The following is a 57,671-nucleotide window of genomic DNA, read 5'->3' on the forward strand; positions in this document are numbered from 1 at the left end:
TCCCCGCCTGCGGCGATGCACGCCTCCGCGCGCAGCTTGGCGCGCGAACGCGATGGCGGCCGCATCGGCAGCGGGCTCGGGCATGTTGCGGAACGCGCGCACGTGCGAGCCGTACGCGTTCAACTGGTCGCACGTTTGCGGCGCGCCCAAGCCTTGCAGTCGCGCCGGACGGTCGCCCGTCAGCACGACGAGCGGCACGCGTGACGACTCGGCCTCCAACACGGCCGGGTAGTAGTTCGCCACCGCGGTGCCGGATGTGCAGATGACGGCCGCCGGTTGCCCACTCGCCTTCGCCAGCCCCAATGCGAAGAACGCGGCGCCGCGCTCGTCCACGTCCACGAACAACCGAAGACGATCGGGGAAGCGGCGCGACAGCTCGTAGGCCGTCATGGCCAGCGGCGTCGAGCGCGACCCGGGGCTGACCACCACGTCGTGCACGCCCCATCGTTCCAGCTCGTCGAAGAACGCGCCCAGGAACAGGGCGCTGGCTGTAGGATCGGCCCTCATCGCGCACCCCCGTCACTCGTATGTCGCCGGTCGTTCGTAACGTCAGCGAGGGTTTCCGCGGTGCCCAAGCTGGGGTCGATGGCGGGGGCGTGGCGCGCCTCGCAGGAAGTCCCCGCAGGGGATACTTTGGTACGCGAGTCTTCGTCAGCGGCCACAGATCGGGTGCTGCGGGAAGCCGCAGCGTCGACTCGTTCCGTCGGCTGACAAGCCGACGGAACCTCTTCCCCGTCGAACGCCGACAGGACCGTCTTCAGCTTCATGCCGATTTCGTCGTACTCGTCGTCGGCCACGCTGCCCTCGACGATGCCGCAGCCGGCGTACACCCAGCCCACCTCGCCGTCGAACACGCCGGTGCGCAGCGCCACGGAGAACTCGCCGTCGCCCGCGCCGTCCACGTAGCCGCAAGCGCCCGCGAAGAACCCGCGGTTGTACGCTTCGATGCTCCTGATCAGCATCTGCGCCTCGCCCACCGGCGTGCCCGCCACGGCGGGCGTGGGATGCAGATCGTCCTTCATCGTTCCCAGGTCGACGCCTTCCAACATGCGCGCGCGGGCGGGCGTGCACAGGTGCTGCACGTGGGTGAGCGGCAGGATGCCCGGCTGGGCGGGCACGTCGACGTCGTAGCATGTGCGGTTGAACACCTCTCGAATGAACCGCACCACGTAGTCGTGCTCGGCGCGGTTCTTCGCGTCGGCCATCAGCTCATCGGCCAACCGCGCGCGCTCTTCCTCGGTGGCGCCGGCGGGACACGTGCCGGCCAGGCACATGCTCTCCACCTCGTTGCCGCGCTTGCGTACCAGCAGCTCGGGCGTGCAGCCGCAGAAGAACACGTCGGCGTAGCGGTACAGCAGCACGGTGCCGCGCGCCGAGCCGTCGATGAGGTTCACCAACAGGTCCTTCGACGAGAACGGCTCCAGCGCCTCGAGGCGCTGGCGGCGCGACAGCACCACCTTGCTGATGCGCCCCCGCCCGATGGCGTCGAGCGCCGCTTCCACGTTCGCGCGCCACGCGTCACGCGAGTCGGGCTCCAGCTTGAACGGGATGGTACGGCGGTTGCGACGCGGCGCAGCGGCGGCTTGGCGGGCGAACCGCGCGATGCGGCCAGGATAGACCGGGCTCAACGAGTTCACCTGCAAATACGCGCCGCGATCGTCCTCGACGAGGATCACTTCGGGCAGCATGAACTTCAAGCGGGGAAATGCCTCGAACAGCTCGTCGGTCGGCGACGGGTTCTCGGCGTCGAAACGGTTGAACGAGAAGAAGACGGGCTGCTGGCCGACGGGGCCTTCGAGCTCGCATTCGATGCCGTCGAGCGCAGGCAGCGCAATGCAGCGCCCCATGCCCATGAAGCGGACGGGGCGGTCTTTGCGATAGTAGACGAACTGGTCGGTGAAACCCTTCTGCAGCGCGCAATACGCATCGACGATGTCGGCCTCGATCGGTTGCGTGTATGAAAAGATTCTCGTCATCGTGGCCTCTCCCGCCTTCGTCGCCTTGCTCCCGGCGCGCCGAATCGTCAACGATTTCCGCGCCCGCATCGCATTCTAGCACGACGTCTTCTACACTATTCCTGTCCGACGGCGGACGCACGCATCCTCGCCCGCAAGCACGCAAGAAAGGCACACTATGAAAAAGTTCTTCGAGGAGTTCAAGGAGTTCATCAATCAGGGCAACGTCATGGACCTGGCCGTAGCGGTGGTCATCGGCACGGCATTCACGGCCATCGTGAACTCGGTGGTGAGCGACCTCATCATGCCGTTGATCTCGCTGGTCACGGGCGGTATCGATTTCTCGGACATGAAGATACCCCTGGGCACGGGGCCCGATGCGGCCGCGTTCACCTACGGAAACTTCATCAACGCGGTCATCCAGTTCCTCATCATCGCGCTGGTGGTGTTCCTCATCGTGAAGGCCCTCAGCCGGGCGCGCATGCTGACGCGCCGGGGCAAGCATATCGAAGAGCAGGATGCCCCGAAATGCCCCTTCTGCCTCGAGGAAGTGAACGAGGGCGCCACCCGCTGCCCGCACTGCACCGCCGAGCTGCCCGCCCCGGCCGCGGCGGCCGCGAAAGCGGGAGGCGAAGCGTAGGGCATCTCAACGGATAGGCTCCTCATCTTCCTCGTCGGTCACGGCGCGCAGGATGAAGAATCCCGCGATGCCGGCGATCAGCGATGCCGCCAGGATAGCCGCTTTCGCCATGGCGATCATGTTCGGGTCGACGAACGCGAGGTTCGTCACGAAGATGGCCATGGTGAAGCCCACGCCGCCCAGAACCGACACGCCTCCGATATGGCCCCAGTTCACGCCCTGCGGCAGATCGGACAGCTTCAGCTTCACGGTGAGCCACGTGGCCAGGAAGATGCCCAGCGGCTTGCCGAACAGCAGACCGCAGAACACGCCGATGGTCACCGGGTTCGTGACGATGGACAAGGGATCCATGCCCGTCAGCACCACGCTGGCGTTCGAGAACGCGAACAGCGGCAGGATGAAGAAGTACACGGGGATGTGCAGGCGATGGTCGAGGCGCGTGATAGGCGGGATGGACAAGCGCGACACGCGGCCGATCTCGGCCACCTCGGACAGGTACTCCTTCTGCACGATGTCGGGCTCGCCGGGGTCGTAGCGATCATCGGCGCGACGGGCGCGGGCGGCGAACCAGCTCGGAGCGCGGTCGAGCTTCACCTGCGAGCGCGCCGGGATGGCAAGCGCCAGCAGCACGCCGGCGATGGTGGCGTGCACGCCCGACATGAGAAAGCACGCCCACATCCCCAGGCCCACGACGAGGTACGGCAGCAGATCGTAGATGTGCAGCCGGTTGAACACGATGAGCACGGCGAACAGGCCCAAACCCCCGGCCAGCCACGCCACGTCGAGGTTCGCGGTGTAGAAGACGGCGATCACCATGATGGCGATGATGTCGTCGGCGATGGTGAGCGTCGAGAGGAACGAGCGCAGCCCCGCCGGGATGCGGCTTCCCAACAGCGCGAGAATGCCCAGGCAGAACGCGATATCGTTCGCCATGGGAACGCCCCAGCCCTGCTCGAACCCGCTGCCGACGTTCACCGCCGTGTACACGAGCGCAGGCACGATGGCGCCGCCCGCCGCGCCCAGGATGGGCAGCAGCGCCTTGCGCGGGTTCTTCAGCTCGCCCGCCGTCATCTCGAACTTGATCTCAAGGCCCACCAGCAGGAAGAAAATGGCCATGAGGAAGTCGTTGATGAAGTGCTCCAGCGAGAGGTGCGGCGCGAAATCGCCCAGCGAGATGCCGATGTCGAACGTGCGCCAGAACTCGGCGAAGTACGGCAGCACCGGCGTGTTCTCGATGACGAGCGCCGCCACGGCCGCGGCCAGCATGAGCATGGTCGCGCGCGTGGACGAGTGGGTGAATTCGAGCAGCTTGCGCTTGCGCCGATGGTGGCGGCGCACTTCCGGCTCGAGGATGCGCTCGGTGGGCGCACAGGTGGGATCGCCGCTCAGACAGGCGGGTGGCGCCTCGTCGTGCGGGGTACGGTCGGGGCGGGCAGGCAGCCGGCAGCCTTCACGCTGCGACGCCCGGTCAAGCTGCGCAGGTGCTTGACGGCGTTCGCGAACCTCGGAAACCTCGCGTCCTTCACGCGATGAGCGACTTTCTGATTCGGGTGTGGTTTTCTCAGATGGCATGAATACAGTATACGAAACGGGCTGCGGCCTCGCGGTCACAGCCCGGTAACGCGCGGAAGATTTTACAATGCAGCGTTAACAGCCGTTCGCGCACGCGAATGCGCGGTCGTCACGACAAACGCCGTGCTTGACGCGGTCGGATTCCTCGGAGGTTTTCGCATCGTTCCAGCGATCCATCGTTCCCACGAGATACCCCGTGATGCGACGGATGCGATCGAACGGCACCGGTGCCAGCTCGTAGCGGATGTCCACGTCCTCGCCGTCCACCAGCAGCGCGAGGCCGGTAACGGCGCTGTTCGGATGCTTCAGCGCGCCGCGCTCGAGGTAGGCGCGGATCTCCGTTTCGGTGACGTGCTGGTCGCCTTCGTTGGCATAGCCCACCAGCACGTCCACGCCGTCGACGGTCAGCCGCTCGTTGACCACCATGTCGCCCATCGCGTTCGCCACGCCCATAACCGCTTCCATGCCCCGCTCCTCACTGCATTCGCCGTTTGGTCTTATATGTTATTGTAATAGTATCATTAATGAAGGGCGCGCGCCAGATTAGAGAGAGAACAAACCTGCAACATGGTCGGCCGGTCGGGGAGCGGCTGCGCTCGGCGTTCAAGCACGGGTCGCATCCCCCCTCTCGTCCCGTGCATTCAACGGCGTTCCGCATGGCGAAAAGATATCGAATTCGGAAGTTACGCCGTGAGCCGCGGACACGTTGAAAGGCAGCTTCCCGCATAACACCTGGACACTGAAAGTCGCTTTCACGCTTCTGCGCCCTGTGCGCACCTGAATCGCATGAGTCTTTCCGAATTCGAAGTTTTTTCGCCACCGCGAGTCCGTTGCGCTGCATGAAGAAGAGGCCGAGGGACGGGATGGCAGGCAGGTTTGTCGCCAGATAGGTACGTACAAATGTTTCACGAGAAACATTTCGGCTGGGGGCTGGAGCGGAATTGGACGCGAGGCGATGGACGGGGGGCGTTACAGCTTCGGTAGACGCATCATCGGCCCAAAGACGCGGTTTTCGCGGAAATTCCGTGTCTTTGGGCCGATGATGCGCTCCGCTGCCTGCGGAGCGTCGCCCGCGGCAGACGGGGGCGGTGTCGGACGAGGAACGCGGCGCACTACCCATGGGGGGGGCGGGTACGACCTGCTGCATACAGGCGCCTTCATGCAAAGCGGAGCCGCCCTTTCGGACGGCCCCGCCGAGGTGCGCGATTGCGCGGCTACGCGGATCGCGTCAACCTTACAGCTTGAAATCCTCGTCGCCGTTGAAGACGTCGAGGGCGTCCTCCACGGAGTAGTCGGCCAGCGTGATGGCGCTGATGGCCTTCGTCAGGCGGACGGCCTCGTCCAGCGAGCGCTGGTGGATGTTGCGGCCGGTGGCGTTGCCCACGGCGCCGCCCGTGTGGATCTGGTCGTACAGCTGCGTGAGGAACGTCTCGGCGTCCACCGTCGAGCCGCCGGCGCACACGAGGCCCGTGCGGCCGGACGCCATCGTGGCGACCTTGAGGGCCTCGGCCGGCGAAGAGCCGTCCTCGGGCTTCGGCGGGTTCACCTTCACGAAGTCGGCGCCGAGGCACAGGGCCACGCCCGCCGCGCCCGCGATGAGCGCCGGATCCTTCTCGGCCTTGACGGCCTTGCCGCGGGGGTAGATCCACAGCACGACCAGCAGGCCGTTGGCGTGGGCCTGGGCGATGAGCTCGCCGGCCTCGGCCATCATGGTGGACTCGTACTCGCTGCCCAGGTAGATGGTGTAGCCGATGCCCACGATGTTCACGCCCGCCTCGCGCATGGCCAGCACGGCGTCCAGATCGTAGAGCTGCGGCGAATAGGGGTCGTCCTGGCTGCCGCCCACGATGTTGGTCTTGGAGTTCATCTTCACGAGGTAGTTGATCTCGGGATAGTCGGCGGCGTACTGCGCGATGAGCCCGCGCTGGCCCGCCAACACGCCGCACACGCCCTGGCGGCCGATCTCGAAGAGGTGCTGCGGCTCGGCATCGGCGATGTCGATGCCCTCGCCGTAGAAGTCCTTGTTGAGGTGCTCGATCTTCTGATCGCACGCGAACAGCATGAGACGGCCCGTTCCGCGCGTCGCCTTCATGAAGTTCTCGATGTACTCGTCACGGGATTCCGGCATGACGTCGGCCGGCACCCTCACCTGGTCACGAGTGATTTTGGGCATGGTTTCCTCCTTATAGGATCCAACTCAACGGATGAGGCTCAGAGCCTTATCGATACGGTCATTCTAGCGAAAAAGCGAGGCGGGACGCGCCGTTTCACCGAAAAACCCCGCGAACGAGCCACCGATTCGCGCGAAGCGCGGGCGGGCGGTAGGCGGAGGAGGCGCAACGGCGAACAAGCGGCACCCGACGGACAGTGCGCGAAGCGAGAACCCGGATGTTTCACGTGAAACATCCGGTCGCGCGAAGCGCGAACAGGGCGGGAGCGAAGCGACCCGCCCATGCGCCCGAAGGGCGCATATCGGACTCGCAGGTTGGCCGCGCAGGAGCGAAGCGACCTGCGCCTCGCGCGGAGCGCGAGCACGCGCTCGCAGGTTGGCGCAGTGAGCCAGCGAGGGCGGCCGTGGCGGCCGCCCTCTACGGGGACTTGCTTCGCGACACAGCGTCGGCAAGTTCCGGCGGCCGGGAGGCCGCCGGAACCAAACTAGAACCACTCGCGCTTGTTCAGCACGTAGATCTGCTCGAATTCAGTCTGGGACTTCGTGAGGTACAGGATGCCCTCGATGATGGCGATGACCCAGATCACCCATGATGCCAGCGAGAACGTCAGCACGCCGCCGATGATGGTGACAGCCAGCATGATGAAACCGGCGGTGTTGTAGCCCAGGTAGAACTTGTGGATGCCGAACGCGCCCAGGAAGATGGCCAGCAAACCGGCGGCCACGTGATCCTTCGTCGTGACCATAGGCTGGCTGTACGGCTGCTGGTAGTACGGTTGCTGATAGCCGTAGTACGGCTGCTGCGGAGGCACGGCTCCGGGGCCGGCATGCGGCCGTGTCTGCGGCGCGCCGTATCCGGGAGGAGCGTAATAGCCTGACGCAGGCTGGCCGGGAGCAGGAGGCGCACCCGCAGGCTGCGTGTAAGAAGCGGTGGAAGCAGAGGCGGCAGCCGGAGCCTGGGGCTGGGGCTGAGCCGGGGTAGCCTGCGGTGCAGCCGTAGGCGGAATCGCCTGAGCCGTCGAGTACGGAACCCACTCGGGCTCGGGTTCGGCAGCCTTGGCGGGCTCGGCAGGAGCCGCAGAAGGAGCCGCCGCAGAAGCCTCGGAAGCATCCTCCGTCGACGCATCCGTCGATGCGTCGCTCGGCGCCTCTTCCTTATCCTCGGACCCGGCATCGCACGAGACGACCGCCACATCCTCGACCACGACGGCTTCCACTTCGCCCGTCGCTTCGTCGACGACCACGGCTGCAACCGTCTCCTTTTCAACGTCGCATGCATCGTCGGACGTCGTCGCGGCAAGCTTCGCCTTCGCGGCTTCCAGTTTCTCCTGAGCGGCTTTGAGCTCCGCTTCAGCAGCGGCAACCTCGTCCGCTGCGCTATTCAAAGGTTCGTTGGTGGCCATGATGGACCCACCTCTCATTCTACAAATTGCGTCGATGTCCTGTACCGCCATAGTAGTGCGCGCCGTCGCATCCAAGGAGGTTTCGTCACAATACCGTCAACGACGTTCAGTATTTCTTAAGATTTGCGCATGGGCCGAAGAAAAGCCTGATCGCGTTAGCTGTCTTTATGCGAATGCTTCTCGAGCATTTTCATGATGCGCTCGCGAAAAACGATGCCCAACACGGCGATGACGGCCGCCACCGCGAAGATGATCGCGCTTTCCATAAGGCGTCCGTCAGCCAGCCCGTCGGCGGCGTAGGTGGACACCACGATGCCCGGAATGCGCCCCACGTTGGAGAGCAGCAAAAATGTGCGCATTCGCATGTCCGTGAGCGGCACGAGGTACGTGAACACGTCTTTCGGCAGACCCGGGATCAAAAACAGGATGAACACGATGATGTTCAGCTTGCCGGTTTTCTCGAACTTGCGGAACTTTTCGAGGTACTGCACGGGCACCATGCTCTGCACGAACGGCGCCCCCAGCTTGCGCACCAGCGCGAAGATGAACGCGCTGGAAATGACGCACCCTGCCAGAATGACCAGCGCGCCGATCCAGGGGCCGTACAGCAGGCCCGCCGCGATCTGCACCACCTCGCCGGGAATGAACGCCACGACGATCTGCAGAAACTGAAGTCCCAGCAGTATGAGGAACCCCACGGGACCCGCGCCGCGCACGTCGTTGATGATGCGGTCGAGGCCGCCCGGCTCGAACAACTCGTGGAAGTACGGCCATAGCATCACCACGATCAGCACCATGATGGCGAAGAACGCGATGAGCCCGACTAACTTGAAAATGTCGGCCTTCTCCATCTTATGGCCGCGCACCTCTACCTCTTGCTCGGCTTTTTCGTGCAGCTTGTCCTTCAGCTTGTCAGTCATCGTGGCGAGCCTTGTCGTACTCCTCTTTGAAGGCCGCGAACATGTTCTTCTTGGGCGCGGGCTTCTTGGCGGTCGTCTTCTTCTTGGGCGCGGTCGACGCGGGCTTCGCAGGCGCGGAAACGCCCTCGTCTTCCGCCTCGTCCGTCACGGCCAGAGCCTGGTCGTCGGAACCGGGCTTGACACCGCGCGCCTTGTCGTACTCCTCCTTGAACCCGGAGAACATCCCCTTCGTGGCGGCGATCTGCTTGCCCGTGGCGTACGCGCCCTTGTTCACCACTTCGCCGGTTTTCTTGGCGGCCTCGCTGACCACCGGCTTCGCCCTGTCCACCGTGGTGTGCACCTTGTCGACGGCGACGGCCGTGACCGCGCCGGCCTTCTCGGCCACGCCGCCCTCGGCAACCAGGTCCTTCGCGGCGTCGTCAACCAGCATCGCACCCAGCACCACTTCGTCGGTTTCGCGCCCCTCGGAGCCCACCTGCGCCAGCGCGGCACCCATTCCGCGGCGGAACCCCTTGACGAGGTCGGCCGGAATAGTGCGCTTGCCCAACAGTGCGTTGGCGGTGGCGCCCGAATCGGTGTCGAACGTGTCCACCATACCGGTGATGCGGTTGAAGGTGACGTTGCCCACCATGCCCAGCGAAGTACCGTCTTCGGTCATGACCGGCAGCCCCACCCACAGCACGCAATCGTCCCAGTTGACGCCCAGCGCCTTGCATGCGGCGCGGTCCGTGGCCTCGGGCACGTTGCGGATGGCGATGCGGCCGTCCACGATGTCGTAACCCTCGATGGATACGAACTTGTCCTTGCGGCGGAACATCCACAGCAGATCGGGGCGCTTCACGATGAAGCCGACGCAGCGCTTCTCTTTCGGGTGGAACACGAAACGGCGCACCTTGCCGATGCGCTTCGTACCGTTCTTGCCGCCCACGACGCGGACGCCCGTGAGCTCATGCGTAGTGATGAGTTTGCTTGCCATGGCCTTCTTCTCCACTCGACAACCTGCGCATTTGCCGCGGATGGAACCGCAACCCCCCAGCGCCGTTGCCCTGTCGGACAGTCAGGAAGCGGCGAGAGGGGCGGGGCTTGCGCCCACGTCGACCAACTCGCCGCTTCATGATAGATGCGTATGCTACTTGTCGTCGCCGGAGATCTTGTCGGCAGCGTCCTCGGCCTTGTCCTTCACGGCATCGGCCGCGCTCTGCGCCTTGTCCTCGGCCTTGTCGACGGCCTCGTGCGCCGTGTCGGCCGCGACAGGAATGGTGTCGCTCACCGCGTCGTGCGCCTGCTCGGCGTTCTTGGCCACCTGCGAGGCGATGCGCTGGCGCGCCGCTTCGATCTTGTCGCGAAGCTCGTCGTTCTTCTGCGAGAACGCCGGCTTGATGTTGTCGGCGGCTTCCTGCACGCGCTGCGTGGCCTGGCCGTACAGCTCTTGACCCTTGGCGGCCACGTCCTGCACGACTTCCTGACCCTTGGACGCGGCATCCTGATACGCGTGCTGCATGTTGGCGCCGGCCTGAGAGCCCAGCTCCTGCGCCTCGCCCCATGCCGCGCTCATCTTATCGGTGACCATAGCGCGCGTTTCCTGACCAGACCGGGGGGCGTACAGCAGCGCGACAACCGCACCGGCCAACCCACCAGCCAAAAAAGCTCCAAATTTGTTGCCCATGACGGCCTCCTTCGGGATGTTTGCCTGTTCGTTCATTATAGGGGCATCCGCGCAGCCCCATGCGCGAAAACATGAGCGCTCTATGATTCAGTTGCTGTTTCGTTGCCGACCGAACAGACGCGAAGACGGGCCGCCGGCCTACGACCCGTGAATCGCATACTGCGCTCTCGCCGCAAGCGGTTACCGCGCATATTGGCTGACCAGTTCGTTGAGGACGCCGGACAGCGACAAACCGGAGGCTTCGCAGGCGAGGGAGAACGGCGAAGATTCGGCCAGGGAGGGCGACACGTCCACCTCCAGGACGCGCGCCTGGGCTCCGTCCCAGACAAGATCAACGCGGGCGAGGTCGCGCACCTGATAGGCACGGCACACTTCCAAGGCGGCGCGCTCGATTTCGGCACGGATGGCCTGGGCATCGGCCTCGTCGTTCGACAACGAGGCGGGGCGCACAGGTGCGAACAGCTCGACCGCGCCCGGCGTGCGACAGGCGACCGTATCGCAGAAGCCCTCCTTCGCCACGATCTCCACCGGCGGCAGCGCGTAGGCATCCCAGCCGGAGCCCAGCACCGGCACGGTTACCTCAACGCCGTCGATCCACTGCTCGATGATGACGGCGTCGTCGAACGACAGCGCATCGGACACGGCTTCGCCCAGCTGGTCGACGGAATCAACGCGGCGCACGCCCGAAGCCGAAACGCCGTGCGCAGGCTTCACCGCCACGGGATACCCGCCGATCACGCGGTCTTCCACCAGGTCAAACGCCGTCGCAGCGCCCATGCTCTCGAACGCCTCGCGCGCGATGCAGACGCCCTGCGGCCAGGAAGCCGTCGGCTCATCGCCGGTGATGGCGCGGTAGGCCGCCATCTCGGAGCCGAGGGAGGATTTGTCCCAAGCGCGCCGGCACACGCTGGACGGCGATCCGACGAAGGGCACGCCCACGAATTCGAGCAGGCTCTGGACGGTTCCGTCCTCGCCGAGCTTGCCGTGCAGGGCGTTGAAGCACACGTCGGGACGCTCGACGCGCAGGGCGGAAACGAGGTCGGACGAAGCATCCAACAGCACCTTCCTATGGCCCGCCTCTTCAAGAGCTGCGCACACGTTCTTGGCGCTGGCCAGGGATAACTCGCGCTCGGTCGAGCTGCCGCCCGTCAACACTGCTACCTTCATGATGATGCTCCTTCTGCCGTCCACACAAGAGCGGCTAGCGTACCATCGCATCGCCGAGGAAGGCAATCGCATCGCGAAAAGCGCGCAAAGCGACCAGATCGTCGAGGAAGCTCACCTCGATGCGCGCGCGGCCCGCCGCCTCGTCCGTCCACTCGGTGGTGCCCACGAACACGGCATCGAGAGCGGCGCCGGCATCGGCGTAAGCGGCGGCCGAACCGGCTTCCGCGCCGTCGCCCCTGCGCACGGCCGCCCGCGTTTGAAAATCGATGACCAGGTGCTCCAACAGATGCGGCAGCGACGTGTGGTCCATGACGGCGGCGAAAGTGTCGCCCTCGTCGTTCACGCAGGCATGGCGCGGCACGTGCGGATGGGCCGCGCGAACGCGCGCCGCAAGCTCTGGCGTCGTGCGGCGCGGGACGCCGGGCGCCAGAACCACGTCGCACACCACGCGGTCGGCGCGCACCGTGAGCCGCTCGATGACAAGCGGGGCTGTGCCCTGCGCGCTCACGCGGGCAGGTCGCTCACATCGAACACGCCGCGCGTGCCGGATGCGGCAGCATCGTCGTTCTTGTCGACGGCGTCGGAGGCGCTGCCGCCTTCGTCTGCGGCTTCACTTGCAGAGGCGTCTTCCGGCCCAGAAGCGGAATCGGATTCCGGCTTCTGCCGATCGCCCGGGTCGGGCTCGGGCGCAGCCTCCGGCTCGGGTTCCGCCGCAGGCTCGGGCTCAGGCTCAGGCGCCACCGGCTCGCCCCTCTGCGGCGTAGCCTCCGCATCGTGCGACAGGCGGTCGAGCACCGTGTATCCAGCTCCCGACGGAGGTTCCTCCTGCGGCTGGCCCTGAATCGCGCGCACGAGCTGGTCGAACTGCCAGGCGATGTCGTCCGCCAGCGTAGAGAGCCATGTGTACCCGCTTCCATCGGAAATCACCAGCTGAGAGCGGTCGAGCGAGAAACGATAGCGGCCGGAGCCCTCCATGTTCCCGAACGTGTACGAGATGGTCTTCGCGTCCGTGTCCAGCTTGTACGACCAGCTCACATCTTCGGTCAGCTTGATAGTTTCGCCGTCGATGACCACGACGGCCGTGGTGCCGTGAGTTTGCCATTCGCCCTGGAACTCGGCTGCATCGTCGTAGCGCAGCCAACGGTCCCACGAGAACCCGCCCACGATCAGCAGGACGACCAGCAGCACCGAGCCGGCCACAACAAGCGGCCAGCGCTTTTTGCGCGGCTTCGCTTCCGCACGCTCGCGCCGACGCTTCCCGCGCTCGGCCTCGGTCGACGCTTCGGCCCCATCGTCTTTCGCAGCGTCATCGACGATTGCCGCCGCGTCCTCCTTCAACCTGGCGGCCGCCTTCGCCCTGACCTTTGCAGCGCGCGACGTCTGCTCGAGGGGCGTCTGCCCCTCATTCTCCTCAACGTGAGGCGTCCCGGCCGCTCGCGGCTTCGGTTTCGCAGGCGGCACGTCGGTGCGCTTCCGCGGCGCGACGCGGCCGGACGCCCCTGGCTTCGAGGCGTCCGTCGCGGGTGCGGCAGCGGTATTCGGTTTGCTGGTTCGTTTACGCTTCGTTGCCACGCTTGAAGGTTCCCTGGTTCTTTTCGATAGCTTCGCCTGCCGTTATTCCGGCGCGATGACCTCGACGCCGCCCATGTAGGGCACCAGCACGTCGGGCACGCGCACGGTGCCGTCGGGCTGCTGGTAGTTCTCGATGACGGCGGCCATGGTGCGACCCACCGCCAGGCCGGAGCCGTTCAGCGTGTGGACGTAGCGCGAGCCCTTGAAGTTCTCGGGGTCGCGGTACTTGATGTTCGCACGACGCGCCTGGAAGTCCGTGCAGTTCGAGCACGAGGAGATCTCCTTGTAGCCGTTGTACGACGGCAGCCACACCTCGAGGTCATACGTCTTGGCGGCGGAGAACCCGATGTCGCCCGTGCACAGGCTGATCACGCGGTACGGCAGGCCCAGCAGCTGCAGGATGTTCTCGGCGTCGGCCACCATGGCCTCCAGGTCGTCGAAGCTCTCCTCGGGCTTGGCGTACTTCACCATCTCCACCTTGTCGAACTGGTGCACGCGGATGAGCCCGCGCGTGTCGCGGCCGGCGCTGCCCGCCTCCTCGCGGAAGCACGGCGTGAACGCGCAGTACTTCAGCGGCAGCTGGCCGGCGTCCAGAACCTCGCCGGCGTGGATGTTCGTCAGCTGCACCTCGGCCGTGGGGATGAGGTACAGGCCCTCGGTGGTGTGGAACAGGTCTTCCTCGAACTTCGGCAGCTGGCCGGTGCCGGTGAGCGTCTCGGCGTTGGCCATGGCCGGGCACCACCATTCCTTGTAGCCGCGCGACGCGTGCGTGTCGGCCATGAAGTTGATGAGGGCGCGCTCCAGACGGGCGCCCAGGCCGCCCAGCAGGATGAAGCGGCTGGCGGCTAGCTTCACCGCCCGCTCGAAGTCGATGATGCCCAGCTCGGGGCCCAGATCCCAGTGCGGCTTCATCTCGAAGCCCTCGGCGGCGAAGTCGCGCGGCGCGCCCCAGCGGCGCACTTCGGGGTTGTCGTCCTCGTCGTCGCCCACCGGCGTGGAATCGGCCGGCATGTTCGGCGTGCGCAGCAGCACCTCGCGCAGGGCCTCGTCGGCCGCTTCGCGATCTTTGCCGATGACGGCCAGCTCGTCGTTGATGGCGCGCACGCGCTGCTTGGCGGCTTCGGCCTCGTCCTTCTGGCCGGCGGCCATCATCTGGCCGATCGACTTCGACGTGGCGTTGCGCTCGGCCTGCAGCGCCTCCTCCTTCGCGATGGCGGCGCGGCGAGTCTCGTCGAGCTCGGAGAAGCGCGCCGCGTCCCACGAAGCATGGCGGTTCTTCATCGCCTCGGCGACGGCTTCTTGGTTGTCGCGGACGAACTTGATGTCGAGCATAGTCGCGCTCCTTCACGATGGGAAACAATAGTGCCTTTAGTATACCTCACGGGCGGCGCACCTCGTCGTTCCTTCACGCACCCGGCATGTTCCGTCGGGCGGCCAGCCGACGCCCTTATCCTTCATAGCGCTTTCGCACGTACTTGATGAGGGTGGCCAGCACGCGGCGCATGTCGATGGGCTTCGACAGATGCGCGTTCATGCCGCTGGCCAACGAGGCGCTCACGTCTTCGGCGAAGGCGTTGGCCGACATCGCGATGATGGGCACGGCATCCGCATCTTCGCGATCGAGCTCGCGGATGCACCGCGTGGCCTCGTAGCCGTTCATGTTGGGCATCTGCACATCCATGAGAACCGCGTCGAAGTAGCCTATCTTCGACGCCTCGAACATGACGCACGCCTCGGCTCCGTCCCCCGCTCGCTCCACTACCAGCCCCGCTTCCGCCAGCAGTTCGCAGGCTATCTCGGCGTTGAGGTCGTTGTCTTCGGCCAGCAGAACGCGCAGCCCCTCGAACTCGGTGCGGTCGAGCGCACGCGGCGCGCCCGGCATAGGGGCTTCGTAAGCCGAAACGGGACGGCTCGCCAGCCGATCGCGCGCGCCGAGGGATCGCAGCGCCGCCGCGCTCGCAGCATCGAGTTCGAGGGGCTGCGCATCGTCCGCCTCGGCGCCCTCGCCCTCCTCGAACACGATGCGCTCCGCCTCTAATGCGATACGCAGGTTGAACGTCACCGTGAACGTAGTGCCCTGCCCTTTCGTCGACTCGACGGCGATATCGCCCGCCATCATGGTGACGATGTTCTTCACGATGGGCATGCCGAGGCCCGTGCCCTGCTCGCGCGAGCGTCCCTCCATGCTGAACGGCTCGAAAATATGCTCCTTGAACTCCTCTGACATGCCTATGCCGTTGTCGGATACCGTGAACTTCACCTGGCGATACCCCATGGCGGCACCCTTCGCCACCGTGGTCTCGAACCGAACGCAGCCGCCGCAGGGCGTGTACTTCACGGCATTCGTCAACAAGTTCAGCAACAGTTGCTTGATGCGCCGCGCATCGCCCACGAACACGGCATCGGCGCATGGCGGAGTTGTCACGACGAATTCCTGGGCGCGCTGTTCGCACTGCACGCGAACGGCGGATGCCACGTGCGACAGCACGGCGCTGAGACGGAAAGGCTCGCTGGCCAGGGTCATCTTGCCGTTCTCGATTTTCGAGATGTCCAGCACGTCGTTGATCAGCCCGAGCAGATGGTCAGATGCGTCTCCTATCTTTTTCAGCGTCTCGGCAACTTTCTCGCGATCGTCCGGATTGCTCCGCGCAAGCTGCAGCGTTCCCAGAATCACGTTCATAGGCGTGCGGATCTCGTGGCTCATGCGCGAGAGGAACTCGGACTTTGCAGCATTCGCCGCCTCGGCAACGTCCATCGCATCCTTCATGGACAATTGGATCTCCTTGTCGGCCGTCACGTCGCGCATGACCACGAGCAGCTGCGGCTTATCTTCGAACGTCAGCCGCTTGACCGAGTAAGAAGCCCAGCATTCTTTGCCGGTCTGCTTGCTGCGGAACGAGAACTCCCCTTGCTCGAAGCCCTTCGTCTCGTCCTTCCTAATGCGATCGAACAGAGCCACGCCCTCGGGAGAAAGCCCTATGGTGGCCGCCAACCGCTCGTTTTGCAGAAAGGCGTCAAGGCGATAGCCGATGATGCGTTCGGCCTTCGCCACAATGGGAGTGACCTTGCCGTCGGTGGGCGAATAGAGGTTCACCGCCATATCGATGCTGTCGGACAGCGCCTCGTACAACTGGCCGAGCATGGCGACGTTCTGTTCGCGCAGGCGGCGGCGGTACGCGCCGAACACCAACAGCGCCACCACCACAAGGCAGGCGAAGATGATGGCGAACACCGCTTCGAACGTGGTGGTGACCACGGCAGCTTCGGCACGCACGTTCTCGACGGGCACCACGTTGCACACGTACCAATACCCGTTGTCGACCGGCGCGACGCACACATAACTGGATTTGCCGTCTACCGTGGCCGTGAGCAGCCCCGTCTGCTTGTTCGCCACAACGTCGCGCAGCGTGGAAAGGTCGCTCCGCGAGCGCGACTGCATGAACTGCAAGGCAGCTTCGGTTGAGACCGCGGCATCGGTGTTCGAGGCCGGCTCGCTGTACTGAGACGCCCGGTCAAGGAAGTCGTACAGCGACGTGCCGATGAACACCGGCGTCTTGGTTTCGCCCGTGGGAGGCACCAGCACCTCGCCGGTGGAACCCTCGAACAACATGAAGTAGCCGCGGCCGTCGAACATATCCAGCTGACGGGACATAGAGAACAAGCTTAACGGCACCTGCACGTACAGGGCTCCGACTTGCTGCCCATCGATATAAAGCGGCGTTTGGGCGAGACGCACGCGGGCGCCCGCCTCGTTGGCGAACGTGGCAGAGTACGAACTGCGACCCTCGGACAAAGCCGTTTCGGGCTGAGCCAGCTCGTCGACGGAAAATGCGGAGCCATCCGCGCGAACGCCTCGACCGTCCATCCCGGCAAACGTCGCATTCGCAAAGCCGTGGTGCTCCTGGAAGCTGCTGAGAGCCGGCGCAACCAACGCAGGATCGGTAGTCTGCACGGTAAACGCGCCGATGGCGTTCTGCGACATGTACATGCGGTCGGTTACGTTGCTGGCGGATTGCTCGGTGAACGTGACCACCTGCTGCTCGGCGCTCTGATTGAGCTTCTTGTCGATAAAAGACGTTAATCCGAGCACAGCAGAAACAATCGCCGCCACAATGGCGACGATTGCGATTGATGCCGTTATGCGTCGTTTGCGTTTGCGCTTGTCTTTGCCCATGGCGTGTTGGTGCTTGCCCTTCTTCAGCGCGCGTAAAGAATAAAGGAATATCCAAGCCTACCCGTACCGGATCGGCTCGACATAGTATACTCTAACGCTGAACTGCAAACACTCTGTGGCAATGGTGATGTCACGAGTTAGAGTAACGAGGTAACCATGGATTTCGGTGCGTTGTACGATTTTCTCTTCAACACCTACGCCGGCATCGGATGCCTGGTGGGAATCGGTTTGGTCGTAAGTTTGATCGCGTGCGTCATCATGGAGCGCCGCACGCGCAAAACGTTCGTCAATCACGAGCCTGACGAGGACGATTGGTCCTTTTTCGATGACGACGAAGACGACAAGTAACGTCTTCGCGTTCGTGCCGAACGGCGACCAGACGATGAGGATCGCCTTTTGAAAAGCTCCTTGCACGTACGCGCGATCACTGCTTTCGAGTCTCGCCGCGCGCAGCTTTTCAGCTGCGCGCTCCTGTTTTCAAGCCGTCAATTCTCCCGCACACTCAAACCATATAATTGAACCTCATCGCCTCTTGACAACCCGGAAAGGAAGTACTTCCATGAACGAAGCCGAAACGCATCTCTACCAGCGCGAAGGAGCGTACATCCCCCGCGTCGCCGCCGTGCATGATCTGTGCGGCTACGGCAAGTGCTCGCTGGGAGTTGCCATTCCCGTGCTGTCCGCCGCCGGCTGCGACGTATGCCCCGTGCCGACGGGCTTGTTCTCGTCGCACACCGCCTTCCCCGGCTGGTACATGCACGACACCACCGAGATCCTAGCCGACTACCTGAACGCATGGAAGGGCATCGGCGTGGAGATAGATGCCGTGTACTCCGGTTTCTTGGGCGCACCCGAGCAGGTGGATCGCATTCGCGATCTGTACGCTATGTATCCGAACGCTTTGCGCGTGGTAGATCCCGTGATGGCCGACCACGGCAAGGTCTACCCCACGTATACGCCCGAGCTGTGCTCCGCCATGGCCGAGCTGGCTTGCGGCGCCGACATCCTCACACCGAACCTCACCGAAGCCGCCATCATCCTGGGCGAGCCCATCGGCGAAGATTGGGGCGGCACCGACATCTCCGACGAAGAAGCGCACCGCCTGGTAGATGCCCTCGTGGCGAAGGGAGCGAAGCACGTGGTGCTCAAGGGCATCCAGCGCGAGGGCGAGTCCTGCATCCGCAACTTCGTGGGCGGCAAGGACTGCGAGACGTTCGAAGCGCATAACGAATACCTGCCCTACATGTTGCACGGCACGGGCGACTTGTACGCGTCATGCCTGATGGCCGCCGTGATGGCCGGTCGCTCGCTGCAGGAGGCCGTCGCGTTCGCAGGCGACTTCGTGCACGACGCCATGCTGGTGAGCGCCGAACAGCCCGACTTCAAAGACCGCGGCGTCAGCTTCGAGCCGCTGCTGGGCAAGGTGTGCGAGCTGCTGTAGGAGACGCACGCAACCTGTCAACGCGTTGCCGAAACGGCCGGCCTTTGCGGCGAAACCGCACGTTTCGGGCACGACGCATCCTCCAAGATGTCCTCCGATGGGGTCGGGCGAGAAGGCGACCGCCCGACCACCTTCTCTTCTTCTACAGCTTGAACCCCAGCGATTCCAGCACGTACTTGGGAACCATGAAGCGGACGGTCTTCTGGGGGTCCACCATCTGGCACACTTGCACGTCGGCCACCAGCGACAGCAGCATGACCAGCTCGGCCTCGTCGACGCCGGTGCGGTCGTGCAGCAGATCCACCATCTCGTGCACGGCGCGATCGGCCGCTGCGTCGAGAGACTCGGCGGACGCGATGATGCCGAGGTGCGTGCCGTTCTCGATAAGCGGATCAACCAGGTGCAGGTCGGGCAGCGCAGTGAGCGTGACCGTAGCGTAGCCGGCCACCTCGGCGCCCGACACGCTAATCTCGCCATCGCCCATCGCCGCGTGCATGTCGCCGCAGCCGAACAGCGCGCCCTCCACCGCCACGGGGAAGTACAGCGTCGCGCCCGTGGTGATGGCGGTGTTGTCCATGTTGCCGCCGTGGCTGCCGGGCGTTCCGCAGTTCACCGGATCGCCCGCCGGGGCCACGCCGATGACGCCGATCATGGGGTTAAGCGGGATGGACAGCTGGTCGTTCCACACTAGCTTGTCGCCGTCGATAGCGCACAGGTGCGTGCTCCACGCGTCGAAGCGGTCGCCGCACACGCCCTCGTCCTTGCCCGTGCACGACGCGGTTTGCGGGTCGAGCTCGATGTTCTCGATGGTCACCTTCAGCGCGCCGCCGGGCACCGCGCCCTCCACGAACACGGGGCCGGTTGCCGGGTTGATGCGATCCCAGTCGATCTCGTCCAGCTCGTCCTCGGGCGTCTGCACCTGGTTGCCGAAGCAGTCCTGCGTGCGGATGCGCACCGTCTCGCCCGATGCCACCGTCAGCGCCGGCTCCAAATCGCGCGCGAACGCGAACAGCACGCGCTCGTCGTTAAGTTCCTGCATGAGGCCACCCTTTCTACAAGATTGTGCTGAGGTTAATAGTACTACGGAGGGGGCCGGCTCGGCAGCATCTCTTGTGTCGGATTCTTGCTCGAAAAATACGACGAGCAATCAAGCGGGGGGGGGGACCGCTTTCGCGAGTTTACGCTTCGCCCTCGTAATCTTCCTCGTAGTAATCCGGCTCGGGGACGAGGACGCACATGAGCAGCATCGCCACGATGGGAACGAGCGTGAACACGAGGTTGTTGAAGGACGGCATCCAGGTTGCTTGCCCCGACGCGACCCAAGCGGCCAGGACGATGCCCGCCAGCAGCAGAGCGCTCGCCACGAGCGTGCCCAGCACGGCGAACGCACGCGTCGGGCGCAGGCGGAAGGCCGACAGCGCACCCGTAGCCGCAATCCAGCTGATCACGATGCACCACAGCGCCGGCTGCATCAACAGACTGCCGATGCTGGCCTGCACGTCGAGCCCCGCAGAGAACTGCCAGTTCGTCAGCGCGTCCCAACCAAGCAGGCTGTGCGACCCGCATGCGGCCAACATCACGCTGACCACCAGCGAGAACGCCAGCGCTCCGAACGCGCGCGCAGGCGGCAGGCAGAACCCGGCCACGAGCGGCGTCAGCTGGTTGCAGCCGAACGCCCCGGCAAGCGGCGGCACGAGCGTCGCGTTCGCATCGGCGTCGCCCAAACGCCCGGTGAAGTACCACCAGGCCGCCGTCGCCGCCAGCAGAACGCATCCTGCGGCGGGAGCGTTTCCGGCGATGAGCGCCGCCGATAACGCGAAGTATGCCAACAGCGCGCCGAGATGCGGCTTCAACGCTCCCGCCAACGTCACGAGCGCGAACAGCCCCCAGAACAGCGGGTTGGCGAATCCGCTGGTCTGCGGCAGATTCGCGAACGCCACGAACGCGACCGCCCCGCTGCCCAGCGCGCCCGCCGCATGCGCCGCCACCGTGCGCTGCAGCGGCGTGATGCGCTCGCGGAGCGGCACATACGGAACAGGTGGCGCGGTCTCGGTTTCCTCTTCCTCCTCATCGTCGGCGTGACCGACGATGACGGAGAGCTCGCGCACGCCGCGCTTCGGATCGCCCAGGAACGGCTCCAGCTCCTCCGCGAAATCGGCGACCGTCGCGTAGCGCTCTTCCCGGTCGGGGTCGAGCGCGAAGAAGATCACGTCGTCGACGGCGGGGTCCAGCTCGTCCCAGCACAGCGACGGCAGCACCAGCTCCGCATCTTCGATAACAGCTTCAGCGCGCTCGAGATCGGGTGCCAGAAACGGGTTCTCGCCCGCCAGCATCTCGTACGTCAGCGACGCCAACGCCCATTCGTCGCAGCGCACGTCGAGGTTCTCCTGGCGCATCTGCTCCAGGGGCATGTACCCGATGGTTCCTCCGCCGGCCGCGCCGTAGCCGGACGCGTCGGCCAGCGTGGCCAGGCCGAAATCGGTGACTTTCACCTGGCCTTGATGGTTGATCAGCACGTTGTCGGGCTTGATGTCGAGGTGCAGCACCTGGTTGGCGTGCGCCACCTCCAACGCGTGAGACACCGACGCGAACACGGCAGCCACCACATCCAATGTGAGACGGTCGGCGTGACGATGCAGCAGCTCGGTGAGCGTGACGCCTTCGACGTACTCCATGATGAGGTAGGCGGTGGACTCCTGCACCTCGAAATCGTACACCGCGACGATGCTCGCATCCGACAGCATTGCCGCGGTGCGCGCCTCGTCCAAGCCGGGAACGTGCGCGAGAGAATGTACCAGCGGCCCGTCGCCTACCAGGTCAAACACCGAAGTCGCATCCCCTTCGGCTTCGTCGGCATCGTTGAAAACGGGATCGTCTTCCCAGGGAAGCGGCTCGTGCTGCGGCGCGCGCTGCGCGACGGCGTTCGCCCCTGGAAGCGCCGCGCGCGCGGCGTCCACCTCATCCAGCTCGATGCATTTGATGGCCACCTTGCGTTGGATGCGCGTGTCCCACGCCACCCGCACGGTGCCGAAGCCGCCGGCTTTCGCTTCGCCGATGGGTCGATACCGGTTCAATATGAGCTGTCGATCGCGTGCCATGCGCCTATTATAGGGCAGGCGGCCGCAGATGCCCACGCGAGCTGCCGCAACGCATGCCTTGCGCAAAAACCTTAACCCCTATGTGCAGCAAAATCGAGTTTTTGGCAGTGATCGCTCGCATTCGCCGGCTCCAAAAGCACGCGGAAGAGCCCTGGCAAGCCGTCAGCGAAAGAAACCGCAGGTCGCGTTTTGCCCATGTCGCTTGAGAATCAAGCAAGACTGCCAAAAGCTCGATTTTGCTGCACATAGCGCTGAAGAATTATGCGACAGCGAGGGCGACAAGCAGCGAGCAGCGAGCAGCGAGCAGCGAGCAGCGAGCAGCGAGCAGCGAGCAGCGAGCAGCGAGCAGCGAGCAGCGAGCAGCGAGCAGCGAGCAGCGAGCACATCATAGCGCAAGCAACTGCGCCTCGCTCCGCCCCAACAGCCGCGAGACTCAGAACGCAGCCTCGAGAGGCTCGCTCACGCGCACGCGCTCCTGGCCGCGTTCAAGCTCGGTGATCTTGAGCAGCAGGGGCTCCTGCGTGCCGTCGAGCATGCGCAGGCGCAGGGTGACCGCATCGTCGTACACGGTATCGAGCACTTTCGCACCGCAGTCCGACGCAATGCGCACGAGCTGGTCGTACTTGCCGTACGCCGCTCGCACTTCGATGTCCACGCACCGCGACACCACCACCAGCTCCGCCGCCTCGATGCCCGCCTGCGTGGCCTGCGTGTACGCGCGCACGAGGCCGCCCGTGCCCAGCAGCACCCCACCGAAATAGCGCGTGACCACCGTGATCACGTCGGTCAGCCCCGCGTGCTGGATCACCTCGAGCGTGGGAAGCCCCGCCGTCTTCTGAGGCTCGCCGTCGTCGGAATAGCGCACGCGCCCTTGCACGCCCGCGCCGCCCTCGCGCAGCACGTAGGCGTACACGTTGTGGCGCGCCATGCGGTTGGCCGCGCGGATCTCCTCGAGGAACGCCAGCGCTTCATCCTCGGTTTCGACATGCGCCAAACTAGCGATGAAGCGGCTCTTCTTCTCCTCGATCTCGGCGGTCGCCCGCCCCGCTATGGTGGTGTAGGAAGTCATGGGGAAAGTGTAGCAGACGCATAGCAGGGCAGCAAAAAACCCGCCGAAGCGGGTTTCTCAATTCAGATGGTGCGGGCGAGAGGACTTGAACCTCCATGGGGTTGCCCCCATACGGACCTGAACCGTACGCGTCTGCCAATTCCGCCACGCCCGCACAACAAAGGCTTCTTATCGAAGCGATTGAACATGATACCTGAGTTCATGGATCGTGACAAGGAGAAATTACACGTTCTTTGAATTTTTCTGAAAGCGTCGCAGCGCCGACCAAGCCGCGGGAACCAGAAGCGCCGTCGAGACAGCAAGCAGAACGAAGTCGATCGGGTCGCCGGTAACGTAGGTTTGCTGCAGGTTTCCCGCCAGCAGCTGCGGGCCCGCGTACAGGAAGTTGAACGCGGCGTGCACGGCGACGAGCGTCCACAAGTTGCGCGTTCCGAAGTACATCGCTGCCATGAACAGGCCGAACAAAGCGGCTTGCACGGGTTTGCACGCCGTTTGCGCAACCGCGACGAAATCGGCGGCCTGAACGGCCGAGGCAGCCTCGCCCAGCGACACGTGCAGCGCGCCGAACAGCACGGCCGACACGAGGGCCGCTCGCAGCATGCCGCGTCGGCCTCCTCCCAACGCCGGAGCGAACGCATCGAGCGCCAGCACCCGGAAGACGCCCTCCTCGAACACAGCGGTCAGGAGGCAAAGCGCGACCACTTGCATCACGTGCAACGGGGAGGCGTCCAAAGCGGCCCCTTGCGGTTGCACGACCAGCGACGCGAGGCCCACAGCCAAACCCACGGCCAGCACGTACAAGGCCCACGCGAGCAAACCGCGCCCGTCGCAAAGGCGCGGCGCGCGCAAAGCCCGCGGCCGCGATGCCGCCACAGCCGCAAGCGCGACCGCAGCTAGCGCCGCGCCCTGCGCGAGCGACCCGGCGAGGGTGTCGCCGGGGACCAGCGAGAAGCAGCACGCCGTTGCCACCAACGCCGCCACGAACACGGCGGCGCGATGGTTGCGCGCGCAACCGCCGTCCTCAAGCCCCATCGTGGAATTCGCGCGCGTCACGCAGCCTCATCGCCCTTTGCCATCGAATACATCGTATGCAGGCAGTATACTGGAACGCCATGAGCGTCACATCGAGCATATCAGCAGCTTCCCCGATGCGGGGCGTTTCCTCGTTCACGCTCAAAGTCGTGGCCATCGTCGGCATGACGTTCAACCACGCCTGCTACATTTTCTATCCCTACCTGCCCGCCGAGGCGTTGCTCCTGCTGTTCGGATTCGGCGGGCTCACCTTCCCCATCATGGCGTTTCTGCTGGTGGAAGGCTACCATCATACCTCGAACATCAAGCGGTACGCCGGTCGGTTGCTGGCGTTCGCGCTCGTCTCGCAGGTGCCGTACGGCCTGTTTCTGGCGCACAACCTCAACGTGCTGTTCACCCTGCTCATCGGCCTGGGAATTCTGTACTTGTACGACACTATGGAAAGCCGCGGCGGATTCTGGCTTGCTGCCGCAGCGCTGGTGACGGCCAGCGCGCTGTGCGACTGGGGGATCATCGGGCCGCTCATGATCCTCATGATGCGCGCGATCCCCGACCGGCGCCAACGCATCGTGTTGCCCCTGCTCGTGCCCATCCTGGGCAACGGCCTGCCGGCGCTCTCCGACTACATGGCAGCGTTCGATCCAGCGCTGCTGCCGTTCGCGCTGTATCCGCTGCTGGGTTGCACGGCCACCATCCCGCTGCTGCTCGCCTACAACGGCTCGCGCGGCCGCCCGATGAAGTGGCTGTTCTACGCATACTACCCCGCGCATATTCTGGTGCTGGGGTTGGCGAAGGGGTTGCTGCTGGGCGATTGGGGGCTGGGGCTGTAGAGGCTGACGCCGCACGGGATCCTTCGACTCCGGCGCTGCGCGTCTCCGCTCAGGATGACAGAGGACGGCTACTTCCAGTCGCTTCCCAACACCACGAGGAAATCGCTCTCGAACAGATACGATCCGTCGTTTTTCATGGCTTTTCCAACGCCAAGAGCATCCGCGATCTCCTGCGCGCGCGATGCCTTCGCCTCATCGTCGTAAATCACCAGCGTCTTAGGGTAGTCGAAGCTGTCGGCATTGCCCGACTCCACCGAATAGCCCAGTTCCTCGATGCGCTCGGACGCCTCGGTGCCTGCGCCGGTGATGCCGTTGCCGTTGCGCACCACCACGCTGCCCGTGCGCTTCGCTTTTTTCTGCGTGCCGTCCTCGTTCGTGCTGGAATGCGTCTGGCCGCTGCCGGTGGTTGCCAGCACGGTGTTCGACATCTCGTCGACGATGTCCTCGTCGGTGGGCGGAAGGCCCTGGTTAACGCGAGTCATCATTTTCTTCCATTCGTCGACGTTGTTGATTTCGTACCAGACGTCGTTGATGTACTTGGACGTAGTCGGCTCCATGGCCGAATAGATGTCGGTGGCCGGGTCGAGGCCCTGCATCGTCTGCGCGAGGCCGATGATGTCGGAAATCTCGAGATCCGTAGTCACGTATTGGGAAAGCGCCTGGACGGTGGATGCCATCGTGGCCACGTCGGCCGACAGGATTTTCTTCGCGATGGCGGACAGGACGAGACGCTGGTTCGCTGCACGGTAGGAGTCGCCGTCGCCGTACTCGTCGTAGGCATGGCGCGAACGACACAGGATGAGCGCCTGATCGCCGCTCAGCGTCTGCAGCCCGGCATCCAGATGGCCGCCGGCATCCTCGTCGTCGATCTCCATCGGAACATCCACTTCGACGCCGCCCAGCGCATCGACAATGTCTTTGAAGCCGTCGAAGTTGATCTCGGCATAATGGGAAATGGGCACACCCGCCAACTTCGATACGGTTTTCACCGTGAGAGCGGCTCCGCCGATGGCATGTGCAGCGTTCAGCTTGTTCTGCCCGTATTCCCCCATGTCTACCAGGGTATCGCGGTGGATGGAGACGAGCGTCGCCTTCTTGTCCACCGGGTCGATGCGCGCGAGGATGATGCTGTCGCTGCGGAACTGATCGCCGGCGAATTCCGCCGACGCTTCGCGGTCGTTCGACCCGTCGGTTCCCATGAGCAGGATATAGAACGGCTCGTTCGCCAAATCGGTTTCCACGAGCGCATTGCGCAGCTCGGCGCTGACGCCGTCGTGAAGGTTTCCCGAGAGTACGTTGTAGTACGCGAACGCAGCCCCCGCCCCGCCCAGCACCAGCACGCCCACAACGGCAAGCGCGATAACCAGCGTGCGGCGACGAGAGCGTGCGCGCGTGCGCTCGTAATCGGCTCGCGACACGCGGCGCGGCGTGGGAGCGGATTCGCCTTGAACGCTGGGGCGACGACCCGGTTCAGTCTGACGGGAGCGGCCGTACGAGGAGCGGGAAAAACGCTCGGTGCTCGCAGGGCGCCGTTGAGGGCTGCGTTTGTTGTCCATTGCGCCATTTTCGCGGCAGCGCTCTACCCGCGCAACCGCCTCCATCGGTTTACTAGGAAAAGCCCACAGGGCAGCGCAGCGGAAGCGGTGTCATCCCGAGCGAGCACCAGGTTGACGCCGCACCGGCGAGCTTCCCGCTACCTGTGCACTCCCAGCTTCTTGACCATGGCGTCGTTCGCATCTTGCTCGACGGCGTCGTCGAGCGGCGCCAACTCGATGGCCGGCTGGCCCGTTCGCGATGCGAAACGTTGGAGAGCGCGTGCGAGCAAATCGTCCGCAACCTCGGGGTTCTTCGCCAGCAGCGGGCCATGCAGATACGTGCCCACCACGTTCTTGTAGCGCACGCCGTCCTGCTTGTCGGCATCGTTGTTGCCGTGCCCCGTGGAAGACGCCACGGCGCCGAAGGGCTCGACGCCCGCGCCGAGGTGCGTGCGTCCCGCATGGTTCTCGTAACCCACGACAGGGCGCTTCGCCAGCGGCGAGGTCAGCACGATGTTGTCGATGAGCCGGTCGCCGGAGCCGCCCGCCGCACGCTCGGTGGTCATGTCGACGATGCCCAGGCCCTGCACCACCTCGTCGCCCAGCAGCCACTCGTGGCCGAGAATCTGGTAGCCGCCGCAGATGGCCAGCAAGACGCCGCCGTCCTCCACGTAGGCATGCAGCTGCTCGCGCATGTTCATGAGCTCGGCCGACGCCAGGCGCTGCTCGCGGTCGGGGCCGCCTCCCAGCATGACGAGGTCGACGCCGGAGAGGTCGATGGCCTGGCCGTGGTTGACGCGCTTGACCTCCACGGGGATGCCGCGCCAGCGCAGGCGCTGTTCGAGGATGCGCACGTTGCCACCGTCCCCGTACAGGTTGAGCAGGTCGGGGAAGAGGTGCGCGATGGTGAGGGAGGCGGCGGGCGCAGGAGTCTCCCCCTCTCCTGGCGCGGAGACGGAACGGTCGCCCCCACAGCCATCGCCCGCGCCATGGGGGCGGGGGAAGCCCTCATCCGTGCCATGCGGGTTGGCGGAATCCTCGGCCGCGGCGCCCGCCGCGCCGTGGCTGGTCAGCACCGCATGCACCGGGGGCAATGCGGTGTAGTTCGCGATCAGGTACGCGTTTTCTTCGGCCGACAGGCTGGCTATGCGCGCCAGCAGGTCCTCGGCATCCGCAACCACCTGCGATTCGATGCCGGCATACTTCAAGCGCACCTGCATGTCGTTCGCGCGCAAGCCGCCCGCGAACACGGTGAGCTTGGCCGGATCGTCCGCCAGCTCCTCGAAGTCGATATCCCACAGCCACGACACGTCGCGGCCATCGCCCTCCTTGTCGTTCACGAAGAAGGCTACCACCTTGTCACCCGCGTCCTGCGCCACGATCTTGAGGTTCTGATTGAAGCCGGTGGGGTTCTTCGCGAGGTTCAGCAGCACGCGCCGACCGGCGATGTCAAACGTTTGCAGGCGCCCGTTCTGCGGGTCGAAGGCGTCGATGGCCTTCTGCAACGCGGGAAGCGGGCAACCGGCGAGGCCGGCCGCGGCAGCGGTTGCCAGCAAGTTGTACACCATGTACGCGCCGGTGTACGGCGCGGCGATCGAACCCGCGGCTGCCCCCTCGCCGTCCCGACGCACGTCGAACGACAACCCGTTCAGGCCCAGCTTCACGCCCGTTGCCGCGAAGTCCAGGGCGGAACGCGCGAACCCGCAGGTGGGACACGAGAACGATCCCAGTTGCCCGTACTGGCGATAGTCGTATTCCAACATGGACGAGCAGCGCTGGCACATCTGCGCGTCGGCCACCGAATTCTGCGGCAGCCCCAGGTCCTCGTCCACGCCGAACGCGATGGAGGGGTTCGCCGCGCGCTCGGCGATGCGGACGCACAGCGGGTCGTCGGCGTTGTACACCAGCACCGTGTCCGGCGACTTCTCCAGCGCGCCCACGATGCTGTCCTGGATGCGGTCGATCTCGCCCACGCGGTCCAGCTGGTCGCGGAACAGGTTGAGCAGCACCACGTAGGTGGCCTGCAGCTGCGGCAGGATCTTCGCCAGCCACAGCTCGTCGCACTCGAACACGCCCCAATCCGACGGGCCGGCGTGCAGCAGCGACGTCGCCACGCCCGAGTCCAGGTTCGCGCCGGTCCGGTTGCACACCACGCGCTGGCCCGCCAGCTCAAGCGCGTCGGCCAGCAGGTTCGTCACCGTGGTCTTTCCGTTCGTTCCAACCACGCACACCGAGCCCTGCTCCAGCTTCGGCGCGAGGTCGGCAATGAGACGCGGATCCACGTACAGCGCGATTTTGCCCGGGAAGTTCGCGGCGGGACGGCGGAACACGTTTTTGAGACCCCACGTTGAAACGGCGCTGACGGCGCGCGCGCCGGCGAACTGCAAACCCATAGGTCATTCCTTTCGATCACGTTGCGTTCAGTATAGTGGTTCCACCGCACCCCGCACGCCGCCCCCGCCCGCACTGACACCCGCCCTCCATACAAATTTCAGGACGAGCAGCGCCAGCGCAAAGCTCACTCGTCACCCCTCGTCAACCTAACAGCCGCTTCAACCAAAAGAAGAACCGCGCCCCGATTTATCCTCAACTAAGCTTGATGCCGCTATACTGATGAGATAAGGTGATTGTGCAGCCGTCGGCCGAAGCACGCGGCCGCATGCACCCGGCGACCCAGGAAGGTTATGCCCGAACGCAATTACGACGACGCTTTTTTCCAGCATTCGAATGACGAGCGAGCTTCCCGTCGTTCCGATGAGTCGACTTCTCCAGGTTCACGACCACACCAGTACAACACCAGGCAAACCGCACGTTCCACTGCCGCCCGCTCCCGCCTGAACGCAACACAGCAGCAACCGCGCAATGCGGCATCCTACCAGAAACCAGGACGTTACCATCGACCGCCGGGCCCCGAACAACCGAGGCGGCGCGCTGTTGGAATCATTGCCAGCCTGCTCGTAGTGGCCGCTTTCGCCGTTGGAGGGTACTTCGTCGTGCAGAGCCTGCCTGCCTCCATAACCCTCAATGGAGCCAACCTGGAAGTAGGCGGTCACAAGACGTTGGAAGACGCGCTGCGCGCCAGCGGCATCAAGCCGAAACCCGGCGATTTCGTTGCCGTGGACGGCTCGGTGATCGAAGCAGGAAAGGGCGAGCCGTTTCACGCCACCGTCAACGGCGAAGTCGCTACCGACATGGATACGAAGCTGAACAACGGCGACGTGGTCGAACTGGGCGACGGCAGCGCCATCGAAGAGCCGAGCGAAACCGCCGAGGAAAGCATCCCCTACTCGATCGAAGAGGAAGGGCGCGGACCTATCCACGTGCTCGAGGGGCAAGGCGCCGACGGATTGAAGCGCACGAAAACCGGCTCGGTCTCCGGCCTGACGACGGAAGAAGTCGTGCAGGAGCCTTCCAACGTGGTGCGCCGAAACGTTTCGCCGCAGGTAGGCGAGGACAAAGTGGTGGCACTCACGTTCGACGACGGCCCCTGGCCCGAATCCACCGCCGCAGTGCTCGACGTGCTGGCCGACCAAGGGGCGAAGGCCACATTCTTCACCGTGGGCAATCGCATCGACGGAGAAGGCGTCGACCTCGTAAAGCGCGCAGCAGCCGAAGGCCATCAGATATGCTCGCACTCGTTCGACCACGCGGCGGGCGACGGTCAAAGCGTGAACCTCGGCTACATGACGCCTGAGGATCAGGTCGCCGAAGTGCAGAAGGGCTACGAAGCCATCGAAGCCGCCACCGGCGCCGAAGCCAGCCATGTATTCCGCACGCCGGGAGGCAACTACGGCGAAGGCGTCATGCGCAATGTCGGGCCGCTGATCAGCGCGGAAATCGGCTGGAACATCGACTCGCAAGACTGGCGCAAGCCCGGAGCCGCCGCCATCGCCAACCAGGTGAAAAACGCCTGGCCGGGCGCCATCGTGCTCATGCACGACGGAGGCGGCGACCGATCGCAAACGGTCGAGGCGCTCAAAGACGCGCTCCCCTATCTCAAGTCGCAGGGCTACCGCTTCGTCACCATGGACGAGCTGCTCGGCTATCCGCTCTCCTAAACCTCGCTTCTGCCGCTCGCCGGACGAAGGCCTCCTTTGATCTTCTTCGGGATCGTTCGCCGCGAGACGTCGTGCCTTTGGCGACAAACATCATCGAAACCACCTGTTTCCTCAACATAGACATTGCTATAGTAAAGTACGTGGGCCGCGCATGGGTGCGACCGTTTCAGAAAGAGGGGTCGGCGGTGCTTCATGGACGTTAGCCAAATCGTTGCCGTTGCTGTGTTCGTCGTGGTCATGATCACCATCATGACCGAGAAGCTGCACCGGTCGCTCGCGGCCATCACGGGCGCGATGATCGTGTTGGCCCTGCATGTCATGCCGTTCGACGCGGCCATGGAGCACATCGACTTCAATACCCTGGGCGTGCTGCTGGGCATGATGCTGTTCGTGTCGGTAGTGAAGCTGTCGGGTGTGTTCGAGTTCCTTGCCATCAAGTGCGCACGACTTGCAAAAGGCGACCCTTGGAAGATCATGCTACTGTTCGTGCTGCTCACGGCCGTACTTTCAGCATTCCTGGACAACGTGACCACCGTGCTGCTCATCGGGCCCATGACGCTGACCGTATGCAAACTGCTCGACGTCAACCCCATCCCGTTCTTCATGACCGAGATACTCGCGTCGAACATCGGAGGCACCGCAACGCTCATCGGCGATCCGCCCAACATCATGATCGGCTCGGCAGCCGGATACTCGTTCTTCGACTTCATCCTGTACGATGCGCCCGCCGTGGCGATTATCCTCGTCGCGATCCTCGGCGTGTTCTACGCGCTATACGGCCGCAAGATGAACGTGGACGACGAGCACAAGGCCCGCATCATGGAGCTGGACGAGCACGCGCAGATCAAGAACCGGCGGCTGCTGAAGCAAAGCGTGGTGATGACCGCCCTGGTGGTGGTCGGGTTCATGGCGCATGGCGCGTTGGGGCTGGAATCGTGCATTATCGCGCTAGGCGCCGCGGGCATCATCATGCTGATCTCGGGCGAAAGCATCGAGGAAGCGCTGTCGAACGTGGAGTGGACCACGCTGTCGTTCTTCGCCGGCCTGTTCGTCATCGTGGGCGCGCTGGCCGAGACCGGCGTCATCGGCATGCTGGCGAACGGGTTGATCGACGCAACCGGCGGCAACGTGTTCATCACCATGCTGGTGCTGCTCATCGGCTCGGCCGTGATCTCCAGCTTCCTGGACAACATCCCGTTCGTGGCCACGATGATCCCCATCCTGCTGGCCATGGAATCCACCGGCATGGACGTCACGCCGCTGTGGTGGGCCGTGTCGCTGGGCGCCTGCCTGGGCGGCAACGGCACGCTCATCGGCGCCAGCGCCAACGTGGTGCTGTCCGACATCAGCAAGAAGCACGGGTACGAGATCACGTTCGCGAAGTTCTTCAAGACCGGCTTCCCCATCATGCTGCTCACCATTTTGATAGCCGGCGTATACCTGGTGGTGCGCTTCCCTCCAGCGTAAGCGCACGGGCGCGAGGCGCAACCGACACGAGCGAAAAACTCGCCTCAACCCCTTGCAGGAGCGCGGGGGTTCGGATATACTGCTTACTCGCGCTTCGCTTAGAAGCCGTATGCCAACGTGGCTCAGCTGGTAGAGCAACGCACTCGTAATGCGTAGGTCAGCGGTTCGAATCCGCTCGTTGGCTCCAGAAAAAGAATGCAGGTCAGGCGATGAGAGTTGCCTGACCTGCTTTTGTTTCCGGAGTTTTTCTTTCAGCGCCCTGGAAGGAGATGAGCTCATGTCCAAAGCGAACGGCAGCGAGGCGCTCGTCGCTGAACAGCTCTCCAAAGATCGCGCCGTCATCGAGCTATGCAGACGATCGCTCGTCAACCATTTCGTAGTGCGGGACATGGATGCCGCCTTAGCTTATATGGCCGACGATGTTGAATGGCTGGGTCCGTTCAGCTGTCAAACCGCCTCGGACAAGAAGACCATGGAAGACATCCTACGACCCGAGTACAGCATACGGCTCGCATTGGCAGACGAGCGTTGGCGCGCCCGTAAACGCGCCAACACCTGGATCGTCTCGGCACGCTATACGCTGCTCGTCGTGTCGGCCGGCGGAGAGCGCAGCATGCCGTTCAAGCAACATGCTACCTACGTATGGGCCCCTACGCCGGACGGACCTCGCATCGTGCATCTGCACGTGTCGAACGCCACCGATGCGAACCCGCTCTTGCCTTCGCTCGATCCTGGCCAGAACGCCATCGAATTCCTGTACGAGCACTTCGATGCCCAGGGATCCGGCGCCGGCAAGCTCAGCTTCCGAGACACGGACGGAGACGTTCACGTTCTGCATCCCAACGAACTGTACGCTATAGAATCCGACGGTCCACGCTGCGTCATCAGGCATGCGCACGGAAAGTTCGCGGTGCGAGGCGCCTTGGCAAGCCTGGAAAAGGAACTGCCTGCAAAGGACTTCCTTCGCTTGCACCGCAGTTGTCTGGTGCATCGCGGGCGCATCGCCAGCATCGAGGATCATCAGGCGCTGCTCGACGACGGCTCCTCCTACCCCATCGCGGAGCGACGCAGCCGGGAGATCAAGCAATCGTTCGAACTGACCTTGTAGCACACCTCGTCGCGCGACGCCGACCTCTCCCGCGCAACATGCCAGAGCAATCTGCCGACCGCTGCGTTCGTTGCGTTTGAACGGGCATTCGTTCTCAGGGGATCGCTCTTTGCCGGCGGTTCGATCTATAATCCAGTGGTATATGGGGATTTCGGAATAGGAATGTTCCGCAATGCGATCGGAAGGGCGGCGATTCGATCATGATAGACGACGAAAAGCTCGCCGCCTGTTTTTCCGACAAAGGTATGGAGCTTGACGATGACGACCTCGACCAGGCATCGGGCGGTATTAGCTGCCCCGACCAGATCGTCTTCTTCTGCACCAGATGCCATGAAGCGAAAACGGTCACGAAAACCAGCAGCGCGCTGATATGCCCCGATTGCGGTACGCCGTTCGGAGCCTCAACTTCTCCGAATCCCGATCCAACGTAGGGAGAACCAAGGGACGGTACCGGCAATGGCAAGAGCGACGGGCGTTGAGAAGCCGTATGACAAGCTCTTCCACCGATGGGACTCTTCGAAAGAGGTCGTTCGTTTCGTTTGAAGGGGCGTTCGTTCCGCGCATCTGAAAATCGTCCTGCTACCCGGTTACAATCTCGCATGCTTCATTATTTCGACCCTGCCAATGAAAGAGGAACCGCATGTCGACGATACGCACGTTTGCACGATCCCATCCGCTGCTCGTAACCGCCGTCGGGCTCGCCATCGGACTGGCCGTGATCTGGTTCGTGCCATCCGACGGGTCTTTGGCGAACATGATGTTCATTCGCCTGGGATTGACCATCGTCATGTTCGCCATCATGGCCGTCGCGGCAGGATGCAACATCATCGTGCCCAACGCCAAAAGCATCGGCCTCTCGTTCAAGAAGTCTATCTACCCGTTGGTCGTAGCGCTGGTCATGGGCGTGTTCGTTCTGCTCGGCACCGCAATGAAAAACGAGGGGATGGTGTCCGACTGGCCCTTGCAGCTGGCGCTGGTCATCATGCTCTGCCTGCTTGTGGGCACGTTCGAAGAGGGCTTGTTCCGCGGCATCGTTTTCAGCGGGCTGCTGGCTCGTTTCGGCGAGACGCGTCGAGGTCTGATCGGAGCCGTGATAGTCTCATCGCTGATCTTCGGCTTCGTCCATGTGACGCCGTCCATCATGAACGGCCAAGTGGTCACCGGTTTGGACATGGCCCAAGCGGCGCTCAAAACCCTGCAAGCCGGCATCCTGGGCGCGTTTCTGGCCGCCCTGTTCCTGAAAACGCGTAACATCTGGGGCATCGCGCTGGTTCATGGCCTCAACGACCTTTTCGTGATGCTGGGCGACGCGCTTTTTTCCGGCACCACGTCCACCACGTACGTCAACAACGACGCGATGATGGCCAGCGCATCAGTCGTCATGTACGGGGTGTTCTTCCTGCTGTACATCCCCATCATCGTCTCGACGGTGCGCATGCTCAAGCAAGTCGAAGTCCCCTGCAAAGGCCCCTTTGCCGATAGGTGGTCTTGAGCGACTTTGAATCCGCGCGAAGCCCCAACGGCTTCGCGCGCTATCTTTACTCGCGAAAACGACCGCCTTTCCACCTAAGGTTCACGCTCTTTCTCGCGTTGCTGCGCTAACTCGGATCACCGTCCTTCTTCGTCCTCCTTACGCTTCCGCTAACGGAATAAGCGCCGAGCGTTACCGGTGGTACTATCGCCGGACGACCCGACCGAAGGCAACCGGAGGAGCGCGCCATGAAACCTTACTACGAAGGCTGGTACATGAAACAGCAGCAAGGCGAAGACGTGCTGGCCGTGATACCGGGGCGCGCGCAGGACTCCGCATTCATCCAGGTGGTCTCCAACCGCGGCTCGCGCTTCTTGCCGTACCCCCTGGAGGCGTTCGACCGCACCGACGGCAGCATGCGAATCGGCGACAGCTTGTTCACGCCGTACGGAATGCAGCTGCGCATCGACGAACCGGATTTCGAGTTGGTAGGAAGCGTTCGCTACGATCATCTGCTGCCGCTGCGCTCGGACATCATGGGGCCGTTCGCCTACGTGCCCATGGAAACGAAGCATACCGTGTTCAGCATGCGGCACCAGGTGACCGGATCGATCCGCCTCAACGGTGACGCGCTAGATATTCGCAACGGCATCGGCTATATGGAAGGCGACCGCGGCCACACGTTTCCCCGCAGCTATTTCTGGATGCAGTGCCTCGACGTTCGACAAGACGCCTCCGTCATGCTGGCCATCGCCGAAATACCGCTGGGTCCGATCCGCTTCACCGGCTGTATCGGCATAGTCGCGCTCGGCGAGACGGAATACCGCTTCGCCACGTACCGGGGCGTGCGCATCGTGGAGCATACGCCCACGATGGCGGAAGTGCGGCAGGGCGATATGAGCCTGCGGGTGGAGGTGCTTGACGATCGCGGGCACAAGCTGCAAGCACCCGCCCAGGGTCTGATGGATCGCACGATTCACGAAAGCCCTTCCGTACCCGCGCGTATCCGCTTCGTCAAGGGCGGCGAACCTCTTTTGGACGAGATGGAGTCCCAAACAAGCTACGAATTCGTTTCCCCCGCTTCGGCGTAGGGACCGGACGCCCCCTTTGCGTGCCTCGCGGAGCCGATCCCCGCCGCGTTCGCCCGCACGACGCTGGTATACTGGGCGTATCGAGCAACCTTCGCGAGAGAGGATGCACCATGCTGTACGACAATATTATGATCCCCTACGACGGATCGGCTTCGTCCAAAGCAGCCCTTGCGGAAGCGGTGCGGTTCGCGAAGGACGACCCCGGACTGACCCTTCGCATCGTCCAGATCATTGACACCGATCAGCTTGCCATCGACAAGCTGGAAGCCGAAGGGCGCGACGAACAGACCGTCGCCTCGTCGGCGATGCTCCAGAAAACCTACGAGGAGGTCACCGAGGAAGCCAGCAAGGCGCTGCATCGCGAAATAGACCCGCTGCTGAGCGGCCTCATGAACAAAGTGTACATCGAGCTTTTGCAGGAAACGCAGCCGGGCGGGCAAATCGTGACGTACGCCATCGACAACTTGTGCGACCTCATCGTCATGGGCTCGCGGGGTCTGGGCGCGTTGCGCGGCATTTTGGGCAGCGTCAGCAGCTACGTGCTGCGCAACGCCGACGTTCCGGTGCTCATCGTCAAGGAAGGCACGAACGAGTAGGACGAGCTGTCATCCCGAGCGAGCGGCGCCCAGGGGCTGTTGATGGTTTCTTGACATTCTCGTGCTATGCTCCTCCGTATATGCGCGGCAAGACGAATGCGGAGGAGCGAGAAGAACGTGAGCGAACAGAAAGCGGCCATCGAGCGGAACGGCGAGGCCACGCTGCTGGTGGTCGACGACGAGCCGGAAATCGTCGCGCTTTTGGACGAGTACTTCACGGGTTTAGGCTACCGCGTGCTCACCGCCGAAGACGGGGCAACCGCGCTCAAACGCGCCGAACAGAGCCCCGACCTCATCGTGCTGGACGTGGGCATGCCGCTTATGGACGGCTACGCCGTGTGCCGCCGCCTACGCGAGCATCTCACCTGCCCTATCCTGTTTCTCACCGCACACGTCGAGGACGTCGACGCGCTGGAGGGCTTTGAAGCCGGTGCCGACGACTACGTGCTGAAACCGTTCTCGTTAGCCGTGCTGGGAGCGCGCGTGAAGGCGCATCTTGCCCGCGACAACCGCCAGCACGTGCGCGCCGAAGTACGCTTCGACGGCGACATCGCCATCGACTACCGCTCGCGCACCGTGACAGCGGCCGGACGGCCGGTGGAGCTGACGCGGCGCGAGTTCGACATCGTCGCATTCCTGTCGAAGCATCCCGGCCAAGTGTTCGATCGCGACCGCATCCACGAGCGCGTAGGCGGTTGGGAAAACGAGAGCGATTCGCAGGTGGTGACCGAGCACATCCGGCGCATCCGCAAGAAGCTGGCCGCAGCGGGCGCCGAACCCGACCCGGTGGAAACGGTATGGGGCATGGGGTACCGATGGCGCGCGTAAGGGGCGCCGAACGCCTCGACGCCTTGCGGGCGCGTTGGCACCACGCGTCGCTCAAAACGTCGTTCATGGTGTACATGCTGGGGTTCTTGCTGCTGGCGCTGGTGATGTCCACGGTGACGGCCGGGATGTTCAGCGGATTGCAGCACCGGGTGATCGCAGACGCGTACGAAATCTCGGGGCTCTACCTCTACGATGCGCACAACCGGACGCTCGTTCCCGCGCGCGCCGTGGATATCGACGAGAACGGCAGCAGCGTGTTCGTTCAAACCGTGCGCGGCGAGATGACCGAGATGCCGCTGACAGACTTGTCGTCGCTCGTGGAGATCACTGACGCGAGCGATTACCAGTACTCGCCGGGGACGGCGTATCTGTATGGTTCCGCCAACGACGACGCACTCAGCGTCGAAACGCCCGAAGCGCCCGACCAAACCGAGCTCACGCCCGCCGAGCTGCCCGCCTATGACGCGAAAGCGCGCGATCGGTTCGATGCCTGGCTGGCTGCCAACCCTGATAGCCCCTACACGTCGTTCTTCGACGGAGACAGCCAGGACGGCAACACCGTCGGACTGCTCACTTCCGCAGTGGGTTACTACGTGAACACGCCCCCATCGGAGGAGGCGCAGGCGCTGTCCTCGGCACTCGAGCTGCTAACGTTCCTCATGTTCCCACTGTGGTTCGGCCTATGCATCTTCGCAGCGGCGCGGCGCTTCTTCGGCAAGCGCCTCCAACCTGGATTCGATGTGCTCGACCGAGCAGCGTCCAACATCGCCGAGCAGAACCTCGAGTTCTCCGTGTCGTACGATCGAGATGACGAGCTGGGCCATCTAGCTTCGTCGTTCGAAGCCATGCGCGCCTCGTTGGCCGAATCGCAGCGCGCGCTGTGGCGCACGGCCGAGGAGCGCAAGCGCCTGAACGCCGCGTTCGCGCACGACCTGCGCACGCCGCTCACCATCCTCAAGGGCAAGATCGAGCTGCTGGACGCGCACGTGCAGTCCGGCAACGTGCCCGCCGATCGCCTGACGGCCTCCGTCGCCTCGCTGGCCGCGCAGGTGGAACGCCTTGAGCGCTACGTCGCCGCTATGAGCGGGCTGCAAAAGCTGGAAGACCGCGCCGTCGTTGCGCGCCCGACCAGGTTCGACAGCGTGGCGGGCATGGTGGAGGACGCCGGAACGGGGCTTGCTGCGCACGCCGACCGGACCTTCGCGCTGTCGGTGAGCGCACGTTGCGACCGCGAGCGGCCAGAGCTATGCGTGGATCAGGCCATCGTGGGCGAGGTGGCCGAGAACCTGCTGAACAACGCCATGCGCTATGCGTCGTCCCAAGTGGACGCTCGCCTCGACGTGCGTGACGGCGCGCTGGTTCTCATGGTGGAAGACGACGGGCCGGGCTTTTCGAACGCCGCGCTCGAACGCGGTTGCGCGCCCTTCTTCAGCGAGGTGCCCTCGGCAGAGCATTTCGGCCTGGGGCTGAACATCGCGTCGCTCATGTGCGAGAAGCACGGCGGCGGCGTAACGCTGGAGAACCGCGAGGGGGGGGGAGGCGCGCGCGTGGTCGCGCGATTCTCCCTGGATTTCTGCGCCGAGTAGACAGTCGGTAGATATTTGCTCCGTACCATCGGAAGCGTACCGAACGCACCCGAGAAACGGAGCATCCCATGGAAGACACCGCCCCGCTGCGAACTTCGACCGTCACCCTGCCCCCGCTTCCTCGTACGCACGGCAACGCTCCCGATAACGCGACGATCGCGACGGACCGGCGTTCCCTGCTGAAGAAGCGCGCTGCCGTGATCGTCGGGCTGCTGGCCCTGACGGCGGGGCTCGCAGGGTTCTGCGTCCTCTACGGGCCGGAGCTGCTTGCCTTCGTTGCCGACGCTCCGCGCTTCCGCGCCTGGGTGGACGAAACCGGCTGGATCAGCCGCATCGTGTTCGTGCTGGCCAACATGGCGCAGGTCGTGTTCGCGTTCCTGCCCGGCGAACCGCTTGAGCTGGGAGCGGGCTACGCGTTCGGCTTCTGGGAAGGCACGCTGTGGTGCCTCGTGGCCAGCGCCTTGGGAACCGCGGCGGTCATGGCGCTCGTCCGCGCATTCGGAATCCGCATCGTCGGCTTGTTCTTCTCGCCCGACAAGATCACGTCGATGCGCTGGCTGCGCGACTCCCGACGTTTCGAAATGCTGCTGTTCCTGTGCTTTCTCATTCCCGGGACGCCGAAAGACCTGCTCACCTATGTGGCCGGACTGGGATCTAGCTCCATCGGACGCATCGTGGCCATCACCACGGTAGGTCGCATCCCCTCCATCGTCTCGTCCACGCTGGCGGCGGGCGCGTTCGGCGACGGCAATTACCTGGGGGCGGCGCTCGTGATCGCACTGACGGCGGTGCTGGCCGCGGCGGGCGTGATAGCGTACCGGCAGCTGGCGAAGCGCAGCGACGCGGCCGAGGATGCGGCCTCTAGCGCTGACGCAATGGGAGCCTAGGCGCGCGCCGAGCGCCACTCCGTCACGGGATCGTGCTCCGGCGGTGACCTGGGCGCATCCCGCTTCCCTCCGCACGCGCGTAAGATGAGCCATCGTAGCGCGGAAACCGGATCGAAGGGAGGCGTCGTGAGCATCGGGTACGCATCGAAGACGCTGGCAGCGCCCGGCGCGCGCATGCAATCGGTGGTGCAGCGGCTGGCGACGCCCGACCGCCTGGCGCAGGCGATCGACGGCAACCTGCGCGCGCTGGACGCCGCCCTCGACTACCAGGCGAAAAACGGCATCCACCTGTTCCGCATCAGCTCGGACGTGATCCCCTTCGGGTCGAGCCCCGTGAACGCGCTCGATTGGATGCGCGACTTCGAGCCGCATCTGGCCGCGCTCGGGCGCAAGGCGCGGCGCCATGGCATCCGGCTGAGCATGCACCCCGGCCAGTACACCGTGTTGAACTCGCCCGATGCCGACGTGGTGGAGCGGGCGAAGCTCGACCTGGCATACCACGCGGCGTTCCTCGACGCGCTCGGGATGGATGCGAGCGGAAAGATCGTGCTGCACGTGGGCGGCGCGTACGGCGACAAGCCTCGCGCGCTCGAGCGGTTCGCCAACGCGTACGCGACGCTGCCCCTCGCGGTGCGCCGACGGCTCGTCATCGAGAACGACGACCGGCTGTTCACCGCCCAGGACGTGTTGGCGCTCAGCCGTGCAACCGGAGCGCCCATGGTGTTCGACACGCTGCATCACGAGCTGAACCGCGAGCCCGACGCGCCGGACTGGCGAGCGCTGTTGGACGAGGCGGCCGCCACCTGGAAGCCCGAGGACGGCGCGCAGAAGATGCACTACGCGCAGCAAGCCCCTGGTCGCAGGCCGGGCAGCCACACCGACACCATCGAGCTTGCGCCCTTTCTCGCGTTCTACCGATCGCTCGCAGAGCATCGGACCGACAGCTCCTTCGGCATGCCCGACATCATGCTGGAAGTGAAGGACAAGAACCTCTCCGCCATCAAATGCATCCTCTGCACCAGCGAGCACGGCCGCTTCAGCCGGCTCGAACGCGAATGGGCGCGCTACAAGTACGCCGTGCTCGAACACGACCAGGCAGCCTACCTCGCCCTGCGGGCGCTGCTCAAGGACAAGCGCACGTGGCCGACCGTTCCGTTCTACGAGATAGTCGAACGCGCGCTGGCCGCACCTGTGGAACCGGGATCGTTCCGCAACGCCGCGCAGCACGTATGGGGCTACGTGGCGCCGCACGCCACCGCGCGCGAGCACGCGGCGTTCGAGCGCCTTCTGGAGCACGACGATCGCCCCGCCGCGAAGCGCAAGCTGCACGCCCTCGCCGAGAAGTACGACCAGCCTTACCTGTTGGAGTCCTACTACTTCGTGCTGTAGCCTTCTTTCGACTTGCGCTTGCGAGGATGTTTTACGCGAAGCATCGGACGACGCCCCTTCGTCGTGCCCTGACGGCGATGCGAGGCCCCGCCCTTTCCTCAGCCGCAGCGAACAAGGGCGCTTGAGCGCTTCGCTCGCTTGGGCAAACACCGCCGAGTAGGTTCGTTTATAACGTGTAGTTATTGAGAATAATTATCAATAATAATGGTATCGTTACATTTCAATCCTGATTATCGGAGTATCATATCGGGCAGAGAGAAGACCTGAACCACCGCCGATCACGGCGGCGCGACGAACATGAAAGAGAGGGATCGTATGCCCAGTTTCCCCAATCCGTTTGCAGGCAACGTCGACCGCAAGATGACGAACACCGAGCTCATGCAGGCGCTCCGTATCGACATCGCGGGCGAGCTTGAAGCCATCTTCCTGTACGACGCCCACTATCAGGCAACCGACGACCCGGCCGCCAAGGCCGTGCTGGCCGACATCCGCGACGAGGAGAAGGCCCACATGGGCGAGCTCATCACGCTGATGCGCCACCTCGACCCCACGGAGACGGAGTTCTTCCTGGAAGGCGAAGGCGAAGTGCAGGAGAAGCTGGCCGAGCTGGGCATCAAGACCGACGGCGAAATCGCCCCGGCGCCCGCGGAGCCCGCTCCCGCCCCCACCGTCGGCGACCTTTCCTAACGCAACCGACTTCCGGCGCGCAGCCGCCGACGAATGTTTCACGTGCAACATTCGTACGTGCTGCCGCCTTCTCAAGAAAGGAGTCCCTCATGGACTATCTCGCTCGCGAATCGGCCGACCTTTCGGACGGCCTGTGGAACCGCATCGACGAAACCGTTATCGGCACCGCCCGCGCCCAGCTGACCTGCCGTCGATTCCTCAAGGTGTTCGGCCCGCTGGGCGCCGGCGTGACCACCGTAGCCGTCGACGGCGTGAACAAGGAAGAGGTGCTTGAGGACGGCATCGGCCGCATCGTCGGCCGCACGCAGCTCGAGCTGCCGCTGTTCTACGAGGACTTCACCCTGCTCAGCCGCGACATGGAGTATGCCGCGCAGACCGGCTACCCGCTGGATCTGTCCGTGGCCATCGCCGCCGCCAAGAAGGCGTCGCGCCGCGAGGACGACCTCATCCTCAACGGCAGCAAGGCGCTGGGCACCGACGGCTTGCTCACGGTGAAAGGGTCGTCGAAAATCAAGAAGAGCGACTGGTCGCAGGGCGAAAACAGCTTCGCCGATATCACCGCCGGCGTCGCCCAGCTAGCCAAGACCGGCTACTTGGGCCGCTACGCGCTCGTGGTGTCGCCCGACCTGTTCCTCGACTTGCAGCGCCTGCAGCCGAACACCGGTCTGCTGGAGATCGACCGCATCAAGAAGCTCATCGGCGACAACGTGTACATGACCAGCGTCATGGGTCCCGGCAAGGCCGTGCTCGTGTGCGCCGAGCCCGAGTACCTGGATCTTGCCATCGGCCTGGATCTGTCGGTTGGCTACCTGGAGCTCGCGGACTTCAACCACACGTTCCGTATCATGGAAACAGCCGCCCTCCGCGTGAAGGACCCCGCCGCCATCGTGGTATTCGCGTAACGCCGAGCGCGTCCATAAAGCATTTGAGAGCGGCCTGCATTTGATGCGGGTCGCTCGTTTTTGTTGTCACGTTAACTCATTCCGCTGTTTTACCTATAATAGAGTTAAATTTGTAGTATAATTTTAACTCTATTAGAGTAAATCGATCGAATCGAGTTAAAGAAGGCTACACATGGCGTATCGTGATCTAAGAAAAATCTTCCACGGTTATCCCAAGACGTACGCTACCGAATACGAGTCCAGGTTCAATTCCGACCAGTCGCATAAAGTCGGTTTCGACGTATCCGGGAGCCCTGCGTTTTTCGTCATGACTCCAGAGATCTACCAGGCGGCAATCGATGCTGCAAAAATCGACAAAGAGATCTACCAGCTCATTCTCTCTTTGCCTGGGAAAGCGATACAAAGCTATCGGGAGTCGAACCTTATCGATGAAATCGTTATCACCAACGAAATCGAAGGCGTACGATCTACAAGGCGCGAAATCGGAGACGTCCTCGAACGACTGGAAGAAAACGACAAACGTGGACGCTTCCACGGTCTTGTTCAAAAATACCAAATGCTGAGCCGCGAGGAAGACATCGCAATCTGCACCTGCGCAGATGTCAGAAGCATATACGACGACTTGGTCTTGGACGAGGTTGCACGCGACAATCCGGATCACGTTCCCGACGGAACCCTCTTCAGAAAAGGCCCTGTATCAGTATGCGACGCCACCGGTATCCCCATTCACAAGGGAATGGAGCCAGAATCGAAGATCACTCTTTGCCTTGAGAAAGCGCTCGATATTCTGAATGATACGGATATCGAACCTATCGCTCGCGTATCGCTGTTCCACTTTCTTTTCGGCTACATCCACCCCTTTTACGACGGAAACGGCAGAACAAACAGATTTATCAGCAGTTATGTTTTGTCGAAAGAGTACGAGCCATTGATTGGATTCCGGCTTTCTTATGCCGTAAAGCAGGACATTGAGAAATACTATAGAGGGTACACCGTCTGCGAACACCCCTTGAACAAGGGCGATCTGACCCCGTTCGTGATAGCATTTTCGGAAATAATCGTTTCCGCCATGGAAAGCATGCGCAATTCCCTGAGGGAGCTCCGAAACATGCTCGAAGAGGGCGAGAGGATGGCGGAGATCGTGTTCGCAAAAGACGAGAAGGCCATCGAAATCGCCAGCGTTCTTGTGACAGCTGCGCTGTTCGCCTTCAACGGGATCACCATGGCGGAACTCACCTACACGTTCGACGCATCAAGGCAGACTATGTACAAGAAGCTCGCTCCCTTCAAAGAACGCGGTGTGCTCGTCGCGCAAAAAGAAGGACGTAAAACGTACTATCGGATGGACTTGGATGCCCTCAGGCGCCTCGCCGATCAGCAGTAGCAGAGTAGAGTTGCAGCTCGCTACAGCTTCTCCTCGTTCTTTTGCCTGTGGCGGATGACGAGGTTGCGCCACACCACGTAGGCACCGAGGACGAACGCGCCCACGTAGCCCAACACGCCCAGCAGGGGCACGCCCAGAAACTGCGGGTGCATGTTCGTGGTAGCAAGCAGGCTCGATCCGATGAACAGCCCGGCGGAGATGAGCGCCATAGCCACCGTCCCGCTGACGGAGTAGAGCGCGGCGATGGCGTCGATCGGGATGCCGAGGTCGGCGCCGACGCGAACCTGGCCGCGATCGATCATGTCGAGCGTGTGCGATGCCTGGGTGGGCAAGCGCACCGCGGCCTGCGCGGACGTCGCCGCGGTCGAGACGAACTCGCGCGCCTTGGTTTCGAACGCCTCCCAGGTGCGCTCGCGGCGCTTCACGTGGGCGGCGATGATGTCGATGACGCTGGTGTCGGGCGCGATGTCCACCAGCACGCCCTCGATGGTGACCATGCCGCGCGCCAGCAGGGTGAACGAAGGCGGCAGCGCCAGGTTCTGCGTCTGCAGCACGCCGAACACGTCCATCAGCGCCGAGCCCACGTTGATGTCGGCCAGGTTCACCGTGGTGTACGAGACCAGCAGGTTGCCCAGCTGGCTGAGCAGCCGCCCGTGGTTGACCGGCCCCTCCGAGCGCACGGCGCCCAGCAGCGCTTCCATCAGCGCATACGGATCGTTCTCGGCCACAGCGCGGAACATGCGCCCGATCAGCGCGCGCTCGAGCGCCGACAGCTGGCCCACCATCCCCAAATCGATCCACACGATGTCGTCGCCGCGCACGAGGATGTTGCCCGGATGCGGGTCGGCATGGAAGAACCCGTTGTCCACGATCTGCGTCACGAAGCTCTCGGCCAGGCGCTGGCCCAGCTTCGCCGGATCAAGGCCCATAGCGCGCAGGGCGGGAACGTCGTTGATCATGGGGCCCTCGACGAAGTCCATGACCAGCACGTCGTCGGAACTGAGGTGCGGATACGGGCGCGGGCTTTCCACTCCCGGCTGATCGTCGAGAAACTGGCGGAACCGCACGAGATTGTGCTGCTCGACGCAGAAGTCAAGCTCCTGGCGCGTCGTGCGCTCCAGCTCGGTGACCAGGTCGTCCAGCGACAGCTTGATGCCGTCGGTTGCACGGGTGAGCCCTACGAGCGCAACCGCCTGGCGGATGAGCGCGAGATCCTGCGTCATCTGCTCCACCACGTGCGGTCGACGCACCTTGATGGCCACGTACGACCCCGCCTTCGGAGCGTCGGCAGGCAACGGGACCGCCGCGGCGCCGGTGCCCGCTCCCGCATCGCCAACCGCATGCGGCGCGATGCGCGCCCGGTGCACTTGGGCGATGGACGCCGATCCGAGCGGCTTCTCCTCGATGCACGAGAACGTTTCCCGCCACGGATGCCCCAGCGATTCCTCGATGGTGGCGAGCACCGTGGAGAACGGCATGGGCGGCACGTCGGCGCGCAGCCGCTTGAACGCGTCGGCGTACGCGGGCGGGATGACGTCGCTGCGGTTCGCCGCGATCTGGCCCATCTTCACGAACGTGGGGCCCAAGTCCTCAAGCAAGCTGGTCGCCTTTTCCGGCGTGAGGCCCGATAGCACGCGATGCTGCCGCAGGATGCGCTCGATCTCGCGCAGGCGCTTCCCCGACCCCGACCCTTTGTCGCGTCGCGCCTCCACGGCCACCTGCGCCACTTCCTTGAGCGTGGCCACGCCGCACCTCCTCGTCTCGCCTGTTCGACCTACATTCGACAACCCAGCGTACCATGGCACCATGCGGCGAGTGCACCGGTTGCCCAGCGGTTATCGGACGGATGCCGAGCCGGAGGAAGACGGGCGGAAACGCACGCCGCCCCGGCCTGCGCAGACCGGGGCGGTTGAAGGGGGCGCGACGCGGAGGGAGGGGAGAGAACGCGTGCGCCCCGTCGGATTGGATGATCGGTCGAGCGGCCGGCATGCGGGCGATCCCGCATGCCGGGCCGACGCCATTGCCGCTTACGCGTCGATCGTCTCGACGGCGTACTGCCCGGCCAGACGGCCGCCGCAGTAGGCGCACATAAGCGAGTAGCCTTCGTAGTCGCAGTACGGGGCGCTCATCAGCGTGCCGTTGTCGGCGCCGGCCACGTACAGGCCGGGGATGGCCACGCCCTCGCCGTCGATTGCTTGCAGACGGTCGTTCGTGCGGATGCCGCCGATGGTCACCCATGCGCTGGGCTCATACTGGAATGCGTAGAACGGGCCGGTGGTCACGGGCTGCAGGAAGCAAGCCGGCTTGTAGAACTGCTCGTCGTTGCCGTCGGCGCAGTAGCCGTTGTACTCGTCCAGCGTCTCGACCAGCTCGGGCGCGTCGATGGCCTGGGCCAGCGCCTCGATGGTGTCGGCCTTGAAAGCCCAGCCGGCGCTCACGGCATCATCGATGCTGCCCTGCACGTTCTCCAGCGGCTTGTCCTTGAGCGTCATCATGCCGGTGCGCCAGTTCACCTCGTCGGCGCCGCACAGCGTCCACGCGTCCTTGCCGGAATTCAAACCGTCCACGTACGCCTGGTCGACCACCGCGTAGTACTTGCCGCCGACCAGCGAGATGGCCCCGCCCAGCGCCAGCGGCAGATTCGCGAACTTGCCCTCGTTCGAGAAGCGGCGGCCCTGGTTGTTCACCAGCAGCGTGCCGTAGATGCCGATGGTGAACGCGGCGCTCTTGCGGTCGTACAGGCCGTCGGCTTTCTGGTTGGAGCCGGTGAACTCGTTGCCCGCGATGCCCCACTGCGTGGACAGCTGACCGCCCGCAGCCTGCACCATGTCGATGCCCTCGCCCACGGACAGCACGTTGCCCAGCGGGTTCACGAAGGTGCCGAACTTCTCGCGCATCATGTCGACGTTGCCCAGGAAACCGCCCGTGGCCACGATGACGGCCTTCGCCTTCACGTCGGTCACGCCGTCGCCCTCGCACTGCACACCCGTGCATGCGCCGTCTTCCATGATGAGGCGCTTGCCCGCCGTGTTGAACAGGAACTCGCCCCCCTTGCTTTCCACGAACTCTTGGAGGGGCTTCATGCGATCCTCGCCCTTGGCCTGCGTCTTCGAGTCCTTCGGGTCGCTCTGGAAGTTGGCGCGCACGGACGCATGCCCTGCGCCGTAGTTGTCGGGACGCAGGCCGGTAGGCACGCCGAAGTCGTCGGTGAACTGGTCGACCGTCTCGCCGGAGATGGCGACGGCTGCCTTGACGGCCGCAGCGTTCGTGGACCAGTGCGCGTACTCCATAATATGGTTGAAGGCTTCCTCCACCGTGAACTCGACGCCGGCTTCCTGCTGCAGCTTCGAGCCCACCATGAACGGGCCGCCCGCCAGCGAGCCGTTGGCCACGCCCACGTTACCGCCCTTCTCGATGACGACGACGCTCTTGCCGGCGCGCACGGCTTCGACCGCGGCCCACATGCCCGCGCCGCCCGCGCCCACGATGGCGATGTCGCATTCCTTCGTCTGATCGGCGGTCTGCATCGCGGAAGCTGCGTCGTCGGTCGCGCCCTTCGCGTCGGCGTTCGCGCTGCTTGACGCTTGCGGGGCGCATCCGGCAAGCGCGGCCGCGCCGCCCAGCGCCGCAACGCCGCCCAGCGTGAGGAAGCTGCGACGAGAAAGCCCGTTCTTTAAAGTAGCCATGTGAGGTCCCTCCTAAAGGATTCCCTGTGCGCTCGACCGTTCCGATCGAGCGGCGCGCCCTCCCGAGGCGCTGAGGAAAGCATGCCTCGCATCAGGCGGTTTGTCGCGGGTGAAGTCGCGCGCCGAGGGGTGAATCCGCGTTCACCCCTGCGCTCACCCCTGGTACAATGACACGACGAACAGGAGGTTCCCATGAAATCAAGCGACGTGGTGCGCGCGCTGGCGCCCGCAGATCAGGCCGGCGAGGACGAGCCTCTGTCGGCGCTCATGTACCCGCTGCGCTTCTTGGGGATGGGCCTGCTCATCGCCTGGCTGTGCTGCACGCACGTCGCCTCCATCTTCCCGGGCGACGTGTTCGACCCCGCGCTGCGCTCGGCATTCGACACGGGCATGCGCATCGGCGACATCGGCACATTCCTCGCGTTCGTTCTATTCGCGCCGCGCATCGGGCGGCTGAGCAGGCACAAGGCGTTCTCGTGGGCAGCGGTCGCCCTTACGACGGCTGGCACGGCGGCGGTGGGCCTCGCGCTCATTCCCGGCGGGGTCGGCGAGGCGGTCATCATACCTGCCAGCATCGTCACCGCCATAGGCGGCGCTGTGCTGTTCTGCCTGTGGGCCGAAGCGTACAGCCAGATGGGAGCCACGCGCACGCTCATGTACGGCGCGCTGTCCTGCATCGCGGCAGCCGCGGCGTCGTTCCTCATCTCCACGATGGAGGCGCCGTTCGGCGTTATCGCCACCGCACTGCTGCCCCTCGCATCGCTGGCATGCGCGCACCTGAGCTTTCGCCTGTTGCCAACCGAGCGCGCCGTGGCGAAAGGGGTGCACTACCCCATTCCGTGGAAGCTCATCGTGATCATGGCCATTGCAGGCTTGCTGTCCAGCTTCTCAGGCGCGTTCCTCTCGGCCACGGAATACGTCGGCGCCATCCATCGCGTCGCGGCCACCGGCATCGTGGGCGTCGTGATTCTCGTGATGGCCGTTTCGAAGCGCGACCGCTTCGACGCGCGTTTCCTGGCGAAGGTGGGACTGCCGGTTGCCGTCGTCGCATTCGCCGTCATCCCCTTCGTCGCCCCCATGCAGGGCTACATCGTGTCGGTGCTCATGCGGTTCGCTTACGTATGGTTCACGTTCTTCGTGCTGCTCATGCTGGCGAACATCTGCTACCGCTTCGAGATTCCCAGCCTGCGGCTGTTCGCCATCGCGCGCGCGTCAAGCGAGGCTGCGCTGCTGGCAGGCATCCTGGTGCGACGCGCCCTGTGGCAGACCGACCTGCTGGCGGATCCGACGACGCTCGCGGGGTTCGCCTTGGCCGGCATCGTCTTGGTGCTGGTGTGCGTGGTCATCTGGATGAGCGAGAAGTCCGTGAACGGCGACTGGGGCGCGTCGGGCCTGTCGCTGGCCGACCGGCTGCACGTGCCGGGACCGCGCGAGCGCTTCATGAGCCGCTGCGACGACCTGGCCGCGCAGTACGACCTGACCGCCCGTGAAACCGAGATCATGGGGCTGATAGCCCAGCGGAAGAGCCGCGCCGAGATCGAGCAGGAGCTGTTCCTGTCGCAGAACACGGTGAAGACGCACGTGCGGCACCTGTACGCCAAGCTGGGCGTGCACTCGAAAACCGACGTCATCGCGCTGTTCGAAGAGTGAGGGCGCCGCTCTGCGAGCCCATCTTCGCCCGAAAAACACGCCACAGAGGGCTAATGCGTGTTTTTCGGGCGAAGATGTTTCCCGGCGAGGTCGCAGTTGCAAGCCGCGCCCATGCTATGATGCTGCACTATGGCACGCATCGTGAAACATAGCGAGCATCCTCTTTGGATGTACAAGGCCTTCCTCCTGGTGGCGGCTGCCATCTGGGGATTGGGCACCGTGGTCATCAAGTCGACCGTCGACGAGTTCCCGCCCGCATGGCTCGTCGGCGTGCGCTTCACCGTGGCGGGCATCATTTTGGGCATCGTCATGTTGCCGCGGTTCAGAAAAGCGCTGGACCTCGACCACCTGAAAAAGGGCGCCATCCTGGGCGCGTTCCTGTTCCTCTCGTACTGGGCGAACTCCACGGGACTCACCGACACCACCGCCTCGAACAGCGCGTTCCTCACATCGCTGTACTGCGTGATCATCCCGTTTCTCGGATGGGCGCTGCGCGGGCCGCGCCCGACTCGCTTCAACATCGCCGCCGCCCTCGTGTGCGTGGCCGGCGTGGGCTGCGTCTCGTTCGCGGGGCTCTCGGGGTTCTCGCTGCGCTTCGGCGACCTGATCACGCTGCTGTCGGCGTTCTTTCTCAGCCTGCATGTGCTGTACACGGCGAAGTACGCGCGCGGTCGCGACATGACGCTGCTCACGGTCGTGCAGTTCCTGGTGGCCGGCGTTCTGGGCTTCGGCGCCGGGCTTGCGTTCGAGCCCATGCCCGCGTTCGCCAGCTTGGGGCTGGACACGTGGGTGAGCCTGGGGTACTTGGCCGTGTTCGCCTCGTGCATCGCGCTGCTGCTGCAGAACTTCGCCGTCGCGCACGTCGACCCCGCGCCCGCATCGCTGTTCCTGGCAACCGAGTCGGTGTTCGGCGTGACGTTCTCGGTGCTGTTCTTGGGCGAGATCCTCACCGGCCCGCTGTTCGCCGGGTTCGCCCTCATCTTCGCCGGCATCGTGATCAGCGAATACCTCCCCTTGCGCGCAGAGAAGAAACGCCGAGCGCGCGCGATGAAACCGCAGGAAGCGGAAACCTTCCCGTTCGAAGACGACCCCGAGCGGGAAGCATAGCCTTTCCACCTCTCCGCCGCCGATCACCTTGCCAAGCCCCATCCCGATGTTTCACGTGAAGCATCGGGCGCTTCGAGATGCCGCTATCTGGCGGCGCAGGAAACGCGCTAGATTGAGCAGCAAAGCACGCAAGAACCGCGCTGGATCCAAGGGCAACCCGCATGGAATTCGCGTGAGAACTGGGTCAGATTAGCGCTAGATTGAGAAAGATTCGCGCTAGACGTGCGCCATCTGCGCGTAAGACGAGGTCGTTATACTAGGGACACGGCCTTGTTGGGCGGAGAGGATAGCACCCTCTTTACATCCATTTCCGATTCTAGATAACGGAAGGGGGTGTCCTCTATGGATGGATTGGTGTTCGACCTTACCGGAGTTATCTTGCAGGTTCTCTGCTTGCTCGCTGCTCTCTGCAACTTGGGAGTGGAGGCGGCTGCGCTTGTTCTGCAAGTTCAGTCGAAAGATAAACCCCGGTCGCCCCAAGGGGACGAACCGGGACCCAAATAAATCCGAACCGCCGAAGCAAGTCCGAGGGCCGTGGGGAGTAACCAGCTCCCTGCGGCTCGCCTGCATTATACGCGACACGCCCCGTAGCTTCAACCGATTACCGTGATGAGATAACTCACCCTATCGTGGCGAGATGGTTTCCTTTAGAATGGGGCGACGCGCTCGACAAGGACGACGCACATTCGCCTCATCACCCAGGACGCCTTATGAAACACGCCGCACCCGCCGACCAGACGCCCGCTCCTGCAAGCTCGCCTGAAACCACCGCCCGACGGCGTTTCTCGGCGCCCAAGATCATCGGTATCGTCGCGGGCTCCATTGTGGGCCTGCTGCTGATCGCCTACGTGGCCGGCAGCCTTTACTTCACCGACCGCTTCATGCCGAACACCGTGCTGGGGGACCACGACGTGTCGCTGAAAACGTCGTCCGAAGTGCAAGCCATCCTCGACGACGCCTTGAGCGATTACACCGTGGCAGTTTCGGGGCAGGGCTTCTCGATGAAGCTCTCCGCGAAAGATGCGGGCGTCTCATTCGACGGGCAAGCCATCGTCGCCGACGCGCTGGGCAACACGAACCCCTGGCTGTGGCCGCTCGAAATCACGCGCGAGCACGACGAAACCGACAGCTTGGCTGCCTCCAGCGGGAGCAGCCTCGCGAACGCGGTGCGCACCGCCGTCGACGAGTTCAACGCCACGGCCACCCCGCCGACGGACGCGGTCGTCGCATTCGACGAGCAGAAGAACGCGTTCGCCGTGCAGCCCGAGGCGACCGGCACCGCCCTCGACGCCGATGCAGTGGCCAAAGCCATCGGCTCCGCCATCGCCTCGATGCAGCCCACGGCCAAGCTGACCGCCGACGCGCTGCAGCAGCCCGCCGTGCCCGCCACCGACCCGAAACTCCAAGCCGCTGCCGAAGCTGCGAACCAGCTAGTCAAAGCCGATATGCAGCTGATGATGGGCGGCGACGTGGCCGCGGAGGTCAACCCGGCCCTCGTCTCCACCTGGATCAGCTTCGACGAGAGTCTTACGCCCTCCCTCGACGAGGAGGCGCTCGTCGCCTGGGCGAAACAGCTCGAAGTCGCATGCGACACCGTGGGAACCGAGCGCACCTACACGCGCCCCGACGGCAAGGTGATCACCGTGGCGGGCGGCCCGTACGGCTGGCTGACCGACGGCGAAGCGCTGCTCGAACTCGTGAAGGAAGGCGTGGCGAACGGAACCGTCGGCGCAGTGGACATCCCCTGCAAAACCACCGGCACCGCGTACAACGGCGCAGGCGCGCAGGACTGGTCGGCGCGCTACTGCGACATCGACCTCTCCGAGCAGCACGTGCGCTTCTACGATGAAACCGGCACGCTGATCTGGGAAGCCCCCTGCGTCAGCGGCACGCCGAACGGCGCGCACAACACCCCCACGGGCGTGTTCTGGCTCAACCAGAAAGCAAGCCCGTCGGTGCTGAAAGGCACGAACCTCGACGGCTCGAAGTACGAATCCGCTGTGCGCTACTGGATGCCGTTCGTCGGCAACGTCATCGGCCTGCACGACGCCGACTGGCAAGCCGCGTTCGGCGGCACATTGTACCAGCAGGGCCGCGGCAGCCACGGCTGCGTGAACCTCCCCGTCGGATCGGCCGCCGACCTCTTCGGCATCATCCAGTCCGGCGACGTCGTGGTCTGCCACTGGTAAGGGCGAACGCGGAATGTCGAAAACGAAGCCGGTTCTGCAAGTTTTTCGACTCTGTGGCACGCGTGACAATGAGCGACCAGGGGTTTCTCATCAGCGCTTCGGCGCGCTTCGTCATCCCGTTTTGCCGCAAAAGCAAAATGCCTGGTGAGGGCTTCGGTCTTTCGTGGGAACTTGCCACAAAGTCGAAAAACTTGCAGAACCGGCTCGGAAACCGACTGGCCGGCTTCGACACAGATGCTTGATGGCGGATCGCCGCCCGCCGCTCGACGCGCGTTCACCGTCGCTCGATGGGCGGATCGCCGCCACTAGCTATTCCGCAGCTCGCCCATCAGCCCGATCGCTCCGCAACGAAACAGCCCCGCCTACCGGAGAAGGGGGGGGGTTCCGGTAGGCGGGGCTTGGGCACAGCGCTCCCGAGCGAAGAGGGAGAGGGAGCGCTTACCTCTCGAAAATGTCTGATCCTTGCATGCGAAGGCGCATGGTGTCCACCATCTGTTGGGCGGTGCCCAACTCGACCGGTCGCGGCGTCATGGCATAGCGATGCACCGCGCCTTCAAGCAAGTACGCAGGGCGAACCTCGTCGAGCAGCTCGATGGCGTTCTCGGGACATACGTCGCGACAGCTGCCGCACTTCACGCATTCGCCGGGATAGTGGTAGACGCCCAGCGTTCCATCGTCGTTGTCGAATTTGCGGATGGCGCCCGTCGGGCAGAACGTCGCGCACATGCGGCACGACGAGCACGCACGACCGTCGATCACCACGCAACCCCACAGGCGCGTCGCAACGCTGGGCAGTACGGGCTGGCCCAGCTGCGCCAGATTGTCCAACAGCGCCTCGCGCCGATCGGGAACGAAATGGGGCAACGTGCCGTCCTTCGTAACGCGCGGAAGCGCAGCGGGAGCCGCAGCCGCAGGAACAGCCGACGAAACCGCCATGTGCTCGTTGCCGCGGCGCTCAGCGAAGTACGCCGCCACGGCAGCCGCTGCCCCATCAGGGCCAACGCCCTCGACACAGGCGCCGGCAGGCACGCCTTCGACCACCTGCACCCGAGCATCGCTTCCCCAGGCTTCGAACAGGGCGTTGGACGTTGCGGCCACCAGGCGCGCCGTGGCAACGCCGTGCTCCTGCTCGCAACGCGAGCAGTCGCCGCATGCAAGCCGGATCCGGCGTACGCCTTCAACCGCAAGCCCGCTGGTCAGCGACTCGTCCACACGTCCCAAGCACACCACGTTCGCCACATGGCCTTCGTCGAGCAACCCGCCCGCCGCACGCCGCAGCTGCTCGCACGCCACCACCACTTCGTCGCCAACCCGCGCGCCCAGGCACGCTTGCGCAAGCTGCGCATCGCTGGGGTTGCGCGCTTCCAGCGCGCTCGTGGGGCACACAGTCGCGCACGTGCCGCATCCGATGCACTTCGCCGCGTCCACCCGCAGCTCGCCGTCCACCAGCGCGATACAGCCCGACGTGCATGCGTCGGCGCACTTCAAGCACGCGACGTTGCGGTTGCGCACTTTCGCGCACCGCTCCCGGTGCACCACGATGGCCTCGCTGGACACCCCGTCCAGCACGCCTACGATACTTCGGTTCGACCGCGATCGCTCGCTCGCGCGCCCGTCCATCACTCGGCCGTCTTCTCGTCGATGTCGGCCAGCACGACCGTGCTTGCCTGAGGCCCCGCACCCTTCTTCACCAAAAACGGCATGCTGACCGCCTTCGCCGGACACGCGTCCACACAGGCTCGGCATCGCGTGCAGTCGGCCAGAGTGCGCTCGCCGAAATCGGGATGCCGCAGGTTGATATCGGCCTCGCACGCGATGGCGCACTTGCTGCACGCTGCGCCGTTCACCGTCTCCAGGCACTTCGACTCGTCGATGACCGGCCGCCACGTCTTGCTGAAGCGCGACACGAGGTTCATCAGCCCCGCCATCGGGCAGAACCGCGTGCACCACTTGCGCAAGAACACCAGCTCCACCACTAGCAACAGCGGGATGAGCACCACCGACCACGTCATATCGCCCGCCGCGAACAGGCGCCACACCACCAGCACGGTGGCGAACGTCAGCCCGATGGGGCACACCAGGCAGAACACGGGAAAGCCGAAGACGGCCGTGGACAGCAGCGCGCCGCCCAACACGTAGTGGCGCGAATCCAGCTTCGCACGCACCCCCTTGCACGACGAGCAGCTCCCGCAATCGTGAGAGTACGCGCCGTCGGCCGCTGTCGGAGATCCTTCGACTCGCTTCGCTCGCTCAGGGGATGCCGCCGCCTCGCCCAGCTCGCTCTTCGCGATGCCCAGCATCTCCGAGCGCTTCGCCTGCTCAAGCGCCGTGCGCTTCTTGGGCGAGCGGAAGAACCCGCGCACGCGGTCGAGCAGCGGCACGGGGCAGACCCACCCGCAGAACGCGCGGCCCACCGCCAGCACGAGCACCGCCATGATGACGATGGACACCACCGCGCGCGGCACCACGGTCTTGGTGGCGATCATGGTGGCCAGCGCCCCCAGCGGGCACAACGCCGAGAACGTCTCCCAGCCGAAGCCCGAAAGCGTACCCATGCTCACGCCCGCGATCAGCCCGACGGACAGCACGACGAAGATCGCGGCCGCCACGATGGTGCGCAGCTTGTTCGAGTTCATTGCCGCCTCCTATTCCGCCGACTCGATCGGCTTGACGACGATGGCGCGCTCCTGCGCGCCCGACACGATGGACCCCGCCTTCAGCGATACGCACACACTCTCGCATGCGCCGCACCCGTTGCACTTGTCAGCCAGCACGGACACGTGCGGGTTGGCGCCCTCGCCCGTCAGCTCTATGGCCTCGTAGGGGCACGCGTCGTAGCAGTAACGGCACCCCGTGTCGCGGAATGCAAGGCACTGCGCCTCGTCGATCACGGCCAAACCCAAAAGCGTGTTCTCCGCCGTAGCGTCTGCGGGCAGCGCCAGCGCCTCGGTGGGGCACACCTTCACGCACAACGGCTCCCCGCCGTTCTCGTCGGCGCAGTAGTCGCAGAAATCGGCGTCGAACTTCAGCGCGGGCGAGCGCATGCCCAGCAGCCCGTCCTCGATATGCGCAGGCACGATGACGCCGCGCGGGCACGCCTCGTAGCACTTCTCGCATCGGATGCACGCCGACACGAGGCGCGCCTCGTCCTGCCCTCCCGGCGGGCGCACCAACGGGTTATGCCCCGCATAGCGCAGCGCCCCCAATCCCAGCAGCGCCGCCGTGCTTCCCGCGCCGATGAGCAGCGCGCGCCGCGACACGTCCAACGGCCCCTTCGCCCTCTTCGACGAAATCTCGTCCTCTTCGCTCATGTCTCCTCCTTTGCCCACTGGTCCTTATCAGTCAGCGAGGTTTGCTGTGGTGCCGCATATCGGCGTGTCGCACGGCCGAGCGTGCTTCGCACGAGAGGGGCACGTGCGAAAGCGTCGAGATGGGGTGCCACAGCAGACCGCAGCGTCGGCCCTTTCGTCGTTCGACAGAACGACGAAAGGCAGATGACGGGGCTTCCCTGCCTTGCGAGAAGCGGAGCTGTGCCATTCGAGAAGCCCCGTCCATCACATCTGTTTAAGAGCACCGGCCGCGCTGAGCGGCGCAACCGGTTCGGACGCTCGGACCAAGATCGACCAGAATCTCGGCCCGAGCGCGCCCTTCCGTCTCCTAGTACAAAGCGAAGATGCTGATAGCCACCACGTACAGGATCACGCGCCAGCACAATCCGCCCACGGCGACGCACGCCAGGGCGACGCCCGCGTACGCGGCCAGCTTCTTGCCGGTTTCCACCTTCTTCGCAAGCCACGTCAGCACCAGCGGAGCAACCAGGCCGACGGCCACCGTGCCCAGCCAGAACATCACGGCATTGGCACCGGCGAAGATGCTGCCCACGATGGACGCGCGGTCCACCATGGCCACGTCGGGCAGCGTCGGATCGAAGTAGTACTGGATGTCGGCCGAGTACAGCCCGGCCGAGCCGTTGATGATGAACGCGTAGGTGAACACGGCGATCAGCTGCAGCGCGCCGCCGGCCAAGGCCACCTTCACGCCCAGGTCCTTCGCGCTGTCATCGTTCGTCAAACCGGCGATGACCAGCGCCGTCAAGCCGCCCATGAACACGGTGTTCGCCAAGTAGTACACCGGCAGCAGCGGGGTGTTCCACGACGGCAGTGATGCCATGAGGTAGCTCATGCCCGTGATCACCGGCAGCGCCAGGCCCACGACGATGGCCAGCACACCGCACCATTTCGGCGCCATGCCGTCTTCGGCGCGGCGCATCATCAGGAAGTACAGCACCAGCACCACCGCGAACACGATGCAGCCGATGAACTCCAGCGTGATACCCGAGGTGATGTGGCCGAAGCCGTTGAAGATGCGCTCCCAATGCTGCAGGTGCATGAACACCGACAGCCCGCCGACCACCAACGCCGCCAGCGCGGTGACCAGCGATGCAAGCTGCATCTTCTTGCCCTTGCCCATGACGTTCAGCAGGCCTTGCGCGCCCAGCGCGCCGCCTGCGACGCATAGGAAGAAGGTGAAGAGAATAAGGGGCCATTCAGGATGCATAGTCTACTCCCTCCACTTTCGGCCCTCGCGCATGAGGTACATGAGCTTCGGCTCGTTGCCCACATCCGCAAGATGGTGGATATCGTTTTCGGTGTACGGCTCGACGTAGTCCTTCAGCTTCACGCGCGTCTGGGTCATCTCCTCGTACTGGCAGCCGGGGCTGTCGGGATGCGCCGGCCCCTCGAAGTTGTCGACGCCCTGATCGAGGTCGCCGAAGAAGCGGGCGCGGGCGCCGCACTGGGCCACGCACTGGGGAAGCTCGCCCTGCGAGATACGCTGCTCGCACAGCGTGCATTTCTCCACGACGCGCTCTTCCTGATTGAGGTAGCGCACGCCGTACGGGCACGCCATCGCGCAGAACTGGCAGCCGATGCACTTCGACTTGTCGATTTGCACCGTGCCGTCGTCGCGGATGTGGGACGCTTCCGTGGGGCACACCTTCACGCATTCGGGGTTCTCGCAGTGCTGGCACTGGACGGGAAGGAAGTACATCTCGACGTCCGGGAACGTGCCCGAGCCGCCCTCGATGGGATGCGGGCCGACGCGCAGCGTCTTGATCCAGAACGATCCCACGTCGACGCCGTTGATGGCCTTGCACGCAACCGTGCACGCAAGGCAGCCGGTGCAACGGTTCAAGTCGGTAATGATCGCGTAGTTTGCCATGTGGTGAACCTCCTTCCTTTACTTCGATTTCGAATAAGCGCCCAGCGCGTCGCCGCCCACGCTGCCCACGGCAAGCTTGCCGCCGGAGAGCAGGTCGGGGCTTTGGACGCTCGGCTGGCAG

The 57,671-nt window shown here is 64.3% G+C and carries 49 protein-coding genes and 2 tRNA genes (1 of these 51 cut by a window edge); 22 read left to right on the top strand and 29 right to left on the bottom strand.

The genetic code is table 11. The features are described from left to right. Positions 1-507, bottom strand: a 507-nt coding sequence (locus HMPREF1023_RS15915; protein WP_009305333.1) for a thiamine pyrophosphate-binding protein, incomplete at its 3' end; no start/stop codon positions are given. Next, positions 504-1,976 (bottom strand): isochorismate synthase MenF, encoded by a 1,473-nt coding sequence (locus HMPREF1023_RS06175; RefSeq protein WP_009305334.1) that lies wholly within the window; start codon positions 1,974-1,976, stop codon positions 504-506. The genes HMPREF1023_RS06175 and HMPREF1023_RS15915, both read right to left, overlap by 4 nt. A gap of 157 nt (positions 1,977-2,133) precedes the next feature. Between HMPREF1023_RS06175 and mscL the strand changes: the two genes are divergently transcribed. Beyond that, the gene (mscL, locus tag HMPREF1023_RS06180; protein WP_009305335.1) at positions 2,134-2,595 is read left to right on the top strand and encodes a large conductance mechanosensitive channel protein MscL; all 462 of its coding nucleotides are present in this window, start codon (positions 2,134-2,136) and stop codon (positions 2,593-2,595) included. 6 nt (positions 2,596-2,601) lie between these two features. On the opposite strand, the gene nhaA is transcribed toward mscL, so the two are convergent. The 12 genes from nhaA to HMPREF1023_RS06240 all read right to left on the bottom strand — a co-directional run bounded on the left by nhaA (position 2,602) and on the right by HMPREF1023_RS06240 (position 17,155). Beyond that, entirely contained in the window at positions 2,602-3,933 is a 1,332-nt protein-coding gene (gene nhaA, locus HMPREF1023_RS06185) for a Na+/H+ antiporter NhaA (protein ID WP_232228695.1), read from the bottom strand. A gap of 309 nt (positions 3,934-4,242) precedes the next feature. Further along, complete coding sequence (gene nrdD, locus HMPREF1023_RS06190; protein ID WP_009305337.1) at positions 4,243-4,632, bottom strand: anaerobic ribonucleoside-triphosphate reductase; 390 nt, start codon at positions 4,630-4,632, stop codon at positions 4,243-4,245. Between the two features lie 769 nt (positions 4,633-5,401). Continuing rightward, positions 5,402-6,340, bottom strand: a complete 939-nt coding sequence (locus HMPREF1023_RS06195; protein WP_009305338.1) for an aldolase — start codon at positions 6,338-6,340, stop codon at positions 5,402-5,404. A 482-nt stretch (positions 6,341-6,822) separates the two neighbouring features. Beyond that, a complete protein-coding gene (locus HMPREF1023_RS06200; protein ID WP_009305339.1) occupies positions 6,823-7,740 on the bottom strand; it encodes a TM2 domain-containing protein in 918 nt (305 codons plus the stop codon). 155 nt (positions 7,741-7,895) lie between these two features. After that, the gene (locus HMPREF1023_RS06205; protein WP_009305340.1) at positions 7,896-8,660 is read right to left on the bottom strand and encodes a TVP38/TMEM64 family protein; all 765 of its coding nucleotides are present in this window, start codon (positions 8,658-8,660) and stop codon (positions 7,896-7,898) included. Continuing rightward, positions 8,653-9,636: a PRC-barrel domain-containing protein gene (locus HMPREF1023_RS06210; protein ID WP_009305341.1), complete on the bottom strand. Its 984-nt coding sequence runs from the start codon at positions 9,634-9,636 to the stop codon at positions 8,653-8,655. Before HMPREF1023_RS06210 ends, HMPREF1023_RS06205 begins: the two co-directional genes overlap by 8 nt. Positions 9,637-9,789: 153 nt before the next feature. Beyond that, positions 9,790-10,326 carry a YtxH domain-containing protein gene (locus HMPREF1023_RS06215; RefSeq protein ID WP_015761495.1) on the bottom strand — a complete coding sequence of 179 codons (537 nt, stop codon included), beginning with the start codon at positions 10,324-10,326 and terminating at the stop codon, positions 9,790-9,792. Between the two features lie 180 nt (positions 10,327-10,506). Further along, complete coding sequence (locus HMPREF1023_RS06220; RefSeq protein WP_009305343.1) at positions 10,507-11,493, bottom strand: D-alanine--D-alanine ligase; 987 nt, start codon at positions 11,491-11,493, stop codon at positions 10,507-10,509. A gap of 34 nt (positions 11,494-11,527) precedes the next feature. After that, positions 11,528-12,001 (bottom strand): hypothetical protein, encoded by a 474-nt coding sequence (locus tag HMPREF1023_RS06225; RefSeq protein WP_009305344.1) that lies wholly within the window; start codon positions 11,999-12,001, stop codon positions 11,528-11,530. Then, a complete protein-coding gene (locus tag HMPREF1023_RS06230) occupies positions 11,998-12,831 on the bottom strand; it encodes a hypothetical protein (protein ID WP_009305345.1) in 834 nt (277 codons plus the stop codon). The genes HMPREF1023_RS06225 and HMPREF1023_RS06230 overlap by 4 nt, the downstream gene beginning before the upstream one ends. A gap of 276 nt (positions 12,832-13,107) precedes the next feature. Then, complete coding sequence (gene serS / locus HMPREF1023_RS06235) at positions 13,108-14,397, bottom strand: serine--tRNA ligase (protein WP_009305347.1); 1,290 nt, start codon at positions 14,395-14,397, stop codon at positions 13,108-13,110. Positions 14,398-14,512: 115 nt separating this feature from the next. Next, a complete protein-coding gene (locus HMPREF1023_RS06240; protein ID WP_226844320.1) occupies positions 14,513-17,155 on the bottom strand; it encodes an ATP-binding protein in 2,643 nt (880 codons plus the stop codon). 240 nt (positions 17,156-17,395) lie between these two features. Here HMPREF1023_RS06240 and HMPREF1023_RS06245 point away from each other — a divergent pair, with 240 nt between their 5' ends. Both HMPREF1023_RS06245 and HMPREF1023_RS06250 read left to right on the top strand, forming a co-directional pair. Then, positions 17,396-17,587 carry a DUF6724 family protein gene (locus HMPREF1023_RS06245; protein ID WP_009305350.1) on the top strand — a complete coding sequence of 64 codons (192 nt, stop codon included), beginning with the start codon at positions 17,396-17,398 and terminating at the stop codon, positions 17,585-17,587. Between the two features lie 211 nt (positions 17,588-17,798). Beyond that, entirely contained in the window at positions 17,799-18,680 is an 882-nt protein-coding gene (locus tag HMPREF1023_RS06250; RefSeq protein ID WP_009305351.1) for a PfkB family carbohydrate kinase, read from the top strand. A gap of 142 nt (positions 18,681-18,822) precedes the next feature. Here HMPREF1023_RS06250 and HMPREF1023_RS06255 read toward each other — a convergent pair whose 3' ends face one another. The 5 genes from HMPREF1023_RS06255 to HMPREF1023_RS06275 all read right to left on the bottom strand — a co-directional run bounded on the left by HMPREF1023_RS06255 (position 18,823) and on the right by HMPREF1023_RS06275 (position 23,900). Beyond that, positions 18,823-19,719, bottom strand: a complete 897-nt coding sequence (locus tag HMPREF1023_RS06255) for an acetamidase/formamidase family protein (RefSeq protein ID WP_009305352.1) — start codon at positions 19,717-19,719, stop codon at positions 18,823-18,825. A 139-nt stretch (positions 19,720-19,858) separates the two neighbouring features. Then, the gene (locus HMPREF1023_RS06260; RefSeq protein WP_081434225.1) at positions 19,859-21,778 is read right to left on the bottom strand and encodes a serine/threonine-protein kinase; all 1,920 of its coding nucleotides are present in this window, start codon (positions 21,776-21,778) and stop codon (positions 19,859-19,861) included. Between the two features lie 433 nt (positions 21,779-22,211). Further along, complete coding sequence (locus HMPREF1023_RS06265) at positions 22,212-22,847, bottom strand: YigZ family protein (protein ID WP_009305354.1); 636 nt, start codon at positions 22,845-22,847, stop codon at positions 22,212-22,214. A 67-nt stretch (positions 22,848-22,914) separates the two neighbouring features. Then, a tRNA-Leu gene (locus tag HMPREF1023_RS06270) sits at positions 22,915-23,001 on the bottom strand. A gap of 68 nt (positions 23,002-23,069) precedes the next feature. Further along, positions 23,070-23,900, bottom strand: a complete 831-nt coding sequence (locus HMPREF1023_RS06275) for a CPBP family intramembrane glutamic endopeptidase (protein WP_009305355.1) — start codon at positions 23,898-23,900, stop codon at positions 23,070-23,072. Positions 23,901-23,995: 95 nt separating this feature from the next. On the opposite strand from HMPREF1023_RS06275, the gene HMPREF1023_RS06280 reads away from it, so the two are divergent. Continuing rightward, positions 23,996-24,709 (top strand): TraX family protein, encoded by a 714-nt coding sequence (locus tag HMPREF1023_RS06280; protein ID WP_009305356.1) that lies wholly within the window; start codon positions 23,996-23,998, stop codon positions 24,707-24,709. A 68-nt stretch (positions 24,710-24,777) separates the two neighbouring features. On the opposite strand, the gene HMPREF1023_RS06285 is transcribed toward HMPREF1023_RS06280, so the two are convergent. Together HMPREF1023_RS06285 and HMPREF1023_RS06290 are read right to left on the bottom strand one after the other, a co-directional pair. Continuing rightward, entirely contained in the window at positions 24,778-26,127 is a 1,350-nt protein-coding gene (locus HMPREF1023_RS06285; protein ID WP_009305357.1) for an LCP family protein, read from the bottom strand. 275 nt (positions 26,128-26,402) lie between these two features. Beyond that, positions 26,403-28,637, bottom strand: a complete 2,235-nt coding sequence (locus HMPREF1023_RS06290) for a MurT ligase domain-containing protein (RefSeq protein ID WP_009305358.1) — start codon at positions 28,635-28,637, stop codon at positions 26,403-26,405. Between the two features lie 600 nt (positions 28,638-29,237). On the opposite strand from HMPREF1023_RS06290, the gene HMPREF1023_RS06295 reads away from it, so the two are divergent. The 15 genes from HMPREF1023_RS06295 (at position 29,238) to HMPREF1023_RS06365 (ending at position 43,698) form a co-directional block, all read left to right on the top strand. Next, positions 29,238-30,302, top strand: a complete 1,065-nt coding sequence (locus HMPREF1023_RS06295) for a polysaccharide deacetylase family protein (RefSeq protein WP_015761499.1) — start codon at positions 29,238-29,240, stop codon at positions 30,300-30,302. Positions 30,303-30,494: 192 nt separating this feature from the next. Beyond that, positions 30,495-31,769 carry an ArsB/NhaD family transporter gene (locus tag HMPREF1023_RS06300; protein WP_009305360.1) on the top strand — a complete coding sequence of 425 codons (1,275 nt, stop codon included), beginning with the start codon at positions 30,495-30,497 and terminating at the stop codon, positions 31,767-31,769. Between the two features lie 111 nt (positions 31,770-31,880). After that, positions 31,881-31,956, top strand: a tRNA-Thr gene (locus tag HMPREF1023_RS06305). Positions 31,957-32,046: 90 nt separating this feature from the next. Beyond that, positions 32,047-32,877: a LytTR family transcriptional regulator DNA-binding domain-containing protein gene (locus HMPREF1023_RS06310; RefSeq protein ID WP_009305361.1), complete on the top strand. Its 831-nt coding sequence runs from the start codon at positions 32,047-32,049 to the stop codon at positions 32,875-32,877. A 200-nt stretch (positions 32,878-33,077) separates the two neighbouring features. Next, positions 33,078-33,308: a hypothetical protein gene (locus HMPREF1023_RS06315; RefSeq protein ID WP_009305362.1), complete on the top strand. Its 231-nt coding sequence runs from the start codon at positions 33,078-33,080 to the stop codon at positions 33,306-33,308. A gap of 209 nt (positions 33,309-33,517) precedes the next feature. After that, complete coding sequence (locus tag HMPREF1023_RS06320) at positions 33,518-34,369, top strand: CPBP family intramembrane glutamic endopeptidase (RefSeq protein ID WP_009305363.1); 852 nt, start codon at positions 33,518-33,520, stop codon at positions 34,367-34,369. Between the two features lie 227 nt (positions 34,370-34,596). Then, complete coding sequence (locus HMPREF1023_RS06325; protein ID WP_009305364.1) at positions 34,597-35,439, top strand: stress response protein nst1; 843 nt, start codon at positions 34,597-34,599, stop codon at positions 35,437-35,439. A gap of 110 nt (positions 35,440-35,549) precedes the next feature. After that, on the top strand, positions 35,550-36,035 hold the full coding sequence (locus HMPREF1023_RS06330; RefSeq protein WP_009305365.1) for a universal stress protein: 486 nt from the start codon (positions 35,550-35,552) through the stop codon (positions 36,033-36,035). 117 nt (positions 36,036-36,152) lie between these two features. Next, a complete protein-coding gene (locus HMPREF1023_RS06335; RefSeq protein WP_035578827.1) occupies positions 36,153-36,863 on the top strand; it encodes a response regulator transcription factor in 711 nt (236 codons plus the stop codon). Then, complete coding sequence (locus HMPREF1023_RS06340) at positions 36,851-38,449, top strand: HAMP domain-containing sensor histidine kinase (RefSeq protein ID WP_009305367.1); 1,599 nt, start codon at positions 36,851-36,853, stop codon at positions 38,447-38,449. The genes HMPREF1023_RS06335 and HMPREF1023_RS06340 overlap by 13 nt, the downstream gene beginning before the upstream one ends. 68 nt (positions 38,450-38,517) lie before the next feature. Next, a complete protein-coding gene (locus tag HMPREF1023_RS06345; RefSeq protein WP_009305368.1) occupies positions 38,518-39,336 on the top strand; it encodes a TVP38/TMEM64 family protein in 819 nt (272 codons plus the stop codon). 126 nt (positions 39,337-39,462) lie between these two features. Beyond that, entirely contained in the window at positions 39,463-40,725 is a 1,263-nt protein-coding gene (gene uvsE, locus HMPREF1023_RS06350) for a UV DNA damage repair endonuclease UvsE (protein ID WP_009608514.1), read from the top strand. A 315-nt stretch (positions 40,726-41,040) separates the two neighbouring features. Next, entirely contained in the window at positions 41,041-41,412 is a 372-nt protein-coding gene (locus tag HMPREF1023_RS06355; protein WP_009305370.1) for a demethoxyubiquinone hydroxylase family protein, read from the top strand. Between the two features lie 89 nt (positions 41,413-41,501). Continuing rightward, the gene (locus tag HMPREF1023_RS06360) at positions 41,502-42,314 is read left to right on the top strand and encodes a family 1 encapsulin nanocompartment shell protein (protein ID WP_009305371.1); all 813 of its coding nucleotides are present in this window, start codon (positions 41,502-41,504) and stop codon (positions 42,312-42,314) included. A 172-nt stretch (positions 42,315-42,486) separates the two neighbouring features. Next, the gene (locus HMPREF1023_RS06365; protein ID WP_009305372.1) at positions 42,487-43,698 is read left to right on the top strand and encodes a Fic family protein; all 1,212 of its coding nucleotides are present in this window, start codon (positions 42,487-42,489) and stop codon (positions 43,696-43,698) included. 20 nt (positions 43,699-43,718) lie between these two features. Here the strand turns inward: HMPREF1023_RS06365 and HMPREF1023_RS06370 are convergent, their stop codons facing one another. Then, positions 43,719-45,443 carry an AarF/ABC1/UbiB kinase family protein gene (locus tag HMPREF1023_RS06370; RefSeq protein WP_009305373.1) on the bottom strand — a complete coding sequence of 575 codons (1,725 nt, stop codon included), beginning with the start codon at positions 45,441-45,443 and terminating at the stop codon, positions 43,719-43,721. Positions 45,444-45,725: 282 nt separating this feature from the next. Further along, positions 45,726-47,384, bottom strand: coding sequence for an FAD-dependent oxidoreductase (locus HMPREF1023_RS06375; RefSeq protein ID WP_009305374.1), 1,659 nt, complete (start codon positions 47,382-47,384; stop codon positions 45,726-45,728). A gap of 192 nt (positions 47,385-47,576) precedes the next feature. Between HMPREF1023_RS06375 and HMPREF1023_RS06380 the strand changes: the two genes are divergently transcribed. From HMPREF1023_RS06380 to HMPREF1023_RS06390, 3 genes are all read left to right on the top strand, one after another. After that, entirely contained in the window at positions 47,577-49,034 is a 1,458-nt protein-coding gene (locus HMPREF1023_RS06380; RefSeq protein WP_009305375.1) for a helix-turn-helix transcriptional regulator, read from the top strand. A gap of 129 nt (positions 49,035-49,163) precedes the next feature. Next, complete coding sequence (locus tag HMPREF1023_RS06385) at positions 49,164-50,141, top strand: DMT family transporter (protein WP_009608508.1); 978 nt, start codon at positions 49,164-49,166, stop codon at positions 50,139-50,141. A 710-nt stretch (positions 50,142-50,851) separates the two neighbouring features. Next, the gene (locus tag HMPREF1023_RS06390; protein ID WP_009305377.1) at positions 50,852-52,330 is read left to right on the top strand and encodes a L,D-transpeptidase family protein; all 1,479 of its coding nucleotides are present in this window, start codon (positions 50,852-50,854) and stop codon (positions 52,328-52,330) included. Between the two features lie 438 nt (positions 52,331-52,768). Here the strand turns inward: HMPREF1023_RS06390 and HMPREF1023_RS06400 are convergent, their stop codons facing one another. The 6 genes from HMPREF1023_RS06400 to HMPREF1023_RS06425 all read right to left on the bottom strand — a co-directional run. After that, positions 52,769-53,899: a 4Fe-4S binding protein gene (locus HMPREF1023_RS06400; RefSeq protein WP_231566071.1), complete on the bottom strand. Its 1,131-nt coding sequence runs from the start codon at positions 53,897-53,899 to the stop codon at positions 52,769-52,771. A gap of 50 nt (positions 53,900-53,949) precedes the next feature. Next, positions 53,950-54,966: a 4Fe-4S binding protein gene (locus HMPREF1023_RS06405; RefSeq protein WP_009305379.1), complete on the bottom strand. Its 1,017-nt coding sequence runs from the start codon at positions 54,964-54,966 to the stop codon at positions 53,950-53,952. A gap of 9 nt (positions 54,967-54,975) precedes the next feature. Further along, positions 54,976-55,641, bottom strand: coding sequence for a 4Fe-4S dicluster domain-containing protein (locus tag HMPREF1023_RS06410; RefSeq protein WP_009305380.1), 666 nt, complete (start codon positions 55,639-55,641; stop codon positions 54,976-54,978). A gap of 346 nt (positions 55,642-55,987) precedes the next feature. Next, positions 55,988-56,887 carry a DmsC/YnfH family molybdoenzyme membrane anchor subunit gene (locus HMPREF1023_RS06415; RefSeq protein WP_009305381.1) on the bottom strand — a complete coding sequence of 300 codons (900 nt, stop codon included), beginning with the start codon at positions 56,885-56,887 and terminating at the stop codon, positions 55,988-55,990. 3 nt (positions 56,888-56,890) lie between these two features. Continuing rightward, the gene (locus HMPREF1023_RS06420) at positions 56,891-57,550 is read right to left on the bottom strand and encodes a 4Fe-4S dicluster domain-containing protein (RefSeq protein ID WP_009305382.1); all 660 of its coding nucleotides are present in this window, start codon (positions 57,548-57,550) and stop codon (positions 56,891-56,893) included. A gap of 18 nt (positions 57,551-57,568) precedes the next feature. Then, positions 57,569-57,671, bottom strand: partial view of a molybdopterin dinucleotide binding domain-containing protein gene (locus HMPREF1023_RS06425; protein WP_035578668.1) — the final stretch only. The gene runs 3,479 nt beyond the window's last position; 103 of the gene's 3,582 nt are visible here — the last part of the coding sequence; its start codon lies off the right edge, out of view; the stop codon is at positions 57,569-57,571.

This window comes from Eggerthella sp. 1_3_56FAA (assembly GCF_000185625.1).
Classification (GTDB): domain Bacteria; phylum Actinomycetota; class Coriobacteriia; order Coriobacteriales; family Eggerthellaceae; genus Eggerthella; species Eggerthella lenta.

Excerpts from the sequence above, each read along its gene's own strand:
- HMPREF1023_RS06345 (WP_009305368.1), top strand. The coding sequence starts at position 38,518 with ATGGAAGACACCGCCCCGCTGCGAACTTCGACCGTCACCCTGCCCCCG.
- HMPREF1023_RS06215 (WP_015761495.1), bottom strand. The coding sequence starts at position 10,326 with ATGGGCAACAAATTTGGAGCTTTTTTGGCTGGTGGGTTGGCCGGTGCG.
- HMPREF1023_RS06420 (WP_009305382.1), bottom strand. The coding sequence starts at position 57,550 with ATGGCAAACTACGCGATCATTACCGACTTGAACCGTTGCACCGGCTGC.
- mscL (WP_009305335.1), top strand. The coding sequence starts at position 2,134 with ATGAAAAAGTTCTTCGAGGAGTTCAAGGAGTTCATCAATCAGGGCAAC.
- HMPREF1023_RS06310 (WP_009305361.1), top strand. The coding sequence starts at position 32,047 with ATGTCCAAAGCGAACGGCAGCGAGGCGCTCGTCGCTGAACAGCTCTCC.
- HMPREF1023_RS06250 (WP_009305351.1), top strand. The coding sequence starts at position 17,799 with ATGAACGAAGCCGAAACGCATCTCTACCAGCGCGAAGGAGCGTACATC.
- HMPREF1023_RS06375 (WP_009305374.1), bottom strand. The coding sequence starts at position 47,384 with ATGGCTACTTTAAAGAACGGGCTTTCTCGTCGCAGCTTCCTCACGCTG.
- HMPREF1023_RS06205 (WP_009305340.1), bottom strand. The coding sequence starts at position 8,660 with ATGACTGACAAGCTGAAGGACAAGCTGCACGAAAAAGCCGAGCAAGAG.
- HMPREF1023_RS06315 (WP_009305362.1), top strand. The coding sequence starts at position 33,078 with ATGATAGACGACGAAAAGCTCGCCGCCTGTTTTTCCGACAAAGGTATG.
- HMPREF1023_RS06410 (WP_009305380.1), bottom strand. The coding sequence starts at position 55,641 with ATGAGCGAAGAGGACGAGATTTCGTCGAAGAGGGCGAAGGGGCCGTTG.
- HMPREF1023_RS06175 (WP_009305334.1), bottom strand. The coding sequence starts at position 1,976 with ATGACGAGAATCTTTTCATACACGCAACCGATCGAGGCCGACATCGTC.
- HMPREF1023_RS06415 (WP_009305381.1), bottom strand. The coding sequence starts at position 56,887 with ATGCATCCTGAATGGCCCCTTATTCTCTTCACCTTCTTCCTATGCGTC.
- HMPREF1023_RS06380 (WP_009305375.1), top strand. The coding sequence starts at position 47,577 with ATGAAATCAAGCGACGTGGTGCGCGCGCTGGCGCCCGCAGATCAGGCC.
- HMPREF1023_RS06405 (WP_009305379.1), bottom strand. The coding sequence starts at position 54,966 with ATGAACTCGAACAAGCTGCGCACCATCGTGGCGGCCGCGATCTTCGTC.
- HMPREF1023_RS06245 (WP_009305350.1), top strand. The coding sequence starts at position 17,396 with ATGGATTTCGGTGCGTTGTACGATTTTCTCTTCAACACCTACGCCGGC.
- HMPREF1023_RS06330 (WP_009305365.1), top strand. The coding sequence starts at position 35,550 with ATGCTGTACGACAATATTATGATCCCCTACGACGGATCGGCTTCGTCC.
- serS (WP_009305347.1), bottom strand. The coding sequence starts at position 14,397 with ATGCTCGACATCAAGTTCGTCCGCGACAACCAAGAAGCCGTCGCCGAG.
- HMPREF1023_RS06390 (WP_009305377.1), top strand. The coding sequence starts at position 50,852 with ATGAAACACGCCGCACCCGCCGACCAGACGCCCGCTCCTGCAAGCTCG.
- HMPREF1023_RS06325 (WP_009305364.1), top strand. The coding sequence starts at position 34,597 with ATGAAACCTTACTACGAAGGCTGGTACATGAAACAGCAGCAAGGCGAA.
- HMPREF1023_RS06385 (WP_009608508.1), top strand. The coding sequence starts at position 49,164 with ATGGCACGCATCGTGAAACATAGCGAGCATCCTCTTTGGATGTACAAG.
- HMPREF1023_RS06300 (WP_009305360.1), top strand. The coding sequence starts at position 30,495 with ATGGACGTTAGCCAAATCGTTGCCGTTGCTGTGTTCGTCGTGGTCATG.
- HMPREF1023_RS06255 (WP_009305352.1), bottom strand. The coding sequence starts at position 19,719 with ATGCAGGAACTTAACGACGAGCGCGTGCTGTTCGCGTTCGCGCGCGAT.
- HMPREF1023_RS06220 (WP_009305343.1), bottom strand. The coding sequence starts at position 11,493 with ATGAAGGTAGCAGTGTTGACGGGCGGCAGCTCGACCGAGCGCGAGTTA.
- HMPREF1023_RS06340 (WP_009305367.1), top strand. The coding sequence starts at position 36,851 with ATGGCGCGCGTAAGGGGCGCCGAACGCCTCGACGCCTTGCGGGCGCGT.
- HMPREF1023_RS06195 (WP_009305338.1), bottom strand. The coding sequence starts at position 6,340 with ATGCCCAAAATCACTCGTGACCAGGTGAGGGTGCCGGCCGACGTCATG.
- HMPREF1023_RS06265 (WP_009305354.1), bottom strand. The coding sequence starts at position 22,847 with ATGACTTCCTACACCACCATAGCGGGGCGGGCGACCGCCGAGATCGAG.
- HMPREF1023_RS06210 (WP_009305341.1), bottom strand. The coding sequence starts at position 9,636 with ATGGCAAGCAAACTCATCACTACGCATGAGCTCACGGGCGTCCGCGTC.
- HMPREF1023_RS06200 (WP_009305339.1), bottom strand. The coding sequence starts at position 7,740 with ATGGCCACCAACGAACCTTTGAATAGCGCAGCGGACGAGGTTGCCGCT.
- nrdD (WP_009305337.1), bottom strand. The coding sequence starts at position 4,632 with ATGGAAGCGGTTATGGGCGTGGCGAACGCGATGGGCGACATGGTGGTC.
- HMPREF1023_RS06355 (WP_009305370.1), top strand. The coding sequence starts at position 41,041 with ATGCCCAGTTTCCCCAATCCGTTTGCAGGCAACGTCGACCGCAAGATG.
- HMPREF1023_RS06365 (WP_009305372.1), top strand. The coding sequence starts at position 42,487 with ATGGCGTATCGTGATCTAAGAAAAATCTTCCACGGTTATCCCAAGACG.
- HMPREF1023_RS06280 (WP_009305356.1), top strand. The coding sequence starts at position 23,996 with ATGCGGGGCGTTTCCTCGTTCACGCTCAAAGTCGTGGCCATCGTCGGC.
- HMPREF1023_RS06320 (WP_009305363.1), top strand. The coding sequence starts at position 33,518 with ATGTCGACGATACGCACGTTTGCACGATCCCATCCGCTGCTCGTAACC.
- HMPREF1023_RS06290 (WP_009305358.1), bottom strand. The coding sequence starts at position 28,637 with ATGGGTTTGCAGTTCGCCGGCGCGCGCGCCGTCAGCGCCGTTTCAACG.
- HMPREF1023_RS06360 (WP_009305371.1), top strand. The coding sequence starts at position 41,502 with ATGGACTATCTCGCTCGCGAATCGGCCGACCTTTCGGACGGCCTGTGG.
- HMPREF1023_RS06260 (WP_081434225.1), bottom strand. The coding sequence starts at position 21,778 with ATGGCACGCGATCGACAGCTCATATTGAACCGGTATCGACCCATCGGC.